The organism is Sinobacterium caligoides (genome assembly GCF_003752585.1).
Classification (GTDB): Bacteria; Pseudomonadota; Gammaproteobacteria; order Pseudomonadales; family Sinobacteriaceae; genus Sinobacterium; species Sinobacterium caligoides.
On the sequence record NZ_RKHR01000008.1, the window covers coordinates 57,672 to 115,342 of the forward strand.

A 57,671-nucleotide genomic window follows, 5' to 3' on the forward strand; every position below is an offset into this window, starting at 1 on the left:
TTTTTATCTGATGATCAATAAAATATTGCTGCATATCGCCCATCATGTGCAGGGCAAATTCGCAGGAAAAAATACAGGTATTCTGCGCCTGATCCTCTTTTAAAATATCGGCCTGCACCGTACCGCGTAACTTGATCAAGGTGTTTTTTTTAATCTGCTGATACTGCTCTGCCGTCAACAGTTGCTCACCACTGACGCCCAACAGCGCCAAGCCGAGACCATCACTGGCCTCGGGCAGTTCTCCCTGATAGCGTGGCTGACTGTTATTCGGATACAGCGCCGCGATGACCGCCTCGGCCTGCTGCCACCCCCCCTGATCACGCAGATAGCGCTCGACCTGCTGATCGATGGCGGCGTTGATAAAGAAGGCCAATAGGATTGGTGCGGGACCGTTGATGGTCATCGACACCGAGGTGTTATCAGCGCACAGGTCGAAACCGGCGTAGAGCTTCTTCATGTCATCGACGGTGGCGACGGAGACGCCGGCGTTGCCGACCTTACCGAAGATGTCCGGCCGCTTCGCCGGGTCTTGGCCATACAGCGTCACCGAATCGAAGGCCGTCGATAGACGCACCGCCGACTGACCGGCGGCGATGTAGTGAAAGCGTCGATTGGTTCGCTCCGGCGTCCCCTCGCCGGCAAACATCCGCGTCGGCGCCTCACCACGACGACGATAGGGGAAGACACCGGCGGTATAAGGGTAGTGACCGGGTAGGTGCTCGCGGTAGAGGAAGTTCAGCAACTCGCCCCAGTCACGGTACTTCGGCACCGCCACCTTGCTCACCGACTGCGCCGCCAAACTCTGCCGGTAATTATCCCCCTCCACCGTCTGACCGCGCACCTGATACTGATGACGTGGGGCGCAGACCGCCTGCCGCTGCTGCGGCCACTGTCGCAGCAGCGCGAGACTCTCTTCGCTGAGCTGCTCCAACGCCTGCTGGTAGTGCTGGCGCAGCCGTCGCAGTGTCTGCTCGCCGTCACGCTGCAACTGCCGTGTCGTATAGCCGCTGAGTAACACAGGCAATAACTCATCGCCCACCGCCGCCAGGCTGGCGTGATACTGCTGCAGGCGCCTTGCCCACTGCGCCTGACTCTCGGCATGGGCCTGCCGCTCGCGGCCGAGGGCAGCAATCTCCGCCAGATAGCGGCTGCGGTTCGCCGGGATCAGCGGCCGATAATCACTCGCCCGCTGCTGCGCCGCGGTCGCCGGCAACCAGTCACCGGCGGCAAACACGGCATGCTGGCGCAGGCGCAGGCAGAGCGCATCAAATAACTGATCGACCCCCGGGTCCATAAAGCGACTGGCGCAGGTGGCAAACACCGGCAGAGCCTCGTCGTTAGCACTGAACTCGTTGTGGTTACGCCGGTATTGCCGCCGCACCTCGCGCAGCGCATCCTCGGCACCGCGCTGCTCTGACTTGTTAATCACCACCAGGTCGGCCATGTCGAGCATGTCGATCTTCTCCAGCTGACTGGCAGCGCCATACTCCGCCGTCATCACATACAGCGACAGGTCGACCAGCTCGACGATAGCGGAATCCCCCTGGCCGATGCCCGCTGTCTCAACGAACAGCAGATCGAAGCCCACCGTGCGCAGATAACGCAGGGCATCGGCCACCGCCTGCGCCAGCGAACCGGTACCGCGCGCCGCCATCGAGCGCCAATAGATACCGCCATGGCGCAAGCTGTTGATGCGAATACGATCGCCAAGCAGCGCGCCACCGGTGCGGCGTCGACTCGGGTCAATCGCCAGCACGGCGACACGCTTCGCTCCTAACAAATTACCACAGCGGTGCAACAGCTCATCGGTCAGCGAAGACTTACCAGCACCACCCGGACCAGTAATACCGATCACCGGCACCCGCTTCGCCCCCTCGTGCGCCGCCCATTCGCTGCGATAGCGTGCCAGCGCCGTCGCCGTCATCTGCCCATCTTCGATCACACTGAGGTTGCGCGCTATCTCCAGCGGCTGCTCGAACGACGCCACCGACAACCGTTTCGGGGTCAGCAAGCGGCGCTGCTCGGCGCGCGCGATGACGTCGTCGACCATCGCCGCCAGCCCCAACTGCAAGCCATCACTCGGGTGGTAGATGCGCTCGACACCGTAGGCTTGCAGCTCGTCGATTTCCTCTGCGGTGATGGTACCACCGCCACCGGCAAAGACCGCCACATGCTCCGCATCATGCACGCGCAACTGGTCGATAAGATAGCGAAAGAATTCGCAGTGGCCACCCTGATAGGAGCTCACCGCAATGGCGTCGGCGTCTTCCTGCTGCGCCGCCTGTACGATCTCGTCGACGCTGCGGTTGTGACCGAGGTGAATCACCTCAGCGCCCCGCTCCTGCACCATCCGTCGTACCACATTAATAGCGGCATCGTGGCCATCAAATAACGAGGTGGCGGTAATAAAACGCAGTGGGCTAGTTGTTGTCATTATTGCGCTCCCATCCATGAAACACAGCGCGGCACGGTTATCTCGGCCTCGCCTCATTCAGACTCTGTCTTGAGTATAGCCGCCGTTTAACACCCTCACTGGCAACTCACCCTCTAACGCGAGCACAATCCCACCCCCACCAGCAAGCGATAGGATTCAACCCGCGCATCGATTAGAATGGTGATAATAAAATTGAAGATTGAAGGCTACCGTTATGTCTTACCTGCCCTGTGAAATTGTCGACACACAACCCGAACCCGATGCCGCCGTCATCTGGCTACACGGCCTAGGGGCCAACGGCCACGACTTCGTGCCGATCGTGCCCGAGTTACAATTACCCGCCAGCATGGCGGTGCGCTTCGTCTTCCCCCATGCACCGTCGATCCCTATCACTATCAATGGTGGCATGGTCATGCCCGCCTGGTACGATATCCTGGCTATGTCACTGGAACGAGAGATCGACGAGCAGCAGATACTCGCCTCCAGCGAAGCAGTACGTCAGCTGATCGAGCGCGAAATTTCCAACGGCATTGCCAGCCAGCGCATTGTGCTCGCTGGCTTCTCCCAGGGCGGCGCGGTCTGCTATCAAACCGCATTGAGCTACGACAAGCCACTCGCCGGGCTGATGACGCTATCGACTTACTTCGCCACCGCCAAGACCATCGTGCCCAGTGCCGCCAACCGACAGCTGCCGATCCATATCTTCCACGGCAGCCAAGACCCGATGGTCCCCGAGGCGATGGGGAAGCACGCCCGCGCCGCACTCGAGCAATTGGGCTACCAGCCCGAGTACCAAACCTACCCGATGGAGCATGCGGTACATCCCCGTGAGATCGCTGACATCTCTGCCTGGCTGCAGCGCGTGCTACGGTAGCCCTCTCGGCGAGTCGCTCAGGGCGGCGAGCTGACGATAGTATTGCAGCGACTCAGGGTTGGCGAGCGCCTCGAGATTATCCAGCGGCTCGCCGTGCACTACCTTACGCACCGCCACCTCCGCTAACTTACCGCTCATGGTGCGCGGGATGTCGGCCACCTGAATGATCTTCGCCGGTACATGGCGCTGCGTCGTGTGGCGGCGAATCTGCTCGGCGATCTGTCGCTCGAGTGCCGCCGATAGACTGACGCCTTCAGCCAGGCGCACAAACAACACGATGCGGCAGTCGCCCTGCCAGCGCTGGCCGATGACGATGGCATCTGCCACCGCCGCCAGCTGATCGACCTGACGATAAATTTCAGCGGTACCGATGCGTACACCGCCGGGGTTGAGCAACGCATCGGAACGACCGTGAATCACCAGTCCACCGCTGTCGGTCAACTCCGCGTAGTCACCGTGCCACCAGGTATTCGCAAAGCGCGAGAAGTAGGCTGCCACGAAGCGCCGGTCGCCGCTGTCGCGCCAGAAACCGAGGGGGACCGAGGGAAAAGAACGGCGACAGACCAATTCGCCCTTGGCCGCCGTCAGCGACTGACCGTCATCGCCGTATACCGCCAGGTCGAAACCGAGGCCGATACACTGTAATTCGCCGGCAAACACCGGCAGGCAGGGGTTACCCGAGGCGAAGGCACCGAGAATATCAGTACCGCCGGAAATCGACGACAGTAACAGATCCGGTTTCCAGGCGCGATAGACATAGCGGAAACTCTCCGCCGCCAGCGGCGATCCTGTGGATAATACCGTCTGCAGCGTCGTCAGCGGTAGGCGCCCGCGGCAATCGACCTCGGCCCGCTGCAGGGTGGCGATGTAACGCGCGCTGCAGCCAAACACCGTTATCCCCTCGGCGTCGACCAGACCAAGCAGACTGTCCAGCTGTGGATAAGTCGGTGAGCCGTCGTACAGCAGCAGTGTACAACCGGTGGCCAAGCCGCTCAGCTGCCAGTTCCACATCATCCAACCACAGGTCGAAAAGTAGAAAAACACATCGTCGGGGCCGATGTCGGTGTGCAGCAAGTGTTCCTTCTGGTGCTCGAGCAAGGTACCACCGGCGCCATGCACGATGCACTTCGGCCGGCCGGTGGTGCCGGAGGAGTAGAGGATAAACAGCGGATGATCGAAAGGCAGGCGATTAAATTCACACACCTCCACCTCGTGCACAATATAATCATCGATCAACCGCGCCGACGCGATCTCTGCGACATCGCCGACGCCGAGCACCGGCAGTACCACCACCCGCTCGACACTCGGCAGCGACGGCAGTATCTCTCGCACCCGTGCCAGCGAATCGTGTCGGCGACCGTTGTAGTAATAACCATCGGCGGTAAACAATAGCTTTGGCTCAATCTGACCAAAGCGATCGAGCAGCCCCTGTACGCCAAAGTCCGGCGAACACGAACTCCACACTGCACCGATGCTCGCCGTCGCCAACATCGCCACCACCGCATCGGCGACATTCGGCACGAACGCCGCTACCCTATCGCCAGCCACCACGCCCTCGGCACGCATCGCCGCTCCCAGGCCTGCGACACGACGATAGAGCTGAGCGTAGCTAAGAGTCTGCCGCTGTCCGTCTTCTAAGCGCGCCACCAAAGCCGGGTGATCATCACGCCGACGCAGTAGGTTCTCCGCATAATTCAGCGAGGCGCGGGGAAACCAGCTGCTGCCGGGTAGCCGGTCGCCCTGACACAGCAGCGGTGGCGCGCCCTTGTCACCGACGATGGCGGCGAAGTCCCACAGCGCCGACCAGAACGCCTCGCGTTGCTCCACACTCCAACGGTGTAGCGCCGCATAGTCGTCACCCTCCAGCTGTTCACGCAGCCGAAACTGAAAACGGCGCATCGCCGACGCCTGCACACGCGCGGCAGAGGGCCCCCATAACGGTTCTGCTGTCTCCCTCATCGACGTTCTCCTTTCATGCTATGTCGTCTCATCGCACTCCCTCTCATGCTAGGCCCCTCATATAACAAGCCCTTTATGCACACACTAGCTATAGCATAGCCGTCGTCACTGACTGTTAGAAACGCCAGTTTCGCCCAAGCTGCTCAGCGTCACTTCCACCATAAGTGTTAGCCCCGACGCAGCGCGTCGCATATCAACTATGTTTCTGTAGCGCAGCCGTTACAATACAGCTTCAATAAAAAATAAAAATCTGGAGCCCTGCCACCCGCCATGACTATTAATGAAAATAACCCGGTAATTGTCAGTGTTGCGGCGATCAATCAGCAACTATCCGAGCCGCTAAAGGGGAAAGAGGCCGTCGCACTGATGGCCGATGCCTGTATCGCCGCCGCCGATAAAATCGGCTGCCCCGAGCTATTAAGCGGTGCCGAGGAGCTACTCTGCCCCCAGGGCCTGTGGAGCTACAACGACCCTGCCGGCCTGGTCAAGCCGTTGATTGGCAACACCCAGGCCAGCACCGTCTTGGCAAAGCTCGGTGTCTTACAACAGGGCCTCTTCAACCGCGCCTGCCAACGCATCCAACAGGGCGAGATCGACATCGCCATCGTCATGGGTGGCGAGGCGAAGTTTCGCTCGCTGCAGGCCACCATTCACGGTGTCGAGCTACCCGAGACCGCCTCAACAGCCCCCGCCGATCTCACCCTGGAGCCCGACGAGGAACTCTGGCTCGAGGCCGAGGCTGTCGCCGGCCTCGGCATGCCCGTGGGCTACTATGCGCTGATGGATTCCGCCTGGCGCCACCGCCAACAGATCAGCAGCGAGCGTCATCGCGACGACATCGCCGCCCTCTATCAACGCTTTAACGGCATCGCTCAAGACAACGAATACGCGTGGAAGCGTCAACCGATCAGCGCCGAGACGATCAAGACCGCCACCAGCAAAAACCCCATGCTCGCGAGCCCCTACACCAAGCTACACAACACCAGCTGGAACGTAGACCAGGCCTCGGCGCTCATCTTCTGCTCGATCAAAAAGGCCCGCGCCCTCGGTATCGCCGAGGAGCACTGGATCTATCCCGCCGCCTCGACAGAGAGCAACCTGATGCAGGCCGTGAGCCAACGCGCCGACCTGAGCCGCTGCTTCGGCGCCAAGCATGCCGGCGAAAAAATTCTCGCCATGGCGGACATCGACATTAACGACATTGCGCTATTCGAGCTGTATAGCTGCTTCCCGATCGCCGTGCTCAGCTTTGCCGATGAACTGGGGCTATTGGCACAGCCATCAGCCGCCGACTTCACCGTCACCGGCGGCATGCCCTTCGCCGGCGGGCCACTGAATAACTATGTGTTGCAGTCCACGGTGCGAATGATCGAGCGCATGCAGGCAGAGAACAAGAACTACGGTCTAGTCTCGAATGTCTCCGGCATGAACACCAAGCAGGCCTTCTGCCTCTACAGTAAAAAACCACAGGCGTTTGCCGTCGCCGACGTCACCGCCGAGGTGGCCGCCGACAGCCCGCGCAAAAACGTCGATGGCAACTTCAACGGCGAGGCGGAGGTCGTCGCCTTCACCGTGTTGTTTACTGACAACCAGCCCGAACGCCTGTTGATCATTGCCGAAGCCAGCTGCGGCACCAGAGCCGTCGCCTGCAATCAAGACAGCCAGCTGATGGCCCGCGCCCTAGAGGAAGACCTAATCGGCCTGCCGGTTACGGTTAAACAAGCGCTATTCGAGCCTCTCGCCGTTACCTGCTAACCCTCTATCGGCGCAATGCCGTGCCTAGCGCGCCTCTGTCTCTCAGCCAGAGGCGCGCTATTGCTTAGGCCGTTACCCTGCTTTTCTGTTGCCGACTCAGATAGCGATTGGGGAAAAACATCAATAGCGATAATGTTAACGCTCCCAGCGTCATCGTCAGCACGCTGGTAGTGAAGTAGTGCGCGTAAATGTAGCTGATCACAAAGCCAGTAATAAAAACCACAAAACCATACATCGCACTCGCGCTGCCGGCATTGCGTTGAAATGGCGACAGGCAATCGGAGAGACAGTTGGCAAAGACAAAACCCAGCAGTAAATAAATAATAAAAATATAAATCATGGTCAATAGGCTCTGGCCGGAAAAATAAAAGACAAATAGCCCATACGACAATGACACAATCAGCAACAGTAAAATACTTTTACTCACCACTGCACGTTTTTTTTCTCGCACCACGACTCGCTTATTGACGTAAGAGCCCAGCAGATAGCCGATCGAGATAACTAGCATCGTCAAACCATACTGCAGCGCAGTAAAGTGAAATACCCGCTGATAAATTATTGGACTGGCAATATTAACAATACTAAAGACACCAAAAAGAAGGCTCAGTATAACGACGTTTAAATTAAAATCGGCCGATTTAAACAACATAAGGTATGAACGGGAAACAGCGGATAACGATAGGCTAGGCGTTTTATTTTTATTACTCTCTGCAATAAAACATAGCATAAATAGCATCGCAGCAACGATACCGACCAGCAGATAAAAGGAATATTGCCAGCGCAAATACTGCTCAATATAGCCTCCCAGCGCAGGGGCGAGGATCGGCACCATCGCCCAGGCCATCGCCATATATGAGGCCGCCACCAGTAACTTATCTCCTGAAAAAGTATCGCGCATCATCGCCCGCGCACAGACGCTCGCCGCGCCCATCGTGACCCCTTGCAACACCCGCATAGCAAAAAACATCTCGACACTCGTCGCCTGGGTTAATGCCAGCGTAACGACTAAGAATAAACACATACCGAACAGTAAAATAGGCTTGCGACCAAAGCGATCCGAGAGCGGACCATAGAAAATTTGCGAGACACCGAAGCCTAATAAGAATGCGGAGAGCGTCATCTGTGCGCTCTGCACTGGCACCGCAAACTGCCGCATAATACTCGGCAGCGAGGGCAGGTAAATGTCGATTGAAGCCTGACCTATGACGATCAACAGCAGGATAAAAAGCAGTAGTATTCTTTCTGATTTACTCATACAAGGACCATAGAATTGTCTATTACCATTGATACGAATCCAGCGAGAAAAACTATGCTACACCCTAAAAACACATTCACATAGCGGCAAAACATTATCAAATAGCAAGAATAGAAAAAGCAGTATTCACCAGTTAAAGAAACTGCAGCGCGACAAACACGGAGTTTAATAATCGCCTGATAAAAACATTGCCGATAGGAATTATTATCACCGTGCTAACACGCAGCCAGCAGGCGCGCTCACTCGACAGTTTTCTTGAGGCTGGTTATTATCAATACATTGCGACCACCCACCCGATAGCCATCGACAGAGCTCGGAGCCATGATGATCATCAACAGAGACACACAGCGACCTATCGTTCTGCTGCTTATGCTACTTATGTCCTGCAGCGTGCTGGGCCTCGATAGCAGCAGTCTGCGCTGCGGCAGCCGCCTGGTGGGCGAGGGTGACTTGGCTATTCAGCTGCTGGAGCGCTGCGGCGAGCCACTGAGCCGTGAGCTGATTGGCTATACCCTGCGTAAGACTCAACTACCGCCCTATACCGAGGAGCGTGAATTCAAGATCGAACAGTGGATCTACCCGCCCGAGGCAGGCTTCTATCACGAGGTCATTCTCGAGGCTGGCAAGATCAAAGAGATCAACCGCTACAGGCAATAACACGATGAGAACACAGGTATTGTTTAGCGTCATCTTCAGCTTACTGCTGGCCGGCTGTCTGCCGAGCCAGCAGCACGCGCTCACTGCGACACCAGAGAGTAGAACGCTGACCATGCAGGGCGTCATTCAGGGCTATGGCTACGACGACTATCCCCTTACCCTAGTCGCTGGCGAACAGCTCTATATCCACCTCGACAGTGCGGCATTAGACGTCATTGTCGTACAACCTATCGAACAGCGACTGAGCAATCAGCAGCCGCTGTCGATCGACGCCAGCGGTGACTATCTACTGCGGGTGTTGCTGCCGCGAGCCCGGGCGCGACGCGACGAGCAGCAAGTCTATCGGCTGCGCATCAACATCACACCGGCGCGACGATAAGCCACCAATAAAGCGCGATTAAAAGATCGACGTCTGCGACTTGGTGGTCATGCCTTCAAGAATCAACATACCCTTGTAAGAGTTACCCTTCTTATTCAATCGTGGACTCCACACCGCTACACTGTAGCGGCCGGGGTGCACGGCGATGATGCCACCGCCGACGCCACTCTTGCCAGGCAGGCCGACACGGAAAGAGAACTCACCCGCCTCATCGTAGAAGCCACACAACTGCATGATCGAGTTGATCCGCTGCGCCCGTGTCGGGTTCACCACCACCGTGTTTAACATCGGGTTGGTGCCGTAGGCAGCCAGAAACATGAAGGTCTCCGACAGTTCCTTACAGCTCATGGTGATCGAGCAGCTGTAAAAGTACAGATCCAATACGGTCTCGATGTCGTTGTGGATATTACCGAAATCGCGCATCAGATTGATCAAGGCATAATTTCTAAAACCAGTCTCACTCTCCATCTCCGCAGTCTTGGCACAGTAATCAATGGTCTGATTACCGGAGATTCTACGAATAAAATCGAGCAGGTCTTGTTTCGGGTTGTCCAGACAGCTCACCAACACATCGCAGATCACGATCGCACCGGCATTGATAAACGGGTTGCGCGGCATGCCGCGTTCGTACTCGAGCTGCACCAGCGAGTTAAAGGCCGAGCCTGAGGGCTCGATGCCCACCCGCTTCCACAGATTATCACCGCCGATCATCTCCATCGCCAGAGTCAGCGTTAAAACCTTGGAAATACTCTGGATCGAGAAACGCTCATCAAAATCACCGTAACTGTGTTGCTGGTTATCGATCGTGGTCAGATGGATACCCAGCTTATTCGGGTCGACATCGGCCAGCCCGGGAATATAGTCGGCAACCTCACCGCGATCATGAACCCCTGCAAGCTCATCCACCACTTCGTGAAAGATCGCTTGGTAATCAATATTAATCATTTCTCTACTGCTCTCGAGATGGCCTACCCTGCTAACCAATAGCCCACTTTATCTGTTGTCGCAAGCGACTGAACCCAGGCTTGCCATAGCTGCGGCAATATACGCAGCCCTGTCGTGCAAAAATAGCGTGACTATCAATCCTCTGTACAATTGCCCGCAGATTGTTGGCGACAGAGCAAAAAAAAGAGCCTAACGGCTCTTTTCTTTCATCTGCTCACCGTCTATGCACTAGAGGATGAAGCGACTCAAATCATCGTCCTGCTTCAACTCACCGAGTTCAGCGTCGACGAAGGCCGCATCGATCACCAAGTTTTCACCGCGCGCCGCCATATCACAGGCCTCGAAAGAGGCTTTCTCTAACAGGCGCTCCAACACCGTGTGCAACCGGCGGGCGCCGATATTCTCGGTGCGCTCGTTCACCTCCCAGGCGGTATCCGCAATGCGACGAATACCATCATCGCTGAACTCGACACTCAACCCCTCGGTAGCCAAGAGGGCACGGTACTGTTCGGTCAGGCTCGCCCGCGGCTCGGTCAAGATGCGATAGAAATCGTCGCTACTCAAAGCATCCAGCTCGACGCGAATCGGCAGGCGGCCCTGCAGCTCTGGAATCAGATCAGAGGGGCGGCTCAGGTGGAAGGCACCGGAGGCGATAAAGAGGATGTAATCGGTCTTCACCATGCCGTATTTGGTCGACACCGTACAGCCCTCGATCAGCGGCAACAGGTCGCGCTGCACCCCTTCACGAGAGACATCGGTACCGCCACTCTCACCGCGCTTAGCCACCTTATCGATCTCGTCGATAAAGACGATACCGTTCTGCTCGGCCAGGCGCACCGCGCGCGTCTTCAGGTCTTCTTCATTGACCAGCTTGCCGGCCTCTTCATCACGCAGCACTTTCATCGCGTCTTTGACGCTCATCTTCGCCGACTTCTTCTTGCCCTGCCCCATGTTAGAGAACATGCTCTGCAGCTGATTGGTCATGTCTTCCATGCCCGGGGGCGCGAGGATGTCGACGCCGGGAGCGGCGGCAGCCACCTCGATCTCGATCTCCTTGTCGTCCAACTCGCCCTGGCGTAACTTCTTGCGGAACACCTGCCGTGTCGACGAATCTTTACTCGCCGCGGCATCTTCCTCAAAGCTGCGTGCCGGCGGCAGCAGCACATCGAGGATGCGCTCTTCGGCGGCGTCGCTGGCCTTGTTCTGGTTCTTGTTGACTTCCTGCTCGCGCAGCTGCTTGATCGACGACTCCACCAAATCGCGAATGATCGACTCGACATCACGGCCGACATAGCCCACCTCGGTGAACTTAGTCGCCTCGACTTTGATGAACGGCGCATTGGCCAGCTTCGCCAGACGTCTTGCCACCTCGGTCTTACCAACGCCGGTAGGGCCGATCATTAAGATGTTTTTCGGTGTCACCTCTTCACGCAGCGCCTCGTCCAGCTGCATCCGACGCCAGCGGTTGCGCAGGGCGATCGCCACGGCGCGTTTAGCACCAGACTGACCGATGATGTGACGGTCCAGCTCGTGCGCAATCTCTCTCGGTGTCATCTCAGACATAATCAATTCCTCTCTCTGCGACGCTATTCGGCGGCACCAGTATCCAATTCTTCAATGGTGTGATTGTGGTTGGTATAAACACAGATATCGCCGGCGATGGTCAGCCCCTTGGTGACGATATCGCGAGCACTGAGCTCGGTATTGTGCAGTAGCGCCATCGCCGCAGACTGGGCGTAGGGTCCGCCAGAACCGATCGCCACCAGATTGTCCTCTGGCTCGATCACGTCGCCGTTACCACTAATGATCAGCGAGGTCTCGTGGTCCGCAACAATCAGCAACGCCTCGAGGTTGCGCATCGAGCGCTCGGTACGCCACGCCTTAGCCAGCTCGACGGCGGCACGTACCAGCTGTCCCTGATACTTTTCCAACTGGGCTTCAAACAGCTCGAATAGGGTAAAGGCGTCGGCGGTGCCGCCAGCAAAACCGGCCAGTACCTTATTGTGGTACAGGCGGCGCACCTTGCGCGCGTTACCCTTCATCACGGTATTGCCCATGGACACTTGGCCGTCACCACCGATAACAACTTTACCGTTACGGCGCACTGAAAGAATCGTTGTACCTCTGTACTGTTCCAAGGCCATTGCCTCCACACTCGTTTAAAGTCTTTAATGTGTGGTCGCTGGCGGATTTTTCAAGCCATGGCGCACGCTCAATTGCCGCCGATCAATAGTCTGAGCACCTGCGCACCTCGGCACGACGCAGCCTAGCGCGCCTCGACACCTTTCTATCGGCGAAAAAAAACCGAACGTCTCAGTTGAGATCGTTCGGTTTCGAGGCCTTTTCCAGGCTACTTTTTCGGCTTATCGCGCTTGATCGTCATGGTGTCAAAGCCCTGATTGACCAGTGCCGCACGCTCCTTCGAGAAGCGTCCCGCATGTCGCTCGTAGGGCCCGACTAAGACACGGTACCAGCCATTTTTACTCGGCCCTTCGATGTGCGCCTTCAGCCCCTGCAAGATCAGGTTGGCACGATGGCTGTCAGCATCTGCATGCGAGCGGAACGAGCCGGCCTGAATGAAGTAGATATACTCTTTACGCGGCTGCATATCCAGCGGCACGACATCGACCTTCACCTCGGATTCTTTGAGGATACGATAAAACTCGTAGTCGATCTTGCCATCCGCCTTAACCGCCGGCTTGCTCTTGTTGACCACCGGAATCGGCCGCTCCTGCTTCGCCTGACTGCTACTCTTTGTTGGTTTCACCGTCGTACCCGAGGCCGGCGCCTGCGTCAGCAAGTGTGCCAGAAACGCCAGCAATCCCAACAGTAAAACCGCCGTCAACAGCCAGACCCAGATGGGCGTCGACGCCTTCTCTATGGGAGTGCGGCGATTCACCGGGCCCTTTTTCTTCGCCACAGGCTTCTTCTTCGCAGGCGCTCGTCTAGGCGGCGGCCGCTTCGCCGCGGACCGCTTCTTCTTGGCAAAATCCTTGGCCATCTGACTACATCTGCTCTGGGCTAGAGACACCGAGCAGCGTCAAACCGTTGCTGAGTACCTGTCGCACCGCGGCACTCAAGGCCAGGCGGGCGTTGCGCAGAGCCTCATCCTCAACCAGCGTCTTGTGTGCGTTATAACAACTGTGGAACTCACCGGCGAGGTCGTAGATGTAATTGGCAATGACGTGAGGTTCGGCGCTATTTGCCGCCTTGCTCACATATTCCGGGAAGGCGGTAAGACGCTTCAGCAGCGCCTTTTCTGCGTCTTCAGTCAGCAGCGTCAGGTCGCTCTCAGTCTCCTTCGACCACGACCAGCCGAGACCGTCGAGCTTCGCCATCATGCTGCAGATACGCGCGTGTGCGTACTGAATGTAGTAGACCGGGTTATCGTTGCTCTGCGAGCGCGCCAGATCGATATCGAAGGTCAACTGCGAGTTAGGACTGCGCGCCGCGAGGAAGTAACGAGTGGCATCTTTGCCCACCTCGTCGATCAGGTCGCGAATAGTGATATAGCTACCGGCACGTTTGGAGAGTTTCACCTCTTCGCCACCGCGCATCACCATCACCATCTGGTGCAGCACATACTCGGGCCAGCCGCTCGGAATGCCAACATCCAGCGCCTGCAGTCCTGCGCGCACACGCGTGACGGTCGAGTGATGATCGGCCCCCTGCTCGTTGATCACCCGGCTGAAGCCACGCTGCCACTTCTCCTTGTGGTAGGCGACATCGGGAACAAAGTAGGTGTAGCCGCCGTCACTCTTGCGCATCACCCGATCCTTGTCGTCACCGAAGTCCGTGGTCTTCAACCACAGCGCGTCGTCCTTCTCGTAGGTGTTACCACTCGCCACTAAATCGGCCACCACCTGTTCGACCTTACCCTCTGCATACAGCGCACTCTCCAGCGAGAAGACATCGAAGTGCACACCGAAGGCCTTCAGATCCAAGTCCTGCTCGCGGCGCAGATAGGCAACCGCAAACTCGGTGATCGCCGCCAGATTGTCGGCATCGGCGGCACCGGTGACCTGCTTGTCCTCGGCGACAATCGTCTCGCCGGCCATGTAGGCCGTCGCCACATCTTGGATATAGTCGCCGCGATAGCCGTCCTCCGGCCAACCCGCCTGATCGGGTGCGATACCCTGACAGCGCGCCTGAGTCGATACGCCCAAGTTGTTAATCTGGTTGCCGGCATCGTTGTAGTAAAACTCTGCCGTGGTCTCCCAGCCGGTCGCCGTCATCAGCCGACACAAGGTGTCACCAACAGCCGCACCACGGCCGTGGCCAACATGCAGCGGCCCGGTAGGGTTAGCCGATACAAACTCGACCTGCACCTTGCGGCCCTTACCGATATCGCTACAACCAAACTTGTCGCCCTGCGTTAACACGGTCTCAACGATAGCGGAGGCCGCCCCTTCGTTGAGATAGAAGTTGATGAAACCGGGGCCGGCAATCTCAATCTTGGCGACCGACGCCGACGTCGGCATGTGGTCGATGATCAGCTGCGCCACCTCGCGCGGCGGCTTGCCAACCGGTTTGGCGAGCATCATCGCCAGATTGGTCGCAAGGTCGCCATGACTCTTGTCACGGGTGCGATCGACGTTAATTCGCGGGCTAAGCTCGGCCGGGATGATGGCGGCGGACTTCAACTGTTCAATGGTCTGGCTTAGCAGCTCGGCAATAACATCTTTCATGGTCGTTAGATAACTCTGCAGTTTCAGGGAGGGAAACCAGCAATTATCCTCTGAATCCTTCCGTTTGCCAAGCAGCACTAGTCGTCGACGCTCACAGCTTGCGATATTAATGCTGCTTATAATGTATCCTGCGGATCCACATCAATTGACCAGCGCATCTTACGCGCCTCGGCATCGGCCTCTAACCAGCCAACCACGGCGCCAGCCAACTGTGCCAACAACCCACGGCTGCCACTGCGCAACATGATCTGTGCGCGGAAACGTCCCTGCCGCCGTACCATCAACGCCGGCATCGGGCCCACCCATGTCACCTCACTACCGGCCAACCCCTGCAGAGCATCGCGTAGACGCGCCAACATTTGTTCCGCTAACTGCTCGTGACGGGCATCGGCACGCACCATCACCAGGTAGCCGCAGGGCGGCAGCCCCAACACCTGACGCTCGGCCAGAAGCGATTGCGCCACCGCGTGATAACCCTGCTCCAACAGCTGCCGCATCAACAGGTGCTCGGGGTGATGGGTCTGCACCAACACCCGTCCACGGTGCTCCGCCCGGCCCGCTCGGCCCGCCACCTGCACCAGCAGCTGGCTGATGCGCTCGCTGCCCCGGAAATCACTACTAAAGAAGCCCGCATCGGCATCGACGATGGCAACTAACGTCACATCGGGAAAATGGTGCCCCTTGGCCAGCATCTGTGTGCCCACCAAAATACAGGGCTCACCGCTATGCACCTCGGCCAACAGCTCGTCGAGCTCACCTCGACGCGACACCGTATCGCGATCGACGCGCAATACCGGCACCGCCGGAAACAGCTGCTCCAGCGCCCGCTGACTACGCTCGGTACCGATACCCTCGCCAAGCAGGTTGCCGCTATGGCAGTTCGGGCAGGCCGCCGGGATAGCGTAACGACTGTCGCAGTGATGGCAGTGTAACTGGCGTGGTTTGAGGTGGACGGTCAGCTTGGCATCGCAGTTATGACAATCCGCACACCAGCCGCACTGATGACACATCAGCGACGGCGAGTAGCCGCGGCGATTGAGAAACAACAGCACCTGACGACCGCGCTGCAACTCTTCGCGCATCGCCTCGAGCAGCTCGCCACTCATCCCCTCGTGCATATTCTGTTGCCGTACATCGACCAGCTGCACGGCTGGTGGCTCGGCACCTCCCGCCCGTTCCAATAGTTCAAGGTGGCGATAGCGCCCCTGCTGAGCGTTGTGCAGCGACTCCAGCGACGGTGTCGCCGACCCTAAAACGATGGGTATGGCGCAGTCTTTCGCGCGCACCACGGCGGCATCACGGGCATTGTAGCGCACCCCCTCCAGCTGCTTGAAAGAGCCATCATGCTCCTCATCGACGATAATAATGCCCAGCTGCGGCAGCGGCGTGAACAGTGCCGAACGCGTGCCGATCACGATCCCCAGCTGACCCACCCGCGCTCGCCGCCACACCTCCAGCCGTGCCGTATCCGACATCGCCGAGTGCAGCATCGCTACCGGGCAGTCAAAGCGATCAATAAAGCGTTGCTGTGTCTGTGGCGTCAGGCCAATCTCCGGCACCAGCACCAATGCCTGCCGACCCGCCTCTAGCTGCCGATGAATCAACTGCAGATAGACCTCAGTCTTACCACTGCCGGTCACCCCCTGCAACAGGGTCGGCGCAAAGCCCGTGTCCGGCACCTCGTCTAGGGCCCGCTGCTGCTGTGCATTCAAGGTCAGCGCCGACTGCCGCAAAGTCGCCGGCAAAGGCGCGCTCGGCACGGCCAGTGCCTCATCGATCAGCACTTGTTCAATCAGTCCCTTATCGACCATGGCGCGACTAATCGCCGCACTAATGCCCTGCTCCTTTAGAGTTTCAGGGCTCTGCTCGCCACGCTGCAATAGTGCCAATAATAACGCCTGCTTCTTCGCCCCCCGCAACGCGCCTTCCGGCAGCCCCTTACCATTCGTCGTCAGCCGCCAGCGCTTCACCTGTGCGCTGACACTGCGCCCCTTGCGCAACAGTACTGGCAGGGCGTTGCTCATCACCTCACCGAGCCCGTATTGATAGTAGCGGCTGATCCAGTGACACAGCCGCTCAATATCGGCACTGAAAACACTGTCATTATCGAGCAATTCCAGCACCGGCTTGAGTTTACTGCGCTGAAAGTCCGACTGCGCATCACAGTCGACGACCACACCGATCAACTGCTGACGGCCAAACGACACCTTAACCCGCACCCCCGGCGTCACGCGTGCACACTGTTCTGCCGTCAGCGCTACCGGCGGCAGATAGTCATAGAGCTTGCGCAGCGGTGTCGGCACCGCCACCCGCCACAACGGCGCATCCTCGTCGGCAGGCTGTGGCGCCGACAGATTAAAGGGTTCATCTGCTGTGGAAGATCTATTCATGGGTTGCCGTGTCACCGTTAATCATCACTCGATATCACCTCAATCTAATCTCGCAGGCTACTATAAAGCCACCACTATTGCTCTATGCCTCGATCACTAATTCGACGCTAGCAGTTAGTCTCTCGCGTACTGGCCCAGCAGACAGGGCAATTGCCGCTTGCTACTGGCAGAGATTTTGGTAGAATCCGCCCTCTTTGTGCTTTTCAGCGCTCAAATATCAACCAACACCTTGTAGGTGCGGTGCTCAGGACGGCCTGAGTGGCGGTGCCACAAACACAGGATTACGATCATGAAAGAAGGTATTCACCCTAAATACCAAGCACTTACCGCGACTTGCAGCTGCGGTGCTGTGCACGAAGTTAAGTCTACTATGCATAAAGACCTACACCTCGATATCTGTTCAGCCTGCCACCCGTTCTACACCGGCAAGCAGAAAGAAGCGAGCACCGGTGGACGTGTTGATCGTTTCAAGAAGCGTTTCAGCTCGCGTACTTCCCGCTAAGCAGCGGCTACCTCGAGCAGGTAGCTATGCCGCTAGTAAAGTAGCGGCATAGAAAGTAGCGTAAAAAGGCACTCACGAGCACCTCGTCAGTGCCTTTTTTACGCACCCCCCCGCTCACTGTTGCTTACCCCTGTAAATTTGCCTTGACGATAGACGGTAACTTATTGATCGGCGATACGCCCTAAATAGGCTACTATCAGCCAAGGTGTTAGCCAGCATTTATCAATGCTACTAGCTTTTTTACTGGATAACAGGCACATTGAGCCAGCTCAGGTCGGCGATAACCGCCCAAACGAGCCAGCACAGGCCCTAGCGATGCCGTCACGAAATAGGTTGATGGCGACGTAACGGACCTGTCATCTCATCGAGCTATGGTGACAGCACTATCCGCCACACCTCGACGAAGCTAGACTGAAAATAATCACGCAGCGCCACGGCGTCGCCCACAGCATTAGCCAGAGTGCGTCCTCGGGGAGAACAGAACCGACGACGTGCTCAAGCACACCGCCAACGCAAGTGATTGACCCTGAAACGTCAATCTCAGCGGAGCCAGGCGGCAGCTTTTATTATCGCATCGAATAATAAACGCTATTTTGTTGCCACGAGCCTCAAGCAAGTAGGTCACAAGCCTCTTGTCTAGGGAGGCAGCTGTAACCGGAGCAAAACTCCTGGAACAGTTAGTAGGATCAGCCCCCCCCTTGAACGGCGGTCCTATTCAGCAACTCGCCAGAGAGGGGCAAGTAAATAAATAGGCACGTCAGGGCACCAACCACCCAACGCCAGCCTCAGAGCGGCCATCACGCGGCTCAATCACTGCCCTTTTACCGACAACAAGATCACTTATTGGTACATAAATGTCAGATTTTAAAAAAGAAGCACTCGATTACCACGCTCTACCCAAGCCAGGCAAAGTGGCCCTCGCCCTCACCACCGCCTCACAGACACAGCATGATTTAGCGCTGGCTTACAGCCCCGGTGTCGCCGAGCCCGTTCGCGCCATCGCCGCCAACCCTGCCGACGCCTACAAGTACACCGCCAAGGGAAACTTGGTTGCGGTCATCAGCAACGGCACCGCGATCCTCGGTCTGGGTAACCTCGGCTCGCTCGCCAGCAAGCCAGTAATGGAAGGTAAGAGCCTGTTATTCAAACGCTTTGCCGGCGTAGACTCCGTCGATATTGAAGTCGACACCGTCGATGCCGACGACTTCGTCAAGACCGTCAAAAACATCGCCGCCACCTTCGGCGGTATCAACCTCGAAGACATCAAGGCACCCGAGTGCTTCGAGATTGAAAAGCAGTTGATCGAAGCCTGCGATATACCCGTCTTCCACGACGACCAGCACGGTACCGCTATCGTCACCGCCGCCGGCATGCTCAACGCGCTGGAGGTCCAGGGTAAGAACATCGCCGATGCCAAAATCGTCTGCCTCGGCGCCGGTGCCGCCGCCATCGCCTGTATGCGCCTGCTCGTCAGTGTCGGTGCCGACCGCAACAATATCCGCATGATCGACACCCGCGGTGTTATCTACCAGGGTCGTGAGAACATCAACAAATACAAGGCCGAATTCGCCAGCGAGACCGACGACCGCACCTTGATTGACGCCTGCAAAGACGCCGACGCCTTCGTCGGTCTCTCCGGCCCCAACCTGATGTCGCCAGAGTTGTTGCAGAGCATGGCACCCAACCCTGTTATCTTCGCCTGCTCCAATCCAGATCCAGAGATCGCACCGTCACTGGCACACTCGGTGCGCGACGATATCATCATGGCCACAGGGCGCTCCGACTTCCCTAACCAGGTCAATAACGTACTGGGCTTCCCTTTCATCTTCCGCGGCGCCCTCGACGTCCACGCTAAGGTGATCAACGAAGAGATGAAGATCGCCGCCGTACACGCCATCAAAGACCTCGCCAAGCTACCGGTACCACAGGTCGTACTCGATGCCTGTAATGTCGACGCCCTCGAATTCGGCCGTGACTACATCATCCCCAAGCCGATGGACAGCCGTCTACTCGGTCTAGTTAGTGGCGCCGTCGCACAGGCCGCCGTCGATACCGGCGTCGCCCAACAGCCCTACCCGGCTCACTACCCACTGCAGAGCACTGACGACTGCTAGTCTCAGCCGCCGCAGAAAAAAGGTCATCGCCGAGGCGATGACCTTTTTTTTTAGCCACAGATCTTATAAATTAAACAACTCCCATCGCCCCGACGGCTGGAACCACCATGTCACCGACCACTGCAAACACCGCCCCGATCCCCAGCGGCATCAACTACAAAAAACAGTCAAAATTGCTCGTGCTCAGCTACGGCGACGAAGACTACTCGCTCAGCGCCGAGTTGCTGCGCGTCTACTCACCCTCGGCCGAGGTCCAGGGGCACGGGGTCGGCTCCGAGGTGCTGCAGTTCGGCAAGCGCCATGTCACTATCGTACACATCCAGCCTGTCGGCAACTACGCCATTCAGCTGCACTTCGATGACGGCCACGATTCAGGCATTTACTCCTGGGGCTATCTCTATCGGCTGGCCAATGAACAGCAGCAGCTCTGGGATGACTATCTCGCCCGCCTCGCCGCCGAAGGACAGAGCCGCGATGAAAACACCCAGGTGATTCGCCTCGGTAATTAAAGCGCACAACCCACAAGCTTGACCCAGCACGACGAATATTGCCCGCCGACACCTATCAATAGGCTGTGTTTGTTATACAATGAGCTCCGTTAAAACAGCCACAGCGATGTAGAGACGCCATGAGCGAGCAAAAGACCACCCACTTCGGTTTCAAAACCGTCAACAGCAGCGACAAAGCAGGCTTAGTTGCCGGCGTATTTCACTCCGTTGCCGCCAAGTACGACCTAATGAACGATCTGATGAGCGGCGGTGTCCATCGCCTCTGGAAGCGTTTTACCATCGAGGTCAGCGGTGTTCGTCGCGGTCAACGCGTACTCGATATCGCCGGCGGCACCGGCGACTTAGCCGCCAAGTTCTCTCGCCTCGTCGGCGCCGAGGGCGAGGTTGTTCTCGCCGACATCAACGACTCCATGTTGAAGGTCGGCCGCGACAAGCTCATCGACCGCGGCATCTGCAACAACGTCAACTACGTCCAGTGCGATGCGCAGTATCTACCCTTCCCCGATAATCACTTCGACTGCATTACCATTGCCTTCGGACTGCGCAACGTCACCGACAAAGACCGCGCCCTACGCTCCATGCTGCGCGTGCTCAAGCCCGGCGGCCGTTTACTGGTACTCGAGTTCTCCAAGCCGCAGAGCGAACTACTCTCCAAGGCCTACGACGCCTACTCATTTAACGTACTGCCACGCATCGGCAAGCTGGTCACCAACGACGCAGACAGCTATCAGTACCTCGCCGAAAGCATCCGCATGCACCCCGATCAGCAGACACTGAAAGAGATGATGGATGACGCCGGCTTCACCATGACCGAGTTCTATAACATGACCGGCGGTGTCGTCGCTCTACACAAGGGCGTAAAGCCTTGATCATCTTGCCGACGTTGCATACCGCGGGTCTAGCCGCCCTCGAGAAGGTGATCAATAGCGCCCTGCGCTTTGATCCCGGTAGCCGTCGAGCACTCGCTGAGCTCGACGGGCGAGTCTTCCATATCGAGATCACCAGCCCACAGCTCGACTTCTACCTCTGCCCACAGCACGACGGCATTTCCCTGCGCGGCTATTACGACGGCCCCGTCGATAGCCACCTGGCTGGCAGCGCCGGCGAGTTTCTGCAGCTGCTCGGCGCCGACGACGCCGCCTCGAGCCTGATCAACGGCAACATCACGCTGACCGGCGACAGCGCCCCCCTGTTACAACTACAGGCAATTTTAAAGCGACTGGATATCGACTGGGAGGCCGCCATCAGCAAGAGCCTCGGCGGCAACAGCTTCGCCGACATGGCTGCCAACGGCCTCGGCAGCTTGCTGCGCGGCGGCCTCAAGTTCGGTCGCGAGGCACAGCGCAACCTGCGCCGCCAAGCCAGCGACTTCATCCTCGAGGAGGGCCGCTTAAGCCCCCCGAAGAGCGAGCTCGAGGACTTCTACAGTCAGGTCAGCCGCCTCGCCAACGATACCGAACGACTGCAAGCCAAGCTCGACCGCCTGGCCCGAAAAATCACCCCCTAACAGGGCTAAGCTACCGGCCAGGGCATACACAAGCTCTTCTCCAGCGATGACAGGACCGCCTCCGTGACCACCTTTCTGCGACTACTCACCATCATCTGGGTCACTGCCCGCTACCGCCTTGACACGCTGCTACCCCGACACCGCCTGCCACTGCCGCTGCGCATCTTACTGACTCTCTCGCCGCTGCGACTGATCCCCGAGCCGGCACTGAGCCACGGCGAGCGAATTCGCCTAGCACTGATCGAGCTGGGCCCCATCTTCATCAAGTTCGGCCAGATGCTCTCGACCCGTCGCGACCTCCTCGACGACGACATCACCGATGAGCTCGAACTGTTGCAGGACAAAGTGCCTCCCTTCGAGGGTGACGTCGCCACCCAGATCATCGAGGAGGCACTGCAGGATAGCGTCGGCAACCTGTTTCGTGACTTCGACCCCCAGCCCCTCGCCTCCGCCTCTATCGCGCAGGTACACACCGCGGTATTGCAGGATGGTCGCGAGGTCGTCGTCAAGGTTGTCCGCCCCGATATCGAGCCCACCATTCGCAGCGACATCGCCCTGATGTTTTGGCTCGCCAGGCTACTGCAACGCTACCTGCCCGACGGCAAGCGCCTGCGCCCCGTCGAGGTGGTCGAGGAGTATCAGCACACCATCTTCGACGAACTCGACCTACAGCGCGAGGCCGCCAACACCTCGCAGCTACGCCGCAACTTCCAGGACTCCGAGGCACTCTACATCCCCGAGGTCTACTGGAGTTACTGCCGCAGCAACGTCATGGTAATGGAGCGCATCTACGGTATTCCCGTCTCCGACGTGGCGGCGATGGCGGCACAGCAGACCAATATGAAGGTATTGGCCGAGCACGGTGTCGAGATCTTCTTCACCCAGGTATTCCGCGACAACTTCTTCCACGCCGACATGCACCCGGGCAATATCTTCGTCTCACGCGAACACCCCGAGCGCCCCATGTATATCGGCATCGACTGCGCCATTATGGGCAGCCTCAGCGACTTTGATCGTCACTATCTTGCCCGCAACCTACTGGCCATCTTCCAGCAAAACTACCGTGAGGTGGCACAGCTGCACGTCGAGTGTGGCTGGGTACCCGCCGATACCCGCGTACAAGACTTCGAGGCTGCCATCCGCGCCGCCTGCGAACCAATCTTCGAAAAGCCACTGGGCGAGATCTCCTTCGCCGACATGGTGCTCTACCTGTTCCAGACCGCCCGCCGCTTCGACATGGAGATACAGCCATCGCTGGTGCTACTGCAGAAGACACTGCTGCATATCGAGGGGCTGGGGCGACAACTCTATCCGCAACTCGACCTATGGCACACCGCCAAGCCCTTCCTAGAGGATTGGCTGAAACAAAATTACAGCCCCAAGGCGCTGCTCAAGGAGAGCATCAAGCGCGCCCCGAGCTGGCTCGAAGAACTGCCCAAAGTGCCCGACATGCTGATCAACAACATCAAGCAGAACAAGCAATTAGTGCAGTTACAACACGAGCTGCAAGCACGACAGCAACAGCAACAGCAACGTGAATCAAGCCGTCGACAACGCGTCAGCATCGCCGTCGCCGCCCTGGTCGGCGCCGTCATCATCGCCGAGCCAGCACGTATACAACAGCTCCTCGAGCTACCTACCGGCAGCTGGTTACTGCTCGGCATCGCATTGATCGCACTCTGGCGACGATAGAAACCATGCAATTATCGTCTCTATCAATATTAATCGTGTATTATACGCTTACAATACACCCGCGAGTTTGACAACAGAGCCCCTATGAACAGCAACGTCAGCGACGATAGCACCACGCTAATCGAGAGTTCTTTCTTAGACCAAGTAAAATGGACACCGGACGGTCTTGTCGCAGCCATCGCTCAAGACTACCAGAGCGGCGAGATCCTAATGATGGCCTGGATGAATCGAGAGTCCCTACAGCTCACCGTCGACGAGGGACGCGCCATCTACTGGTCGCGCTCTCGCCAGAAACTGTGGCGCAAGGGCGAGGAATCCGGGCATATCCAGCAGCTGCATGAAATTCGTCTCGACTGTGACGCCGATGTAGTCTTACTCAAGGTCAAGCAGCTCGGCGGCATCGCCTGCCATACCGGCCGTAAAAACTGCTTTTATCGCAAGTACGATAACGGCCAATGGCAGAGCGTCGATCCAGTGGTCAAAGACCCTGAGACCATTTATAACTAGCCTTCGCCAATCGATGGCAACAGATAACGGAAGCACCATGGATAACGTATTGGCCGAGCTAGATCAGGTACTATCAGCTCGCAAACAGGCAGACGCAGACAGTTCTTACGTCGCCTCGCTCCACCACAAGGGGCTCAACAAGATTCTCGAGAAGGTCGGCGAAGAGTGCACCGAGACCATTCTCGCCGCCAAAGACGCCGAACACAGCGGCGACAACAGCGAACTCATCTACGAGACCGCCGATCTGTGGTTCCACTCGCTGGTGGCGCTATCGCATCTCGGCGAAGACTCTAGCGCGGTACTGGCTGAATTGCAGCGCCGCTTCGACCTTTCCGGCCTCGTGGAGAAAGCTTCGCGCGGCCAATCAAAGTAATTTACAGCATTCATTTAAAGGAGCTCAATCATGGGTTTAGGCGGCATTAGCATCTGGCAACTACTCATCATCTTAGCCATCGTCATCGTCCTCTTCGGCACCAAGCGCCTGAAGAATATCGGCGGCGATCTCGGCGGCGCGATCAAAGGCTTTAAGAAGGCCATGAACGACGAAGAGAAGACAGAACAGGAAAAGAAAAACCTCGATCAACAGGCAAGCCCCGAAGGTGAAAGCGTCGCCAACAAGGAAGGCGCCAGCGCCGACCCCAAGAAGGGCGAATAAGCCGTGTTTGATATCGGCTTTACCGAGCTACTGCTGGTCGCCATCATTGCCCTTGTCGTGCTGGGACCAGAGCGCCTGCCCCACGCGGTGCGCACCACCGGCAAATGGGTCGGCAAGATTCGCAGCATGTTCAACCAGGTCAAAGAGCAGATCGAGAGTGAGCTGGATGCCGACGAGATTCGCCAACAGATACACAACGACTCGATCATGCAGCAACTCGAGCAGAGCAAGCAAGACCTCAAGGGCAACCTTGACGAGGTACGCGCCAGCCTGAAGAGCGCCGAGTTTGACCTGCACTCCTCGACCGAGAGTCAACCGAGCGCGACTGACGACAACCACGAAGAGAGCAAAGCCGACCAAGCAACAGCGAGATCGAGTCGTCTCCCAGCACAGACTCTGCTCACACCGACCAGCAGCGATAACAGCGACGAACCGTAATGAGCACCAACGTTAACGATGAAGCCCAACCCCTGATCGCCCACCTGTTAGAGCTGCGCAATCGCCTACTCTACTCAGTGCTGGCTGTATTGATCGTCTTTGCCGGGCTATTCAGCTATGCCAACGAGATCTATAGCTTTGTCTCGGAGCCGCTGCGCGCCCTGATGCCCGAGGGTACGACGATGATCGCCACCGACGTCGCCTCGCCCTTTCTAACGCCGTTTAAGTTGACCGGCGTAGTTTCGGTCTTCCTCGCCATCCCCTTCCTGCTCTACCAGGCCTGGTCGTTCATCGCCCCCGGCATGTACCGCCAGGAAAAACGTATCGCCATTCCGCTGCTCGTCTCCAGTGTCGTACTGTTCTACGCCGGCATCGCCTTTGCCTACTTTATTGTCTTTCCGCTGATCTTCGCCTTCTTCGCCGGCATCGCGCCGGAGGGCGTCAGTATCATGACCGACATTAATAGCTACCTGAACTTCATCCTCAAGCTGTTCTTCGCCTTCGGTGTCGCCTTCGAGATCCCCATCGCCACCATCCTACTGATCTTGACCGGTGTCACCACCAGCGATAAACTCGCCGAGAAGCGCCCCTACGTCATCGTCGGCTGCTTCGTCATCGGCATGTTGCTGACGCCGCCCGACCTAATCAGCCAGAGCCTACTGGCCATCCCGGTATGGATGCTGTTCGAGCTCGGCGTCCTCGCCGGCCGCTTCATCAAACCCAAGACAGACCCCGAGCAAGACGCCGACGACAGCGACGACAGCGACGACACTGACAATAACGACCACAATACCGGCGCCGCGTAGTCGCAGCACCATCGACGTAGTACAATTTTGATGATGAATACCGACCAGCCCACCACTCTTATCGACCGCTTCAATCGCCGCGTAGACTACGTGCGCATGTCGGTGACCGATCGCTGTGACTTCCGCTGCGTTTATTGCATGGCCGAGGAGATGACCTTCCTGCCCCGCGAGCAGATCTTGAGCCTAGAAGAGATTGCCTTCATCGCCCGCGCCTTCGTCGAACTCGGGGTGAGTAAAATTCGCCTCACCGGCGGCGAGCCACTGATCCGCCGCAACGCCATCGACCTGTTTCAGCAACTCGGCCGCCTCCCCGGACTGAAGGAACTCAATCTCACCAGCAACGGCTCGCAGCTACCTCGACTGGCCCAACCTCTAGTCGATGCGGGTACCACCCGCATCAACATTAGCCTCGACACCCTTGATGCCGACAAATTCAAAGAGCTGACCCGCACCGGTGACTTGCACAAGGTATTGGCCGGTATCGATGCCGCCATCGCCGCAGGATTCCAGCGCGTCAAGCTTAACGCCGTCATCCTGAAAGGTCGCAACGACGACGAGATCCTCGATCTCGTCGCCTTCGCCATCGACAAGGGCGTCGACATCACCTTCATCGAAGAGATGCCCCTCGGCGACATCAGCGAGCACGATCGCGCGCTCAGCTTCTGCTCCAGCGACGAAATACTGGCGATGATCGAGGCACGCTACAGCGTTACTGCCAGCACCAGCAGCACGCCCGGACCAAGCCGCTACTATCAAGTGAGCGGCCAGACGACACGCATCGGCTTCATCTCCCCCCACAGCCATAACTTCTGCGACAGCTGTAACCGCGTCAGGGTCACCGTCGAAGGGCGGCTGCTGCTCTGCCTTGGTAACGAACACTCCGTCGATCTACGGCAGGTCATTCGCAGCTACCCCGGCGACATGGTACGACTCAAGCAAGCGATCATCGACTCGCTGGACATCAAGCCTGAGCGCCACCACTTCGACCTCAGTGATGACGTGCAAATCGTTCGTTTCATGAACACCACCGGCGGCTAACCTCCTCCGTTCACGCGCGACCACCTCCCTGTTAGATAAATATTCCACCTAATGTCTAGTGAATTTTTGTTAAATTTTGACTTTTTATTACCAAAATATCTATTCGTTAGGCGAAATCAAAACTTGTATACATAGATATCTGCATCACCGGAAATAGGTGTTTACACCTATAAATATAGTCATTAATCACTATTACTTGTCGATATAATGCCGCTCAAAAAAACAATCCAAAGATAATTTCTAGAAAAGTTCCTACAAAAAATAAAAAAAGACTTCTAGCTTATTCAAATTTGATCTATGTCGCATTATCTCGGTGACGAGTTCTGCTAATGTGCGTTTCATAGTTTTTTATGACTGTTGAGTAGATTCTTCGAGCTGCTTTAGCTCAAGTCCATGAAGCAGTGCGATACTTTTAAATCCTGAAGGAAGTTACTATGTTGCGCAAAATCGCTCCTATTGCTCTTGCTGTATTCGCCGCTAACGGCGCTCTTGCACAAGACACCACTCAATCAAGCCAAGCCCAGACTCTTAGCGAGCTACAAGCTCAAGTTGACAGCCTGCGCGAAGAAATGCGTAACAACGAGAGCAGCAGCTCTGAGAAGAGCGGCCTTAGCTCTGACGTTGCTGGTAGCAAGGTTAACTTCGGCGGCTTCGTACGTCTAACCGCTGGCCAGACCTCTGGCGATGACGCAACCGCTGGTGGCCCTAACAGCCTCAACCCCTTCCGCATGAGCACTACCGGCTCTAAGCGTGGCGATCAGTTCGACGCCGGTGCTGGCGAGTCTCGTCTCAACATGGAAATCCTAACACCTAGCCGCTTCGGTACCGTCCGTACCTACGTTGAGGGTGATTTCGCCGATACCTTCCGTCTACGTCACGCCTACTTCGCAGTTGGCCACTGGACTGTCGGTCAAACCGATTCGGTCTTCAACGACGCCGCACCTGGTGTTAACACCATCGACTTCCAAGGACCAGCCGGTACCTTCAGCCAGCGTCGCCCATTGGTTGCCTACCGCAACAGCTTCGGCGACAACTGGAGCTACGCAGTATCTGCCGAGCAGTCTAAGACCAGCTGGGGCACTGACCGCGACCTTAAGACTGTCAACGTTGACCGTCCTGACCTCGTAGCCTCTTTGAAGAACGAAGGTGACTGGGGACACATTGCTGTTGCCGCAGCCTCTACCAGCTTCCGCACCAACACCAGCCAACTTAACGAAGGCGAGCGCATCAACGGCTACGCAGCCGAGATTGGCGGTGCTGTTAACCTACCTTGGGAAGCAAGCCTACAGGCAAGCTACGTTTACTCAAACGGCTCAAACGAATACATCTACGGTGTACAGGGCCTAGACGGCTACAGCTACGGCGTAGTTGACGGCGAAGCTGAAGCCATCGCTGCCGACGCTTGGACTGTTGCCTACAACCAAAAGCTGACTGCCACTCTAAGCGGCAACGTGTTCTACTCAGCTGTTAACATCGACAACAACAGCTCTGACCTCGCTCTCGTTGATCAGAATGCGAACGTTACCTCTGTTAACTATGCCGGTGCCAACATCATGTGGGCTGCGGACAAGAACATGGACTTCGGTGTTGAATACGTTGTCGCCGACAACACTCGCATCGATGCCAGCCACGAGGAAGATGCCAAGGCACAGCGCATCAACCTGCTAGCACAGTACTCTTTCTAAGTTCGCCTAGCGCAACCTAGAACACTAAAAAGCCGGTGCCAGTCACCGGCTTTTTTGTGCCTGAAACAAACATCCCGCCACAGGGCAGGCAGCACTAACGCTCCAGCGCTCACTCCCCCGACGCCCCTCATCTCCTATAAGTTATTGCCCGTGCCGACAAGACCCGTTAATACGCTTTTGACTAGGCATTTTCTTGCCTTTTTATTAAGATAAGTTAATAATTTGATATAGAGCAAGGTTGTTCGTCTGCAGGATCGCAGAAACAATAACGACAAAATACATCATGTTGGCGCCACCCGCCGCTCAAGGATAGAACAGATTTGTAGCACCTAGGCTACTAAAAACAGGAGTTATACCATGAAGAAATTACTACTACTCGCCGCCCTGAGCTTGTTCATCACCGGCTGCGCCAGCAACGATAGCCAGCAACTCATCTCCAGCAACCAGAACATAGAGCCTTGGGCCCACGCCTGCCTCGGTGACGACCTGTGCGGACGCCGCTAAACGCAGTGTCAGCGCCGCAGCACTCTCACGAATCGCGTTAGCGCACGCGGTTCGTCGGCCCCATATAACACGGCAGCATAACAACTCTGCTGATATCTCCTTTTATACCGCCAATATCCCCGCCTTTGTGCTTATTCGCCTCTAAACTTCCCCTTGATAACGCGAACGTTTCAAGGAAGCCAAACCATGCTGAAAAAGATCACCGTCGCGGCACTTGCCCCGGCCACGCTGTTACTCGCTAGCCCGAACAGCCTCGCTGCCAGCAACGCTGAGCTCGAGGCTCAAATCCGACAAATGCAGGCTGTCATCGAGCAAATGCAGCGCCAGATGCAGGAAAAAAACGCCCTCGAGCAAGAGTTCATTAAGGAGCAACGCGTCTCCACAACCAGCCGGCAATATCAGTCGGGCACCGGCACGCAGGCCGGCAGCGTCAAGGCCAGCGACCAACAGGTCAGCATCAAGCTCGGTGGCTTTGCCAATCTAGTCACCGCCTACGACGGCGGTAACGGCATGAACAACCCCGACTCCTTCATCGTCAGCCAGATCCCGATCAAGAAGGGCGACGGTAAGTACTACATCAGCGACGGCCAAACCTATACCGGTAGCGGCGACCAATTTCACATCGGCGCCAACCAGAGCCGCTTCAGCGTCGAGGCACTCACCCCCAGCCCCTTCGGCACCCTGAAGATGTTCCTCGAGGGTGACTTCCACGGCGGCGGCAATAGCTTCCGCCTTCGACACGCCTATGGCCAGACCGGCGCCTGGACGTTAGGTCAGACCTGGTCCACTTTCGACAACCTCTCGGCCAACCCCGCCACCGTCGACTGGCAGGGCGCACCCGGCGTGCTCGCACTGCGCCAGCCACTCATCCGCTACAACCACAGCTTTGCTGAGCACTGGGATGCCTCCCTAGCACTGGAGGACAACTCCTACGCCAGTGAACTCGACGACATCAGCAACGACGACGACGTCGCCGAGTCGATCAACTTCGACCGTCCAGACCTTCACCTAATGCTGAAAAACAGTGGCGACTGGGGCAACATCCAAGGCAATTACGTCTACACCTCCTTCAAGGGCAAACCGGCCTTCGGCACCACCGCCAACTACAAGAGTAAGCGTATCGACGGCTACGGTGCCAAACTCAGCGGCGTCATCAATATTACCCAGCACACCGCGCTGCAGTTAAGCGCCGCCTATGTCGACGGCGCCAGCCACTATATCGCCGATCTTTCGGGCAGCGGCAATACCCTAGCCATCGACGATGACGGCAATGTCGACACGGTCACTGCCGAGGCCTACTCGGTGGCCATCGCCCAACAGTGGAACGATCACCTGCGCTCCACCTTCGCCTACTCGATGGTTGACGTCGATAACGGCGGCTATTACTACGACAAAAACGATGCGGGGTACATCCCGGGAGTGTCGCTCAGCCGCTATACCGAGTCCGCCTACTATGTCGCCAATATCTTCTGGGATATCGATGAGCACATTACCACCGGCTTTGAATACCTCTATGGCGAGCGCGAAGATACCGATGGCTATGATGGCGACTCACAGCGCGTGCATTTCATGACCCAATATAACTTCAACTAAGGCGAGATCGCTGCGGCTTGCTAAGCCTAATAAGCTTCACGCAAAACGGGGGAGGAGCCTGAGACTCCTTCTCTACACACTCCTTCTCTGTACCCTCCCTCGAATATAGGAGGTCGAGAGCAATAAAAAATAACCCTCTCGCCCTCCCACCACCAAAGCTGCTGTAATCAACCAGCTAGCTAGAGTCGCCTCCAGCGGCTCAGACGATGTATCAATATAACGCTCATAATATCAACGTCATCGACTCTGGAGCTATTATGCTTTTCTCTAAGATTTTGCTCATCATTAGCGGCCTCATCTTTGCCGTCTACGGTCTGCTCTGCGCCATCAGCCCACAACTGCCCGCGCAGTATATCGGCTACCAACCCGGCATCGGCGGTAGCACCGTCGAAATCATTGCCATGTATGGCGGCCTGCAACTCGGCCTCGGCATTCTCTACTTTGTCTGCGCCCTCAAACAGCGCTGGGTCATCCCCGGCCTCTGGCTAATACTCGCCACCATCGGCAGTCTCGGCATTAGCCGTCTACTCGGCGGCATTATGCACGGCCTTGACGACTATAATATGGGCGCCTTGCTCTACGAACTATCGACCACAGGGTTGTGCCTTAGCGCGCTGGTACTCGAGCGCGCTAAGACCGGCTCGGCAACGCAGCCCGTACTACAGGCCGAACAAAGTCGCTGATGGGTATCTTTTTGTCGACAATGTGACAAATTTTGTCATTAGGGTGGTGACTTACTGCAAGAATCGCCACCTTTATTATATTTCGCGTACCAGTCCTCATAATGAATAAAAAGTTGGCAGGCTTCGTGCAATGTTTCTTGTTAACACATTAATAAATCAACACTAGGGACGAATCAGGAGATGACGATGGAGACTGCCGCCTACGATACCGCAGCGATCGAGCAGGACTACGAGCTCAACTGGGATCTACACGCCATCACCAACCGCGACGAGGCCATCGACTTCTTACGACGCTTCGAAAATAAGCTGTGCATTTACTCGAGCTTTGTCAATATTATCTATAGCAGCTATCAGTTTCTGATTCCCGACAATGCTAACTATGAGATTTCCGTACTGCCGAGTCAAATCGCCCATCACGATAACTTTCATCGTATCCCCAAGGAGGCGGTCGTCGATACCGGCATCTTCCTCTATCCCGGCGAATGCTCCGGCGACAGCGGCCTATTCATCAAGATTCCCTGCCCCTTGGGCTTAGTTAGCAGTCGTGAAATGCCCTTCAAGGCGGGACTATTAGACGTCATCAAACAGTTTCAGGCCCGCGACGAGATCTTCTTACCGATAGTTATCAAAGGCAGTCTCCGTGAATACGAGAGTCGCGTACCCTCGCTGCACCTGCACACCATCGACCTAAAACAACTCTCCCACCTGTCTGAGCTAGAGCTTGAGAGCCTGCAACGAGTCGTCGTCGACAACCTGATGAAAATCTTTAAAGACAACTAGAGGGACACTCGCCAGCTTAGCTGGCCGAGCGCCTGCCGTTTAATTAATCCTCGACGCCTTCAATCAACGCCGTCTGTTGCACCAGACGAATAAACTCGGCACGATAGCCGGCGATATCATCGCCGCGCCCCTGCTGCGCCAGCTGCTCAATCGCCGCATAAGCGAAATCACCGAGGTATTTATCGCAGCATAGCCGTTCTGCATAGGCAGCCACAGCTGCCGCAAAATTGAAATCAACACTGCCTACAGTTTCCGTCTGCACTCGCAGCGGGAAGCTAACAAGGCGACTCTGGCTCTGCCCCGGTAACTTATAACGCAGCTTCATCAAACCGTACTCTGTCGCAGATGCCTGCGACGACTCGGCCTCACCTTTTGCATAGTGCAGCGCTGGCAACCAAGGCTGCTTTGCCCCCGTCAGCGTCAATTCATAAATTGCCGTCACGGTATGACCCGCACCGATCTCTCCGGCATCGACTTTGTCGTTATTAAAGTCCTCATTGGCCAGCATACGATTCTGGTAGCCAATTAAACGGTACTCAGTCACTTGCTGTGGATTAAACTCCAGCTGAATTTTGACATCGCTTGCGACTGTCTGCAGCGTCGCCCCCAGTTGCTCGACCAAGACCTTGCGCGCCTCTAACAGGGTGTCGATGTAAGCCGCATTGCCATTACCCCAATTAGATATCTGCTCCATCATCTGATCGTTATAATTACCGCGACCGAAGCCCAGCACGGTCAGCTCCACCCCCTGCTTAGCCTGTCGCTGCACCAGTTCACGCAACTCATCGGTACCACTGACACCGACGTTGAAATCACCATCGGTAGCGAGGATCACCCGGTTATTGCCGCCTTCGATAAACGCCTGTTGCGCCAGGCGATAAGCCTGTCTCAAGCCCTCACCACCGTTGGTCGAGCCACCGGCACTGAGCTGCTCGAGGGCCCCGACAATCGTCGCCCGCTCATTCGCCCTCGTCGGTTCCAGCACCACCCCCGCGGCACCGGCATAGACGACAATCGCTACCCGGTCCTGGTCATCGAGCTGGGTCAACAACATCTTCAGCGAGCGGCGCACCAACGGCAGCCGATCGGGGCTGTTCATAGACCCAGAAACGTCCAATAAAAACACTAAGTTACTCGGCTTATGCACAAGCTCTACAGCACTGCTATCAAGCGCCAACATCAGCAGCTGACGATCACTATTCCAGGGACTCTTCGCCACTTCGTAGGACAGCTTAAACGGGCTAGCTGCCGACGCCTTAGCAGACTGACTAAAGCCATAAGTGAAGTAGTTAATAAACTCCTCTGCGCGCACAGCCCCCTTTGGCGGTAAGCGGCCATTGACGACGAAACGTCTCACATTGGCATAGCTGGCCGTATCGACATCGATACTAAACGTGGTCAATGGCGCCTCTGCGACGCTGTGCACTCGACTACTCTCGGCCTTAGCGTAGCGATCGCCCGCCAATTCGGGCGACTGATACTGTACTGGCATGACACCGATCCTCGGCTTCGCCTTGAACATTGGCGCCGCCCCTATCGACTCTCTCGCCTCATCGGCCTGAGCGCTAAGTTTCGCAGGCAGCGGCCGCGCGCTGTAGTCAACGGCATTGTTACGCTCGTCGGCAGCCTGTTCACTGCCACAGCCGCCAAGTAGGCTGGTCGCCGCCGCCAGGCACAGAACCGAGACCAGTGTTGATAAGGGGGGTAAAGCCGGGCCTATTTTCATCATCGTATCCTTCTCGTGGTAGTTTGCTGTGATAACGACAACAATACATTGCCGCCTTTAGGGGCATCAGGTAAGATCCGCGACAGATTGGTCTTCCGCTTTACGTAAAATAATGCTAACCGCCGAGCCTTTGACCCTGCCGCGCTGCTGTAGCAGCGCCCGTAAACGCTCAACAAACGTGACGTTGCTAGCCATTAATCGTGAGTGTTTTGGCGCGATCAAACAGAGAAATGCGCTTTTTAAAAAAGCATTATTATGCCGCCATCACTAGGCTAGACGGACACGCGGCAAAGATTTTACGCATTGCTAGCACGTCCCGACAAAAAATCAACGTTTGCTGACTTATTTATCCTCGGCATTGATGCATGCCGTCATGGTCGAGCTAGCTTCGATGCTATAATCTGGCCACTTTTTTGATCAACTCGATTGAGCCAGCACACTCAAGCTCGAGCACCCCCCGGTATCTTTAACGATGACTAACGATGATCAGACCACCAACGACAACTCGACCAGCCGCGAACAGCCTACGGGCTCGATAAGACGCTTCCGCTCCATCCACAAAAGCCCGGTGATGGTTATCTTCCTGGCGGCCTGCGTGGGTATTATTGCCGGCCTACTCTGCACCCTACTCGATATCGGCATCCATCATGTCGCCCTCGTGAGACAGGAGTGGGTCGCCACAGCTGGCGGCACCAATATTGTTACTGTCATCCTTGTTTGCCTCTCTAGCGCCATACTCGCCTGCGCAGGCTTCTATTGTGTCCACCGCTTCGCTCCCGAAGCCTCCGGTTCCGGTATCCCCGAGATCGAAGGGGCCCTCGACGGCGTACGCAAACTACGCTGGTGGCGAGTCATTCCCGTTAAATTCTTTGGCGGTATCGGCACCATCGGCGCAGGCATGGTATTAGGACGCGAAGGACCATCAGTACAGATTGGCGGCAGCGTCGGGCGCATGCTCTGCGATATCTTCCGCATAGAAAACGACGAGAGTGTACACACCCTCGTCGCCTCCGGTGCCGCCGCTGGCTTGGCAGCTGCCTTCAACGCCCCCCTGGCCGGCGTAATGTTTGTCGTCGAAGAGATGCGGCCGCAGTTCCGTTATAACCTCGTCTCGGTGCGCTCGGTCATCATTGCCGCCATCATGGCAACAATTACCTATCGAGTCCTGCGCGGCCAAGATGCGATGATCACCCTGCCGGTCTACCATGCCGCACCGATCTCTTCGTTAGTCTTATTCCTCATCCTCGGCCTTATTTTTGGCCTCTTCGGCGTCGTCTTCAACCGCCTCGTCGTCCTTTCCATGGACGCCTTTCTCGCCTTCCACAACAACAAACTAAAGCGCTTTCTACTGATCGGCGCTAGCCTCGGTGGCTTCTTTGGTTTGATGCTGATGCTCTTCCCCGAGCTCAGTGGCGAGGGCGTCAGTCTCATTCCCCAGACCGTCAGCGGCGGCTTTAGCCTGTCGATGTTATTATTTCTCTTTGTCGCCCGCCTGGCCGTCACCTTGCTCTGCTTTGGCTCCGGCGCCACCGGCGGTGTATTTGCACCGATGCTAGCCTTGGGCACGTTATTAGGCACCTGTTTTGGCGTCATCTGCACCCACCTGTTCCCTGGCTTAGAGCTAAACCCCGGCATGTTTGCCATCGCCGGCATGGGCGCTCTGTTCGCAGCGACGGTGAGAGCTCCCATCACCGGCATCCTGCTGGTGATCGAGCTAACCCATAACTACGACCTTATTTTGCCGTTGCTGATCACCACCCTCGGTGCCACCATGATGGCGCAGGCACTCGGCGGCAAGCCGATCTACAGCCAACTACTACGCCGCACCATGGCACAGCAGCAGCAAGAGCAGAAAGAACAGCAAGAACAGCAGCAACAACAACAACAACAACAACAACAACAGTAGAGCACAGGCATTATCCCTGCAGTACAGCTGTGCAGTGCAGTGACTCAAGCTAACCATGCCGTAATACGCATATAGCGCTGTTCGCTGTACATCGCCGCTGGCTGTAGGTGGTCGTAAGGACAACAACAATACATTGCCGCGCTGCCAACAATTCGGTAATCTCGACCCTAGATTGGTCTCCCTAATTAAGCTCTGGTCATGCCATGCCCTCTCTCTTTAACAAGGTCAATCGCCTCAAGGCCATCCCCTGGACATGGGACAAGTTCCTCTGCGAGCTCGATCTAATCTATCCTGCTGGTATTGACGAAAAAACGCTAAAGGCCCACTACAAACAGCCGCACAGAGCCAGCACTCAAACGATTATAGAGGCTATCGAGACGCTGCATCGGCGGTACTTTCCCAGCCCTTTTAGCCCCCACAGTGAAGCCCTATTGCGTCTGTATAACAGCCTTGCCGTTGACGAGGAGAACGGCGACACCGAGGCTATGCGTATCGTGCTCAAGCGACTGATCGAGCAACGCGACTGGCAGCAGCCCCTCGACCGCATTCGTCTGCACTGGATCCTGGCCAACAGCTACTTCGATCTGATCCCCTGCCATCGTGATAGACGCCGCCATCAAGCCCTTGAGTACTGCCAACAGCAAGCTATCAGCCACTACCAACAGGCAATCACTATCGCTCGACAACATCCCGATACCCTGCAGCAGCTGGGGCCGACAAACCTGTTCAAGCTGCAGCAAAACGTCCTCGCCTGCTACCTCAACGCGCTAGAAAAAACACAGCGCAGCGATGGCCGGCAGCTGGCCAGCTATCTAGAGCAAAGCGACTTCTTCGCCAGCAGCCGGCAGCTGCTGCGGCAAGAGCCCTTCCAGTGGAATGTCAGTCGCAACGCCCTGCGCTTTGCCTCGATGCTGAAAGATGCAAAACAGTGTGAATTTTTTTATCATCACCTCACCGAGCACTGTGCTTTTTTCCTCGATCCACACTACCGCCCACTCAACACCCAATCCCTTGCCGAAAGCCCGGCCTTCGCCTGGGCACTGCAACAACAGTCACAGAAAAAGTAACGGACACCTAGATGAAAAAAATTATCACTCTCCTATTCACACTGATCGTCGCCAGCAGCCTCATTAGCTGCGCCAAAAAGGACACTCAGCCTCCCGTTCCGACAGCCAAGCCAGCGGCGCAAGATTCATCCGTCGAGGCGCACAAGAATAAGCCAAAAGCATTATCAAAAGAGAGGCAGGAAGAGTATTCGCAGCCCGACGAAACCATCAACGAAGCCGCACCAAACGAAGACGATATGGAACGACTGGATTAAATTAACGCCTCGTGTATTGAGGTGATAAGGTGAAGTTTATCCCTCAACCATTTCGCTTTTAAACAACCCCGCATGGCCGCCCCAGCCCTTCCCTCATAGACTGACAAATTCGTTGACAGCAACGTAGACGGAATAATCACCACGACCGTATCGTCGACAGGGGCACAGATAATGAAATCAAAAAAAATCAACATCGATATCGATGCGATAGAAAAAAACTGGTGCGAAGACGACTTCTACCGCATCTTTTACAATATTCTCAACGCCGGCATTCCTCCCTTCGAGCGCTATGTCATCAAGACCATGCGCGAGGTCCGTGACGACCCCCGACTCGATGATGAACCTCGTATCCGCGAGCTCGTCGATATCTTTGTACGCCAAGAAATCGAACACACAAAGATGCACATTCCGGTCAACAGAAAGATCGGTCTCGATAAAATAAAAGCGGGGAAATTCACCGAAAAGATCACCCGCTTTATTCAGCGTCGCACGCCGCTCTATGTCTCGGTGGCCTCCTGCGCCTTCATTGAATTTGTCGGTTTTGGCTTCTTCAAAAGTCATATCGACAAAGATGTACTGTACAGCAGCGGCATGCACGAGGAGATGGCCAAACTGTGGAAGTGGCATACCGCAGAGGAGCTCGAACACTCCTTCGTCAAACTCAAGGTCATCAACCACATCAACAACGCCTACTGGTTAAAACTGTGGGGCATGATCGAGGGCGTTATTGTCGCCCACCTCTTCGTCACCGTACTTATTCCGGAGATCGTCTGGCAGGACGCAAAGGCACAGAACAAGCGTTTCTTGCCTCACCTGTGGATGTTCTTTAAGGGGCTCGCCAAGACCGAATGGGGGGTCAATCGCCATTCCGTCGGCCAGTATTTCCGCAAGGACTTCGACCCGGAAATTAAACAGCCCTGGGTCGCCGAAGTGGTCGAGAAATGGGTGGCCGAGAGTGGTGCCCGCTAAAGCGCCACTAACGCACCACAGGCAGGTCGCTCCAGCGCGTCGTATAAGCAGGCGACAGATGTGCCTGGCGCATCCGCCAGCTGGGGTCACAGCCCTGGCCGGCAAAAAATACCCGCGACTTACCGCTGGCGTTAATACGATCGATCGTCGTCATCAACGCTTGGCTCTGCGGCTCGCTGCCACTGACAAACAAGTCCTGCTGCTGGCCCCGCTGTGGATAAAGGTCTGTCAGCATCACCCCCGCCTTACTGTAGTCATAGCCCTGCCGCCACAGCCGCTGCAACAACATCACCGTCAGCGCCATCAAATCACGGGTATCACTGCTCGGCACCGATAACGAGGCGCTGGCGCTGTTCGCATAGCCTCGCCCCACACCACCAAAGCTGCTGGTGCGCATAAACACCGTCACCATCTTGGCGCTCAACGCCTCGCCACGCAGCCGCTCCGCCGCCCTCGCCAGATAGTGACATAGCGCCGTCTTCATCGCTGCCTGGGTGCTGATTTTGCGGGCAAAAGAGCGTGAACAGATAATCTGCTGACGCGGGCTCGGCAGGTCTTCTAGGGGCTGACAGGACTCACCGTTGAGTTCACAGACGGTGCGCGCCAGCTGTACCGAATAGCGCTGGCGGATATCCGTTACATCGGCCTCGGCCAGCTGCAGTGCCGTCTCAATACCCTCCACCAATAGTCGCTCACGCAGTCGTCGCCCCACCCCCCAGACCTCGCCCACCGGCATCAACGCCAGCAGACGACGGCGCCGCCGAGGATCACTGAGGTCAACCACACCGCCAGTAGCTGGGTACTGCTTAGCGGCCTGATTGGCCAGCTTTGCCAACGTCTTGCTCGGCGCGATGCCCACGCAAACCGTCAGCCCGATACAGCGCTGTACCGTCTGCCGCAATTCTCGGCCAAAATCCTCCAACGCCCTCACCGCCGCCACCCCCGTCAGGTCGACAAAGGCCTCATCGATCGAGTAGACATCAACCGCTGGCGCCAGCTGCTCCAGCGTCTGCATCACCCGCGCCGACAGATCGGCATAGAGCGCATAATTCGAGGAGAAGGTGACAATGCGGTGACGGCGAATTTGCTCGCGCAGCTGAAACACCGGTACCGCCATGCCGATGCCCAACGCCTTTGCCTCCTTGGAGCGTGACACCACACAGCCGTCATTATTCGATAACACTAGCACCGGCGCATGCCGTAAATCCGGCCGGAATAGCTGCTCACAGGCGACGTAAAAGTTATTGCAGTCGACCAGCGCAAAGACTCGACTCACCGCTCGACTCGCAGATTGCGTACGACGCTGCTGACCACGCCAAAGATATCCAACTCGACCCCCTCCGGCACTACAATCGCTGGGTAATCGGGGTTGCAGGCCAACAGCTGTGGCCGTGGCCTCAACGCCAGCTGCTTGACGGTCAGCTCACCGTCAAAGCCGGCAATCACAATATCACCGTGGCGCGCAGTCAGCGAGCGATCGACGACCAGCATATCGCCGCAGAAGATCCCCGCCCCGGTCATCGAGTCCCCCTGTACGCGCACAAAATAGGTCGCCGCCGGATGCGTCACACACAACTCATTGAGATCCAGCGTCTGCTCTACGTAGTCCTGTGCCGGCGACGGGAAGCCCGCCGACACCCGCTCGAGAAAGAACGGTATGTCGCAGCGCCGCTGCGCACGATAGAGCCCACTGTATGCTACGACCATGATCACCCACCCACAAAAAAATACTGTACAAAAAAACAGTATATCAGCGTTTGTGTGCAATGTGCCAACCGTCCAATCATCCCTGCTATCATTTCCACACTCACTACGACACTCACCACGACACTCACACGACAGTCACACGACAGTCACACGACAGTCATTACTGTAATAACGACTCATCCCCTGCCTCGCTGTTATCCCGCAGCACTATCATCACCTCATCGGTTTGCTTACACTAGCGGCACTTTTAATCTCGTCACAGGTGAACCATCGTGAGCCACGCTATTGTCATCCTCACCGGTGCCGGCATCTCCGCCGAATCCGGCCTACAAACCTTCCGCGCCGCCGACGGCCTGTGGGAGAATCATCGCATCGAGGACGTTGCGACGCCGGAGGGGTTTGCCAAGGACCCGTTAAAAGTACAGGCGTTCTACAACACACGCAGGCAGCAGCTGCTCTCCGACGAAGTGAGCGCCAACCCAGCGCACTATGCTCTGGCTAAGCTGGAGCGCGAATTCCCCGGCGAAGTCCTTATCGTCACGCAAAATATCGACGACCTACACGAGCGCGCCGGCAGCCAGAATGTGCTGCATATGCATGGCGAACTACTGCAGATGCGCTGTGTCGAGAGCGGCCAAGTCTTCCCTGTTCACGACGACATCACCGCCGAACAGCGCTGCGCCTGCTGTCAGAAGGCGGGCACCCTGCGCCCCAATATTGTCTGGTTTGGTGAGATGCCGCTAGGCATGAGCAAGATCGAGCAGGCCATCCAGCGCTGCGACCACTTTGTTGCCATCGGCACCAGCGGCCACGTCTACCCCGCCGCCGGCTTCGTCGCCGAAGCCAACAGCAGCGGCGCCCACAGCCTAGAGATTAATCTCGAGCCCTCACTAGTGAACTCGGCATTCCAACAGACGCTGATCGGCAAGGCGAGCGTACGGGTACCTGAGTGGGTAGAACAGCAACTCAGTGGCCTCAAATAGGAAACCAGCATGTTAAAGATCACCCTCTATAGCGCCGACAAGTGCCCACACTGTAAGAGCGCCAAGGCCTTTCTCAAGCAGCGTAAACTGGCCTTCGTCGAGCTCAACGTCGACCGTAACCGGCGTGCCGCCAAGGAGCTACAGCGCCTCGGTGCCCGCGGCCTGCCCTTCATCGTCATCGGCCAGCAAAGCCTGTCCGGCTTCGACGTGAAGAAACTCGAGCGCATGATTGCCAGCCAGCAGCGCTAGCTGGCATCGACGCTAATCGGTCAGTAGGTCGTAGAGAAAGGCTTCCGCTTGTCGGTAGCGCTGTAGATGCGGGTAGTCGGCATTGTTCACCCAGTGTTGGTTGATGTTGAATAACACCCCGGTACAGGCGACGGCGAGTAGCTCACTGGAATAGTGACGAGTCAACTCGCCGCTCTGCTGCCCGGCACTGATCCAGCGCTGAAAATAGCGCTTATATTCTCGGAATGCGTTTGAGCGACTGTCCGGCCCGTGCAGCGAAAACTCATAGGCCGTCGCCACCTTGTAGGTGCGCCGCTCAAACTCGCCATAGCCTTCACGGCGAGCAATCGCACTGTCGACAACGTGCTGCAGGCGCTGACGAAAACGCGGGTATTGTTGCTCGGCCTCGCTGTATTCACGCCTCAACGTTAGTTGCGCCTGCTCGGCAACGACGGCACAGAGCACCGCCTCCTTGCAGGGAAAATAGGCATAAAACGTCCGCCGGGCAATATCGGCCCGCTCGCAGAGTTGCTGAATACTAATGTCGTCCAGTTCGCGCTCGGCAAACAACGCCAGCGTCGCCTGCACGATACGCTGCCGCACCTCCTGCTGCCGCCGTGCTCGTCGACTCGTCATGACACACTCCCCGCCGGCGGCGTCATATGCTTACTGAGCAGTGCCAACATCATGCGGCGAAACTCATCATAATTGTCTACCCGCTGAGACGACAAAGCGGCAATGTCGGCGCCGGCCGGTAACTGTAAATACTTCAGCGCATCATCCTGAGCAATCCCCGTCTCGATGCCCTTGGTAAACTCACCCAACACCTCGGCGGAATAACAGCCGTCTAACTCGCCCGAGCGTGCCGCCGCACCGAACAGATGCTCGCTGCGCGCCTGGATCATGGTGCGCACCACCGCAGCCGACTCCTCGTCCATCTTATAGGTCGCCTGTAGGCCGTAGATCAACAGATTCCAATGCAGCCAGCCCCAGCGCTCCGCGTCTCGCATGCCATAGCGACAAAAAAGATCGAATCTCTCCATCAGGCCCTGGGCCTGCCGCTCAGCATCGGCGCTGTTCTGGCCGTCGAGGGCGACAATATGGCGCAGGGTCAGTTCCATATAGGGTTGGTCGAGGCCGCTAAAGTGGTTGTAGAAAGTCTTGCGGGCGACATCAGCACGCTCACAAAGCTCATCGATAGTGATCCCCGTATCCATCTCGGCAGAGAGATAATCTTCCAGAGCCTGCACGATACGATCGTGGGTCTCCTGTAGGCGGCGTGCGCGTCTATCGGACATTGAAGAGGGCCTCTAAGTGAAGTGGCGATCATACGGGAGGAAAATAATATAACAATATATAAAGATATACTCTTGTGTATTCTATAGCACTGAATTATATTGCACTCATGTGTAAGAAGTACACACAAGTATAATAATATTGGCACGATGCTATTGCGACAATGCTATTGCGACAAGCCTGCGACAGACGGCCGCAACGGGAACCACTTTCCTCTGGCAGCACGCGACAGCGTCATTACGCAACACTGACAGGTGAAACACTATGACTCGATCACACTCCACACCCAGCGTTGGCATCATCGGGGCAGGCATGTCGGGCATGCTAATGGCCATCAAACTACTGCAACAGGGCAAGCGTAACTTCACCATCTTTGAACGGGCCAAGAAGGTCGGCGGTGTCTGGCGCGAGAACCGCTACCCCGGCGTCGCCTGCGATGTTGCCTCATTTTCATACTGCTATGAGTTTGAACCCAATACGGAGTGGAGCAGACGGTTCTCCGGCGGTGCCGAAATCCAGGCCTACTTCGAGGGCATCGCCAAAAAATACCAACTGGATGACTACACCCAGTTCGAGACGACGGTAACCGCCGCCCGCTTTACCGACGAGCGCTGGCAGATTGAGACCAGCAGCGGCGAGCAACACAACTTCGACGTCCTCGTCGATGCAACAGGCCCGCTGAACGAGAAATTTTATCCCGACATCCCCGGCCTAGAGAACTTTCAAGGCACCACCCTACATACCGCCGACTGGGACGACGACTACGACCTCAACGGTAAACGTGTCGGCATCATCGGCTCCGGCTCCTCCGGGGTCCAGGCCACCTGGCCTATCGCCCAGCAGGCGACACAGCTCGATGTCTTTATACGCACCCCGCAGTGGGTAATGCCGACACCGAACACCGAATACGGGCCACTGGCCAAACAGCTGAAGCGGAAGGTGCCGCTACTGGGCTGGCTGACACGCAAGTTCTACGACTGGGTCGGCGAGCAGTTTGGCCGCGCCGCCCTCGCCGATGGTTGGCGACGAAAGCTGGTGGCCTGGGCCTGTGAACACAACCTCAAACAGGTCAAAGACGCTGAGCTGCGTGAGAAGCTACGCCCACAAGAACAGGCCATGTGTAAGCGCATGATCGTCTCCGACAGCTACTACAAGGCCCTACAGCAAGATAACGTGAGTGTTGAGCGCAGCGCCATCACGCAAATTGAGGCCGACGGCGTACGTACCGCCGACGGCGAGCTACACCCGCTAGATCTACTGGTGTTAGCCACCGGCTTCCGCCCCAATGTCTGGGGAGTCAAAGACATCACCGGCGTCGACGGTGCTAAGCTCGAAGACATCTGGCAGGATGAAGGCAGCCGCAACTATCAGTCCATCGCCGTGCCAGGGCTCAGCAACTTCTTCATGTTAATAGGCCCCAACAGCCCAATCACCAACCTGTCGTTGATCGATATCGCCGATATCGGCGTCGACTATGTGCTGCAGTGTCTCGACAAGATCGAGGCCGGCGAAATCAAGACGATGACACCGAAGAAGTCCGCCGCCGAAAAATTTGGCAGCGATCTCGCCGGCTCCTTCGACGACACCATCTGGGTCAGTGGTTGCTCCAGCTGGTACTTCGACGGTAGCACACTGCCACAGACCTGGCCCTGGGCGCCCTCTTATTATCGCGAGAAGCTGAAGACACCGACGCTGACGGACTTCCACATCACCTCTTAAGTAAGCACGGCCTAGATCCGCAGTAAACACCACAACAGGAGCAGCAACATGCAACAGCAAGCCAGTCACTTCACCGTCGACGGCACTCGTCTGCAGGCCTATTTTCACCGACCCGAGCGACACGACGACACCGCACTGCCGATCGTTGTCATGGGCAACGGCTTCGCCACCGAGTGGCAGTTCGGCACCCGCCCTGCCATCGAGGCCTTTACCGCCGCCGGTATTGCTACGATGAACTTCGACTATCGCAGCTTTGGTCAGAGCGATGGCGAACCCCGACAGGTGGTCGACATCCCCGGCCAACAAGACGACTTCCTCGCCGCCCTCGAGCACGCGCGTGCCCAGCCCTGGGTCGACGCACGACGCATCATCATCTGGGGCAGCTCGCTCGGCGGCGGTCACGCCATCAGCATGGCCGCTCGCTTCCCTAGCGCCTTCGCGATGATCGCCCAGGTGCCTCACTGCTGTAGTCGTGCCGCCTTCAAGACGGTCGCGCTGGGCAACGTCCTCACCGGCATGAGCCGCGCCATCGCCGATTCACTGAAGGCCTTGTTTGGCGGCAAGCCAATACTGTTACCGGCCGTCGCCGAGCCCGAACAATATGCAGTGATGAACTATCCCGGCTGGCGCGAGAGCTACCAACAACACCTCGCCAAGGGCAGCACAACCTGGCAGAACAGTATCCCCGCCCGCTCGCTACTCAAGGGCGGCGACTACCGACCACTGCTCGTTGCCGAGCAAATTCGCTGCCCCAGCCTGCTCGTTGCCGCCCGCGACGACGCCGGCGTGCCGCTGGCATCGGTACGGCAGACCGCGGCGATGATCGCCAATGCACAGCTAAAAATCATCGACGGTGACCACTTCGGCGTCTACTACGGGCCGCATATTGACGACGTCGTAGAGGCGGAGCTGACTTTCATTAAGCAACAGCTGCTACACGCAGAATCCAGCTAACCCCCGATACAAGCACTTAGCGCATAAAGCCATTTCATGCTAGCTTTGAATGAGGAGATCGTCACGCTCGACTTGAAAGAGAAAAAGAGCGTGACGATCATAAAACTGTGCCTACGACTCAGCTATCGAGGTGATTTATGCTCCGATCCATTCTAACCGTCGCCACCATTATGGCGCTGCAACCCGCCTTCGCCGACGAGCAACCTCCCGCCAACGCTCAATCCCTCTCTACGATCGTCAAAGCTTTAGAGAGCAAAGGCTATAGCCCTATCACCGAGATTTCCATCGAACACGGCGCCTGGGAAGTGGAAGCTTACAAGGACGGGCACCCACGCGAAATGGTCGTCGATGCCGTCAGTGGCGAAATTATCTCCGACACCCCCGACGTCGATGTCTATCGCCAGGGCCGCGCCAAGCATCATCACGACCACTAGACAAACAACACGCAACAGGCTGAATCCACATCAGCCTGTGCGTCCCGCCAGCTTCGTGACACACACCGCGCCTGCACACGCCGTTAACTAGCCAAATCTAACGATATCTTCTTGCATCGTCAGATAAAAAACATATTCTTAAAAATAAAAATCACTCAGCTCCGGCAATCAAGAGCCATAAATATGCCCCAACAAACAGACAGAGTCAGCCTGAGGTACGCCACGGCTGACGACGCAGCAGTACTGTTTCATTACACCGGTGATGTAACCGCCAGCAAATTTCTCGCCCGCAAGCCACATAGTAGCCCCGGGCAAACAGCGAAAATGCTTGCTAGGCTCTCAACCGAAGAGAGCCTGGCAGATCATGGACTCTGTGTCTGGGTTATCCAAGAAAACAGCAGCGGCTCAGTGCTAGGCATGATTACCGTTGTCGAAAGCGCGACCAGCGTAGCGCTTCACTTCGGCCTGCTTAGCAGCGCAACCGGTCAGGGCTTCGCCTCAGAGGCACTACGTTTAGCCGCTGATAGTTATGCCGCTGAAGCAGACAACAAGAGCATCATCTCCTTTACCGATCAGGAGAATCTTGCCGCCCAACACAGCCTAACCAGCGCAGATTTTCACTATACCGGCAGCCAGGCAGCCTTCTATGTCGCACCACAGCTGTCGAATGCAAAGCGTGATGTCTTCTGCTATGCCTACAAACACGATGAGTGGTAAACATTACCCACTGTTAAAAAATATTTTTTTAACCATAAGACGAAAGACGCACACCTCATCGGCCATCAAAAAATCAACAAAAAATAACAGCAGTACAGAGAATAACCCATGATTAAAAATGACCAAATAATAATTCGCGCGATCGCCGAGAGAGATCTCGAGGAACTTATCGTCGTGCTCGGCGATAACGATGCTCTCGGCGACTTCATGCCCGGCGACTTTGTTTCCGAAGCGACGTTTAAAAAAAACTTTCAAGAACACGGTTTCATTCGCGAAAAATCAGAGCGCTATGTCATCACCTGCCGAGAAGGAAGACTGTTAGGCTCTATTGGCCTATTTAAATCGATCCCCTACGTCGATGGTTTAGAGCTTGGCTACTATATCTTTAACCACGAGTGTCGCGGCAAGGGCTATGCTAGCCAGGCCGTCAGGTTACTCGCCAATCATCTATTTAAAACCAGAAGGATCAATCGCCTCGAATTAAGAATGGCAGTAGCAAACACGCCGTCAGTACGGGTGGCAGTGAAGGCGGGCTTCACCCACGAAGGCATACTGAGAGAGGCATCGTTTGCCAACGGCGAGTACCATGATATGCACAGTTATGCACTGTTACGCCGCGAATGGGCGGCGACGCGGCAATAAATAAAAGGCCTGTTATCAACGACACCACCATCACCGCGCACCTATCGAGTTAGTTTTTAAAACCAACAATTTTCGTATTAATCCCTCCTCTTGAAGACATCACGGTGATGGTGGCGGGAACATCGGCCTCATCCATCTTGATCACCATTCGAAACCTATCATTTTTTTTAGGATGGATGGGCATTTCCCCATAATCGACTAGTGTAAGCTTAATGTCATCGACACCTTCAGAGCTCCTGGCAACGACCGTCAATTTACCATTACTTCGATTATATTTTGCAGTGCCAAAAATCACGCTATCCACGACACCGTCATCAGTAGGTAAGGGCGGCGGATTATTAGGGTGACCATTAATCTTATGAATATTGTTCGCTGCGCGTTCGCCCTCATGTAGCGCACCGACGACGGTCGCAGGGTGGGTGGTATGCGATGCCTCACCGGCAAAGAAAATTCTATTGCCTGCCACCGGTGCCTGTAAGTCTTTGCGTTTACTTTCTTTTGCGGTGCTATAAGTTCCCACCTTAGGATAGCTGTAGACACCTAAGGTATAAGGGTGAGCCCCCCAGTTTTGCACAATACTATCGACATAATTCTCAGACGCTGCGCCAACGGCCTGCGGAAAAGTAATATCAAGGTCTGCCAGAATTGCGTTAACAATCGCCTTATCACCCGTTCCTTCATCAGCAGCCGCGGCTATCTCACTTAAACGCTGACCATTATCACCCATGGGATAACACATCATAATATGAGACTCGCTGCCGGACTTATAATCACTCGGTACCCAACAGCCAGATGCTAAACCCTCGGTGGTAATCCAGCTGAGCTGGCCTTCTGTCTCCCACCAAGCCGACTTAAAACGCATGGCAACTTTCATCCCCTGATCAATGCCAATCCCCTTGTAGGCACTCACGGTTTTCGCAGGTAAGTTAGGGGTGAAATTAATTTTCTCAGCTTGTAAAACACCCAGTGATACCGTCACAATGACTTGCCGTGCCGCATGTAAATCACCACTCTCAGTCGTCACAATCACATCATCACCACGGGTATCAATGGCGGTAACCGGGCTGGATAATAATAGCGTACTGCCTGCCATGACATCCTTCCACCACACTCCTTCTAATACATCTGAAAAACCGCGATTTTTATCGATAATACCGACGACCCCTTCGGACAAATCCCACTGATTATCTTGTAAGGCGAGGCTTCTGGCGCCAATTTTATCTAAAGACGTCGCATAATTCGCCCCAGCGATACCCTCGTCGTAAAGGTGGTAGGCACGATGACCAGGCCCCACGCCAAACTTATCTTCAACATCTTGCGCCAGAGTTGAGTTGGGGTCGGTGTGCAGGTTGGGCTTCCAATACCAGTTATTAAAGCCATTCGTCTCTTCAACATCTTGATCGTTAGAACACTTTATTGCCGCACTTTTTTTCTCCCAACAGGTGTTGGTTCCGCCGTCCATCGAGGCAGCCTCGCTGCCTAGGTAAATGTCACCATAGATTTTATTGCCATATTTTTTCTTCACAGCTGAATAGATTGGGTTATTAGATGTGTAGTGCTCCTCCGCCCCCAGTTCTATGCGTATATCGCCGAGCTGGGCACTGTATACCCGGCCACCGATACGGCCGGTCGCCTCAATGACAAGAACATCATAGCCATCGTCGATTAAAGTCTTTGCTGCGTACAGACCGGCAGTACCGGCACCAACGACGATCACGTCGTGTGTGCTGTTCGCCGTCCAAGCGTTTGCTGTTAACAGTGTCGCCGCTATAGCCGACAATGCAGAGCGAAAAAACAATTTCATTTACTTCTCCATGTATTATACAAACTCTAAAAACTGTATTTATTTTTATTGTGCATGACAAAATTTCTTGCCACCTACACTTATGAAAATAACAACCAAAAATCTATTTAAATCTTTCACCTTAATAAAAACTGTGAAAGCAGCCTCATACTATTGTATATCGGTAAGATTATCTTCATAAAAATAGTCAAAGAGTGTCGCGAAACACTTATCTAAAATTGTTTTAACTTTTAGATATCAATAAAAAGATAAGTGATGCATCGATCAGCAGCGTGTTTGAATCAACCAATATTGCAAAGAAAATATCTCGCTCGACAAATGGCGCTATTCGTAACAAATCACTAAACAGCACGATGCGATAAGTAAAGTTTCAGAATACAGCCCACTTTAAACGCGGTCGCCGAGAGCACCATCACGATGTGTGAGCTCACCGCCGCGGCCAACGCCAGGCCTTCAACGAAGTAGCTGAAGTAGGTGCTACCGCCAAAAATAATCAGCGCTAGAACAATGATGTGATTGGAGGCTTGTAATTGTTTCATCTGACTCACGGTGCTCACTCCCGGTTATTATTGACTTCCTTGGCCTCGATACGGCCCGCTATCACAGAGAGTAATGCACAGCTCATGCCAAGCATTAACCAGTTGATTTTATGGGACTATTGAAAACCCCAATAAAATACGAATCATTATGACCGCGACGATACGTTGACTCTACGACCGCAGCGCGGTAGTTTTGACAGCATGATAAGCGACCACTATATCGACATCGTCGAAGACCTAGCACACCCCCTCTCCGGCGCCGAGCGCTACGAGCGACTGCTGACAGCCATCCGTCAGTCCATTCCCTGTGACGCCATCGCGCTGCTGCAGCTGCATGACGACTACCTCCGCCCGGTGGCCTTTTTTGGCCTGAACCCAGAAACTGCAGGTCGACGCTTTGTTTTAAGCCAACACCCGCGGCTCGCCCATATCCTCACTAGCCGCAGCATCGTCCGCTTCGAGAGTGACTCCGATATGCCGGACCCCTATGACGGCCTGGTACAAACCGTCGACGGCGAGCTGCACGTCCACGATTGCATGGGGGTCTCCATCTACATCGATGAGCAACCCTGGGGCGTCATCACCCTCGACGCGATGCGACCCGGACAGTTTGACGACGTCCCCCCTCAGGCACAGCTGTCCGCCATCACACTGACCCGCGCCGTTATCACCGTCGCACAACACATCCAAAAACTAGAGCAGCGCCTAGTACACGGCAGCGAAGTGACAGCCGGACTCAGTCGTGACGTGGTGAAAAACGAAATCATTGGCAGCAGCACGGCCATGAAACAGTTGTTAGAAGAGATAGATACCGTTGCTAAGACGCCGCTGACAGTACTTATCCAGGGCGAAACCGGCGTCGGCAAGGAGATCATCGCCCAACATCTCCACCTCCGCTCGGATCGTGCCGAGCAGGCAATGGTACAGATCAACTGTGCCGCCCTGCCCGAAACCCTCGCCGAGGCCGAGCTGTTTGGCCACACCAAGGGCGCCTTCACTGGCGCCACCGAGGCGCGCAGCGGCCGCTTTGAGCTGGCCGATGGCGGCACCCTGTTATTGGATGAGGTTGGTGAAATCCCCCTAGCATTACAAGCAAAACTACTTCGCGCCCTGCAAGAAGGCGAGATTCAGCGTGTCGGTAGCGATGACATCATCAAGGTCGACGTGCGGATTCTCGCGGCGACAAATCGCGACCTTAAAGCAGAGGTGAAAGCGGGCCGCTTCCGCGCCGACCTTTATCATCGGCTGAGTGTTTTCCCAATCACCATTCCGACACTGCAGCAGCGCGGTAACGACGTCCTGCTGCTCGCAGAGAATTTCTTAGAGCGCGATCAGTTTCGTCTCAATATAAAAAAGCTCATCCTCAGCCACGAAGCCAAACAGGCATTGCTTAACTACGATTGGCCGGGTAACGTGCGCGAGCTCGAACACCTGTTAAGCCGAGCGGCGCTCAAGGCTAAAATCCATCAACACGATAGCGACATCATCCACATCGACACCGACAACCTAGGCTTAGATCATGCACTACCGACAGCAATCACAACGGTTGATGAGAAGGTAAAACAAACGCCGAAGGGCCTCTCCTTAAAACTCTCTATCGACGGTTTTCAGCGCCAACTGATCATCGAGGCGCTAGCCAAAAATCATGGCAACGTCTCTGCAGCCGCCAGGCAGCTCTCCGTGCATCGCAGTAATTTATTGCGACTGATGAAAAGACTCGGCATCCACCAAGCAGAGCCTAAAACAACCGTCTACCGAGCGTAGAATCTAATATGCCATCTGCAGGCAGGCCTGTTGATACAGCTGCCGATTAGTGCAGCGGCAAGGGTGCGAGAATCAGGCGATTGCCTTGCCACTCTGATTTGGCGAATTTAAAACATTGCGAAAATGTTATTTTTTTCCTGTTGACCCGAAAGAAAAAACAGCCAACACTGAAGTATGAATAATTTACACGTAGCACGACATAGCCATCAACATCCAAGCCATATTTGGCTGGGAGTGCTATCGCTTACGTGAAATGAACAGCCCTATCACGAAGAAAGCCCTCCCAGTCACCCACTGCGAGGGCTTTTTTATGGTAAAAAGATATAGGTGTTGTGATGAAATACAAAATCGATTCTCAGGTCCGTGGCGTCAGAATAATCAGCGGTGACGAGGCTAAAGAGCGACGAAGCGTGCTCAATCAATTGATCAATCTTGCAGAGGCCGCCGGCTGCCAGGAAATCATTCTGCCCAGCCTAGAGCCCGCAAAAATCTATGCCGACAAAGCTGGCACAGAAGTGCTCGATCAGATGTATGTACTAAAAGACAAAAAGTCCCGCGAGTTGTGCTTACGACCTGAGGGCACGGCGACGGTGCAGCTGTTAGCTGATAAACACCTTAGCCGCAACAAGGATGTTAAGTTTTGGTATTTTGAGCGCTGTTGGCGCTACGAGAAACCCCAGGAAGGACGCTATCGTGAGTTTTTTCAATTCGGTGTCGAGGTGATTAATCCATCATCTGACAAGGTTAAAGAAGAGCTGATTGCTCTAGCCGAAGCGATGGTGCGAGTAAAAACCAGCGAGTTCGACACCGTCGCTTCGGTCAAACGCGGACTGCAGTACTATACCGAGGATGGCTTTGAAATATCGGCGAATAAACTGGGTAGCCAGAAGCAAATTGTCGGCGGCGGCGCCTATCGCCAGGGTATCGGCTTCGGCATTGGCTTCGATCGTTTAATGCTCTGCTAGAGCAACAGCCAGCACAAGCGCAACACGTCTGACAGTGTTGCGCTTGTTCAGCTATTCTGCCAGCCACCCCCACTATATCGCCATGAATTAATACTGTATTGTGGCCTCAACGATCTGCAGCACGGAGAGTAATGAACAGGATGAATCAAGACTATGAAGAACACGGCTACTTCGTGCAGAGAAATTTTTTTAGCGAAGATGAACTGCGACCACTAAAACGGCTGCTGACAAATTTTCATCATGCATGGCAACAGCAGCACGCCAGCGACTATGCCGAACGGGCGGTCAACTCAGCCTATATTACCGGTCGCGAGCACCTAAACGAGCAGCAACGGCTGCAGTTATTTCATTTTATAGCCTCCACAAAACTAATGCGCATCGTCAACGATGTCCTTGCCGAAGGCGCCACCTTCATGAACAGCCAGCTGTTCTTTGACCCTGCCAACCCAGCACAAAAAAACTATTGGCACAGGGACCCGCAATACCATCTCTCCATCGACGAGCAAAAAACGGCACTGTCAGGCCCCGAAGTGGTTCACCTGCGCATCCCCCTCGTCGACGAACCCGGCATTGAGCTCATCCCCGGCAGCCACCGACGCTGGGACAGTAACGAGGAGCTCGCCGTTCGGCTACAACACGGCCAACGAAAGAACTATCAAGCACTCGATTCTGGCGTCACTGTCGAACTCGCCGCCGGCGACCTACTGGTCTTTTCCGCCAACATGATTCATCGCGGCCTATACGGCATGGATCGCCTGTCATTCGATATTCTATTCTGTGATCCGGAACCTGATCTACTCACCTTCATCGCCGATGATTGCCTACCCGAGCCAAACATACTTGAGCAGCTCGAAGACGCCAGTGCCTTCGAGAAAACGCTAGCGATCAAGGCAAAGCTCTCTCAACAGATCGACAACATTCACCTCGAGGTTAGCAAGTCATGAGGAAGCGCGACAAAAAAACTGAAAAGACTATTCGTGAAACACTCACTATAGTCTGTGAAATCGCACTGCAGCAATTTAGTGGCTTCAGCTGGCTCACCCACACCGTCAACTATCAAAATTTCCCCGACTCGCTGCAGGTCACCTGTGTTTATCAGGACCAAGAACAGCTAATAGAAGCCATAGAAAATGATGATGTAAACCAGTTTCGCTTGCTCATCAAACAACAATTATACGATGCGGGCATCAACCTCAACAACATCAAACGACAGATCAACTTTGACACCGAGGGTGACACCTAGTAACTGCGGCACTAGAACGAGACACTGAAAATAGAATGCAAAAATAAATAGAGCGCAGCGATTAAAGCGCAAGGTCATTACGAGCTTTACAGAAAATAATCTAGCGAATATATTTATAGCAATGAAGTCAGTATCAAGTTTATCTGGGCGGCATAAGCCAAGGGAAAACGATGATGATTAGCGACGACTGCCAGTGGAGCCAACAGGAAATTCTAAGTTTTTTAGCGGCAGCCAAAATCCCGCTTAGAGCTTCTTTTTGCAACACAAAAAATGAGCCGATGATATGCTCGTTATGGTTTAAGTCCGACGGGATAACACTGTGGGCTGCTAGTCATGAGAACTCCTACCTGATCAAACAGCTGAAACATAACCAGACAATTTCTTTTGAGGTTTCCACCAACGAGTACCCTTACAAAGGGGTTAGGGGTAAAGCAACGGTTGAGCTAGTGAAAAACAATGCCGACGCTATTTTGCACGAACTCATCGATAAGTACCTTGGCAACAGCAACAACCAACTTGCAACATGGCTATTGAGCCGAGCCAGCAATGAATACGCCATTAAGATAACGCCCAGCCATATCAACTCTTGGGACTTCTCCGATCGCATGCCCGATCAGCAACAATAATCTCTATCCCCTCACTCTCCCGCATCAATAACTACTAACTCCCTCATCAAGGAAATTAGTAGTTTTTATCGATACACACCAAGGTTATCTTATAAACTGTAATCACCTGCAGCCTGCAATACACTGAACGCTCGCAGACAAACGGTGTATATTGGATAATAGGACGACGGAACACTATAAGCCCACGCCAACTCAAATAACAAAGCCGACCCTATCGTTAAGGAAAACAATATGTCAGCCATCAAAAATATCTTTTCCCTGCATTGCTAGCTTTGCCGAGCATGACCGCTTAACAACATAGATCGCTTAGAACTCCCCTCAATAACAATACGAAAGACATCGCCATGCAGATAGAAAACACCCACACCGTCAATGGGGCCAATCCCGTCGACATCGACAACCTTCAGCGCCGTTACGATATTGACTGGATTAGAACCTTAGCCGTAGGACTGCTGATTATCTACCATATCACCGTCAGCTTCCTACCCTGGGCAAAGCAGTTTAATTTCATGCAAAACGATCAACCTTTGATGGAGCTCTGGACTTTTATGTCTTTAATTAACCTGTGGCGCATACCGATTATCTTCATGGTGGCAGGCATGGGGCTGTACTTCTCGATGCAGCGACGCAACTACCGTCAACTGATGCAAGAGAGAAGCAGGTTTATCCTGCTGCCGCTGGTTTTCGGCAGCCTATTTATCGTTCCACTGTTGCCTTTTATGCTGAGTAATTTTTATCAGCAGGCGTTTTCATATCGACCTGCCATGGGCCACCTGTGGTTTCTCGGCAATATCTACGCTTACGTATTACTGCTGCTGCCGTTATTTATTTATCTCAATAACCGCCCCGACAACCTGCTGTTTCGCGCATTCAACAAGCTTCTGCAGCACCCTGCAGGCCTCTACTTACTCGCCCTGCCGATGATGCTCGAAGCCTGGCTCATCAACCCGGAACTTTTCTTTATCTATTATAAAAACCTACATGGATTTTGGCTCGGCATTATCTGCTTCAGTCTCGGCTTCCTCTTTGTCTCGCTAAAGGGGACATTCTGGTCCGCAGTACAACGCAGCCGTCATTGCTCGCTCACCCTTGCCCTACTCTGTTTCTTTAACCGCCTCATCATCTTTCAGTTCGAAGCTGTACCTAATCCACTGCTGGCCTTTGAGTCACTGTGTTGGATGCTCGCCATCTTCGGCTATGCTTGCCGCCACTTAAATCGAACATCATCGACGCTCAGCTATTTTAGTCAGGCGGTTTTTCCCGTTTATATAATTCACATGCCGGTACAGTATGCCGTGTCATATTACCTACTACCGCTCAGCTTAAATCCGTGGTTAAAGTTAATGGTATTAATAACTGCCACCTTTATTATTTGCCTGAGCTGTTATGAATATATTATTAGGCGCACAGGCTGGCTAAGGCCGCTGTTCGGCATGAAACACCTCAATATAACCTCTAATTCGAGATCATAATACCCGAGGTATAATCGACGGTGGTGAGCCGGCTCATCGCGCCCCTGACTGGGCATCACCATCTCCACCTCATTGATAATGGGCTGTCCGAGTTACGCAGGCAACTCTTACGCCCTGCGCTCCCGAGGTATTGCTTCAATAAGAGAGAAAAACGCGTTCTCGAAGCGTCGAGAAAAATAAACTAGCTTTTTTCTCTTATGAATACCGCCAGCCGATCTATAGATCACATCATTTTTCAACCCCACACATCACTGAGACTATACGGGCTCTCAGCCCCAAACCAGCTACTTAGACTAAAATATCGCTGCACGATATTTATTGCCGCAATCTCACTATTATCTTGCTCTGTTAACTCAAGTAGCGCTGCCGCTAGGTTTTCTGCTAACCGAGTCGGTGAGGATGACTTAGGTATCACCGAGACACCGCGCTGTATTTGCCAGGCTAATAACACTTGCGCAGAACTAGCCCCTCTTCGTGCAGCAATTCGCTGTATTGTTGCATCCTCTAATATCATCCGTTCATCAGCCGAACGCAGTTCTGCAGACCGACCCGATGAGCCCAAGGGCGAGTAAGCCGTCATATGGATGCCCTGCTGCTGGCAGAAACCCAATAACTCTCGCTGCTGCAAATAAGGGTGGGACTCCACCTGATTAACCGATGGCACGACGCTAGCTACCGACATAATTTCTTTTAGATGGCTGATATTGAAGTTTGAAACACCGATATTCTTTACCAACCCCTCCTTTTGCAAGGCCTCCATAGCCAGCCAAGTCTCTTTTAATGCCAACTCATTGCGAGGTACAAAATCTTCTCGGCTTGCAGGAGATCGCACGCCGTGCCGAAACGCTATTGGCCAGTGAATCACATATAAATCCAGGTAATCTAGCTGTAGATCCGCCAATGTGGAAAGGCAGGCAGGTCGAACATGCTCTGCTTTTTGATTGTCATTCCACAGCTTAGAAGTAATCCACAGGTCCTGCCGTTCAACAGCCGAATGACTCAAGCTATGCTGCAATGCCTGCCCTACCTGGCATTCATTGCCATAGACTGCTGCACAGTCTATGTGACGATAACCACTACTAATTGCACTATCAACGACCTTTACCATCGTCGACAAGTCCGACTTCCAGGTCCCCAGGCCAATCATCGGCATCCTTGCCCCCGTATTTAGCACAGCATCTTTCATATCCATTCCCTGTCATAATTTGACTATATTTAATCTTTTCTTCGAGCTGAAGTTAACGTCGTAAATTACGCTGCCGATAGCGTGTCTCATCCGCATAAAAAAAATGATCATACTAGCGTGCAGAAAACCCTAACGAATACCCATCCCTGGTATCGACAGTAACTTTAAGCTATCGATCAATTGCTTAATTGGCTGACATGTTACAGCAGCGCTATAAATAGAAACATGACTATTGAAGCATAATATTCAAGAAGTAGTTTTAAAAATCGGGCTAGTCGAGCACTAAAATTAAATAACCAAGATGCCGTGTCACAAACGATCAAAAACAAAGGGCTCATCGCGTAACCAAACTGCTACACGCTTCACAGGCAACACACTGAGCTGAGTGTGTTGCACTACAGTTGCGATTATTGACTATCCTCTATCGCAATACCCAGCATACTCCTCGCGACGGCTTCCCCCACTTTCAAACCGTCGACGGCAGCCGACAAGATACCGCCGGCATAGCCTGCCCCCTCACCGGCTGGGAACAAGCCGCGGGTATTGATGCTCTGGTAACTCTCGTCGCGCTTGAGCCGGACCGGTGACGAGGTGCGCGTCTCAACGCCGGTGAGTATCGCATCGTAACGAGCATAACCCTTGATCTTCTTATCGAAGGCGGGAATCGCCTCACGTAATGCCTCAATCGCATACTCCGGCAGCGAGGGCTCAAGATCGGTCAACTTAATGCCCGGCTTATAGGACGGCTGTACCTCTCCAAACTCACGAGAGGGGGTGCCTGCAAGAAAATCACCCACCAGCTGCGCCGGTGCCGTGTAATCGCCCCCCCCTAGCTGATAGGCACGCTGTTCGAGCTCGCGCTGCAGATCTATGCCCGCCAGGACATCGCCCGAGGGGAAGTCCGACGGCTCGATACCCACGACGATCGCTGCATTCGCATTGCGTTCATTACGCGAGTACTGACTCATACCGTTGGTCACGACCTGCCCCTCTTCCGAGGTTGCCGCGACCACCGTGCCGCCGGGGCACATACAAAAGCTATAGACGGAGCGACCATTCTGACAGTGATGTACCAGCTTATAATCGGCGGCGCCGAGAATCTCGTTGCCAGCATTAGGACC

General features: G+C 55.3%; 57 protein-coding genes (2 of these 57 cut by a window edge). 38 read left to right on the forward strand and 19 right to left on the reverse strand.

The features are described from left to right. Positions 1-2,434: the 5' portion of a methylmalonyl-CoA mutase family protein gene (locus EDC56_RS17655; protein WP_170162817.1), read on the reverse strand. The gene continues 971 nt to the left of window position 1, outside the view; 2,434 of the gene's 3,405 nt are visible here — the first part of the coding sequence; its start codon is at positions 2,432-2,434; its stop codon lies beyond the left edge, outside the window. Positions 2,435-2,648: 214 nt separating this feature from the next. Here EDC56_RS17655 and EDC56_RS17660 point away from each other — a divergent pair, with 214 nt between their 5' ends. Then, the gene (locus tag EDC56_RS17660; RefSeq protein WP_123713919.1) at positions 2,649-3,308 is read left to right on the forward strand and encodes an alpha/beta hydrolase; all 660 of its coding nucleotides are present in this window, start codon (positions 2,649-2,651) and stop codon (positions 3,306-3,308) included. Here the strand turns inward: EDC56_RS17660 and EDC56_RS17665 are convergent. Next, positions 3,300-5,267: an acetoacetate--CoA ligase gene (locus EDC56_RS17665; protein ID WP_123713920.1), complete on the reverse strand. Its 1,968-nt coding sequence runs from the start codon at positions 5,265-5,267 to the stop codon at positions 3,300-3,302. The two genes, EDC56_RS17660 and EDC56_RS17665, sit on opposite strands and share 9 nt — an antisense overlap. A gap of 270 nt (positions 5,268-5,537) precedes the next feature. Between EDC56_RS17665 and EDC56_RS17670 the strand changes: the two genes are divergently transcribed. Beyond that, entirely contained in the window at positions 5,538-7,022 is a 1,485-nt protein-coding gene (locus tag EDC56_RS17670; protein ID WP_123713921.1) for a thiolase C-terminal domain-containing protein, read from the forward strand. Between the two features lie 64 nt (positions 7,023-7,086). Here the strand turns inward: EDC56_RS17670 and EDC56_RS17675 are convergent, their stop codons facing one another. Then, positions 7,087-8,277, reverse strand: coding sequence for a multidrug effflux MFS transporter (locus tag EDC56_RS17675; protein WP_123713922.1), 1,191 nt, complete (start codon positions 8,275-8,277; stop codon positions 7,087-7,089). A 321-nt stretch (positions 8,278-8,598) separates the two neighbouring features. Between EDC56_RS17675 and EDC56_RS17680 the strand changes: the two genes are divergently transcribed. Next, complete coding sequence (locus EDC56_RS17680; protein ID WP_123713923.1) at positions 8,599-8,934, forward strand: DUF2845 domain-containing protein; 336 nt, start codon at positions 8,599-8,601, stop codon at positions 8,932-8,934. A 4-nt stretch (positions 8,935-8,938) separates the two neighbouring features. Beyond that, positions 8,939-9,313: a hypothetical protein gene (locus tag EDC56_RS17685; RefSeq protein WP_123713924.1), complete on the forward strand. Its 375-nt coding sequence runs from the start codon at positions 8,939-8,941 to the stop codon at positions 9,311-9,313. An 18-nt stretch (positions 9,314-9,331) separates the two neighbouring features. Here EDC56_RS17685 and EDC56_RS17690 read toward each other — a convergent pair whose 3' ends face one another. The 6 genes from EDC56_RS17690 to EDC56_RS17715 all read right to left on the reverse strand — a co-directional run bounded on the left by EDC56_RS17690 (position 9,332) and on the right by EDC56_RS17715 (position 17,336). Continuing rightward, positions 9,332-10,258, reverse strand: coding sequence for a glutaminase (locus EDC56_RS17690; protein WP_123713925.1), 927 nt, complete (start codon positions 10,256-10,258; stop codon positions 9,332-9,334). A gap of 228 nt (positions 10,259-10,486) precedes the next feature. Continuing rightward, positions 10,487-11,821, reverse strand: a complete 1,335-nt coding sequence (gene hslU, locus EDC56_RS17695) for an ATP-dependent protease ATPase subunit HslU (protein ID WP_211333756.1) — start codon at positions 11,819-11,821, stop codon at positions 10,487-10,489. 23 nt (positions 11,822-11,844) lie between these two features. Next, the gene (gene hslV, locus EDC56_RS17700) at positions 11,845-12,396 is read right to left on the reverse strand and encodes an ATP-dependent protease subunit HslV (RefSeq protein ID WP_123714016.1); all 552 of its coding nucleotides are present in this window, start codon (positions 12,394-12,396) and stop codon (positions 11,845-11,847) included. 212 nt (positions 12,397-12,608) lie between these two features. Then, positions 12,609-13,157 (reverse strand): SPOR domain-containing protein, encoded by a 549-nt coding sequence (locus EDC56_RS17705; RefSeq protein ID WP_162844235.1) that lies wholly within the window; start codon positions 13,155-13,157, stop codon positions 12,609-12,611. Between the two features lie 106 nt (positions 13,158-13,263). Continuing rightward, complete coding sequence (argS, locus tag EDC56_RS17710) at positions 13,264-14,946, reverse strand: arginine--tRNA ligase (RefSeq protein ID WP_123713927.1); 1,683 nt, start codon at positions 14,944-14,946, stop codon at positions 13,264-13,266. 116 nt (positions 14,947-15,062) lie between these two features. Next, positions 15,063-17,336, reverse strand: coding sequence for a primosomal protein N' (locus EDC56_RS17715; protein WP_123713928.1), 2,274 nt, complete (start codon positions 17,334-17,336; stop codon positions 15,063-15,065). A 289-nt stretch (positions 17,337-17,625) separates the two neighbouring features. Between EDC56_RS17715 and rpmE the strand changes: the two genes are divergently transcribed. From rpmE to EDC56_RS17800, 17 genes are all read left to right on the forward strand, one after another. Next, positions 17,626-17,838, forward strand: coding sequence for a 50S ribosomal protein L31 (gene rpmE, locus EDC56_RS17720; protein ID WP_123713929.1), 213 nt, complete (start codon positions 17,626-17,628; stop codon positions 17,836-17,838). A gap of 854 nt (positions 17,839-18,692) precedes the next feature. Then, entirely contained in the window at positions 18,693-19,952 is a 1,260-nt protein-coding gene (locus tag EDC56_RS17725; RefSeq protein WP_123713930.1) for a malic enzyme-like NAD(P)-binding protein, read from the forward strand. A gap of 107 nt (positions 19,953-20,059) precedes the next feature. Continuing rightward, entirely contained in the window at positions 20,060-20,461 is a 402-nt protein-coding gene (locus EDC56_RS17730) for a gamma-butyrobetaine hydroxylase family protein (protein ID WP_123713931.1), read from the forward strand. A 119-nt stretch (positions 20,462-20,580) separates the two neighbouring features. Further along, positions 20,581-21,330, forward strand: coding sequence for a bifunctional demethylmenaquinone methyltransferase/2-methoxy-6-polyprenyl-1,4-benzoquinol methylase UbiE (gene ubiE / locus EDC56_RS17735; protein ID WP_123713932.1), 750 nt, complete (start codon positions 20,581-20,583; stop codon positions 21,328-21,330). Further along, the gene (locus EDC56_RS17740) at positions 21,327-21,968 is read left to right on the forward strand and encodes a ubiquinone biosynthesis accessory factor UbiJ (RefSeq protein ID WP_123713933.1); all 642 of its coding nucleotides are present in this window, start codon (positions 21,327-21,329) and stop codon (positions 21,966-21,968) included. The genes ubiE and EDC56_RS17740 overlap by 4 nt, the downstream gene beginning before the upstream one ends. A 63-nt stretch (positions 21,969-22,031) precedes the next feature. After that, the gene (gene ubiB / locus EDC56_RS17745; protein WP_123713934.1) at positions 22,032-23,660 is read left to right on the forward strand and encodes a ubiquinone biosynthesis regulatory protein kinase UbiB; all 1,629 of its coding nucleotides are present in this window, start codon (positions 22,032-22,034) and stop codon (positions 23,658-23,660) included. Between the two features lie 84 nt (positions 23,661-23,744). Beyond that, positions 23,745-24,167 carry a phosphoribosyl-AMP cyclohydrolase gene (hisI, locus tag EDC56_RS17750; protein WP_123713935.1) on the forward strand — a complete coding sequence of 141 codons (423 nt, stop codon included), beginning with the start codon at positions 23,745-23,747 and terminating at the stop codon, positions 24,165-24,167. Positions 24,168-24,204: 37 nt separating this feature from the next. Further along, on the forward strand, positions 24,205-24,540 hold the full coding sequence (locus tag EDC56_RS17755) for a phosphoribosyl-ATP diphosphatase (RefSeq protein ID WP_123713936.1): 336 nt from the start codon (positions 24,205-24,207) through the stop codon (positions 24,538-24,540). A 30-nt stretch (positions 24,541-24,570) separates the two neighbouring features. Continuing rightward, positions 24,571-24,822 (forward strand): Sec-independent protein translocase subunit TatA, encoded by a 252-nt coding sequence (tatA, locus tag EDC56_RS17760; RefSeq protein ID WP_123713937.1) that lies wholly within the window; start codon positions 24,571-24,573, stop codon positions 24,820-24,822. 3 nt (positions 24,823-24,825) lie between these two features. After that, complete coding sequence (gene tatB / locus EDC56_RS17765; protein WP_123713938.1) at positions 24,826-25,260, forward strand: Sec-independent protein translocase protein TatB; 435 nt, start codon at positions 24,826-24,828, stop codon at positions 25,258-25,260. Continuing rightward, the gene (gene tatC / locus EDC56_RS17770) at positions 25,260-26,066 is read left to right on the forward strand and encodes a twin-arginine translocase subunit TatC (protein ID WP_123713939.1); all 807 of its coding nucleotides are present in this window, start codon (positions 25,260-25,262) and stop codon (positions 26,064-26,066) included. Before tatB ends, tatC begins: the two co-directional genes overlap by 1 nt. A 30-nt stretch (positions 26,067-26,096) precedes the next feature. Beyond that, a complete protein-coding gene (moaA, locus tag EDC56_RS17775; protein WP_123713940.1) occupies positions 26,097-27,104 on the forward strand; it encodes a GTP 3',8-cyclase MoaA in 1,008 nt (335 codons plus the stop codon). A gap of 434 nt (positions 27,105-27,538) precedes the next feature. Beyond that, complete coding sequence (locus EDC56_RS17780; protein WP_123713941.1) at positions 27,539-28,789, forward strand: DcaP family trimeric outer membrane transporter; 1,251 nt, start codon at positions 27,539-27,541, stop codon at positions 28,787-28,789. 357 nt (positions 28,790-29,146) lie between these two features. Further along, a complete protein-coding gene (locus EDC56_RS19695) occupies positions 29,147-29,293 on the forward strand; it encodes a hypothetical protein (RefSeq protein ID WP_162844236.1) in 147 nt (48 codons plus the stop codon). Between the two features lie 186 nt (positions 29,294-29,479). Continuing rightward, positions 29,480-30,886 (forward strand): DcaP family trimeric outer membrane transporter, encoded by a 1,407-nt coding sequence (locus tag EDC56_RS17790; RefSeq protein ID WP_123713943.1) that lies wholly within the window; start codon positions 29,480-29,482, stop codon positions 30,884-30,886. A gap of 257 nt (positions 30,887-31,143) precedes the next feature. Next, the gene (locus EDC56_RS17795) at positions 31,144-31,569 is read left to right on the forward strand and encodes a DUF4345 family protein (RefSeq protein WP_162844237.1); all 426 of its coding nucleotides are present in this window, start codon (positions 31,144-31,146) and stop codon (positions 31,567-31,569) included. A 186-nt stretch (positions 31,570-31,755) separates the two neighbouring features. Continuing rightward, on the forward strand, positions 31,756-32,349 hold the full coding sequence (locus EDC56_RS17800) for a hypothetical protein (protein WP_211333748.1): 594 nt from the start codon (positions 31,756-31,758) through the stop codon (positions 32,347-32,349). A 43-nt stretch (positions 32,350-32,392) separates the two neighbouring features. Here the strand turns inward: EDC56_RS17800 and EDC56_RS17805 are convergent, their stop codons facing one another. Further along, on the reverse strand, positions 32,393-34,078 hold the full coding sequence (locus EDC56_RS17805; protein WP_123713946.1) for a vWA domain-containing protein: 1,686 nt from the start codon (positions 34,076-34,078) through the stop codon (positions 32,393-32,395). A gap of 63 nt (positions 34,079-34,141) precedes the next feature. Next, positions 34,142-34,270 carry a hypothetical protein gene (locus EDC56_RS20005; RefSeq protein ID WP_281273377.1) on the reverse strand — a complete coding sequence of 43 codons (129 nt, stop codon included), beginning with the start codon at positions 34,268-34,270 and terminating at the stop codon, positions 34,142-34,144. 277 nt (positions 34,271-34,547) lie between these two features. Between EDC56_RS20005 and clcA the strand changes: the two genes are divergently transcribed. From clcA to EDC56_RS17825, 4 genes are all read left to right on the forward strand, one after another. Next, entirely contained in the window at positions 34,548-35,981 is a 1,434-nt protein-coding gene (clcA, locus tag EDC56_RS17810) for a H(+)/Cl(-) exchange transporter ClcA (protein ID WP_123713947.1), read from the forward strand. A 203-nt stretch (positions 35,982-36,184) separates the two neighbouring features. Beyond that, entirely contained in the window at positions 36,185-37,048 is an 864-nt protein-coding gene (locus EDC56_RS17815) for a hypothetical protein (protein ID WP_123713948.1), read from the forward strand. Between the two features lie 11 nt (positions 37,049-37,059). Continuing rightward, positions 37,060-37,302 (forward strand): hypothetical protein, encoded by a 243-nt coding sequence (locus tag EDC56_RS17820; RefSeq protein WP_123713949.1) that lies wholly within the window; start codon positions 37,060-37,062, stop codon positions 37,300-37,302. 171 nt (positions 37,303-37,473) lie between these two features. Then, positions 37,474-38,271 carry a metal-dependent hydrolase gene (locus EDC56_RS17825; RefSeq protein WP_123713950.1) on the forward strand — a complete coding sequence of 266 codons (798 nt, stop codon included), beginning with the start codon at positions 37,474-37,476 and terminating at the stop codon, positions 38,269-38,271. A 7-nt stretch (positions 38,272-38,278) separates the two neighbouring features. On the opposite strand, the gene umuC is transcribed toward EDC56_RS17825, so the two are convergent. Both umuC and umuD read right to left on the reverse strand, forming a co-directional pair. Beyond that, positions 38,279-39,547 carry a translesion error-prone DNA polymerase V subunit UmuC gene (gene umuC / locus EDC56_RS17830; protein WP_123713951.1) on the reverse strand — a complete coding sequence of 423 codons (1,269 nt, stop codon included), beginning with the start codon at positions 39,545-39,547 and terminating at the stop codon, positions 38,279-38,281. After that, the gene (gene umuD / locus EDC56_RS17835) at positions 39,544-39,978 is read right to left on the reverse strand and encodes a translesion error-prone DNA polymerase V autoproteolytic subunit (protein WP_123713952.1); all 435 of its coding nucleotides are present in this window, start codon (positions 39,976-39,978) and stop codon (positions 39,544-39,546) included. Before umuD ends, umuC begins: the two co-directional genes overlap by 4 nt. Positions 39,979-40,250: 272 nt before the next feature. On the opposite strand from umuD, the gene cobB reads away from it, so the two are divergent. After that, positions 40,251-40,961: a Sir2 family NAD+-dependent deacetylase gene (cobB, locus tag EDC56_RS17840; protein WP_245980742.1), complete on the forward strand. Its 711-nt coding sequence runs from the start codon at positions 40,251-40,253 to the stop codon at positions 40,959-40,961. Between the two features lie 9 nt (positions 40,962-40,970). Next, positions 40,971-41,210: a glutaredoxin family protein gene (locus tag EDC56_RS17845; RefSeq protein WP_123713954.1), complete on the forward strand. Its 240-nt coding sequence runs from the start codon at positions 40,971-40,973 to the stop codon at positions 41,208-41,210. A 12-nt stretch (positions 41,211-41,222) separates the two neighbouring features. On the opposite strand, the gene EDC56_RS17850 is transcribed toward EDC56_RS17845, so the two are convergent. Together EDC56_RS17850 and EDC56_RS17855 are read right to left on the reverse strand one after the other, a co-directional pair. After that, on the reverse strand, positions 41,223-41,825 hold the full coding sequence (locus EDC56_RS17850; RefSeq protein WP_123713955.1) for a TetR/AcrR family transcriptional regulator: 603 nt from the start codon (positions 41,823-41,825) through the stop codon (positions 41,223-41,225). Then, complete coding sequence (locus EDC56_RS17855; RefSeq protein WP_123713956.1) at positions 41,822-42,487, reverse strand: TetR/AcrR family transcriptional regulator; 666 nt, start codon at positions 42,485-42,487, stop codon at positions 41,822-41,824. The genes EDC56_RS17850 and EDC56_RS17855 overlap by 4 nt, the downstream gene beginning before the upstream one ends. Positions 42,488-42,749: 262 nt before the next feature. Between EDC56_RS17855 and EDC56_RS17860 the strand changes: the two genes are divergently transcribed. From EDC56_RS17860 to EDC56_RS17880, 5 genes are all read left to right on the forward strand, one after another. After that, entirely contained in the window at positions 42,750-44,204 is a 1,455-nt protein-coding gene (locus EDC56_RS17860; protein WP_123713957.1) for a flavin-containing monooxygenase, read from the forward strand. 48 nt (positions 44,205-44,252) lie between these two features. After that, entirely contained in the window at positions 44,253-45,158 is a 906-nt protein-coding gene (locus EDC56_RS17865; protein WP_123713958.1) for an alpha/beta hydrolase, read from the forward strand. Between the two features lie 137 nt (positions 45,159-45,295). Beyond that, positions 45,296-45,592, forward strand: a complete 297-nt coding sequence (locus EDC56_RS17870; RefSeq protein ID WP_123713959.1) for a PepSY domain-containing protein — start codon at positions 45,296-45,298, stop codon at positions 45,590-45,592. Between the two features lie 183 nt (positions 45,593-45,775). Continuing rightward, a complete protein-coding gene (locus EDC56_RS17875) occupies positions 45,776-46,309 on the forward strand; it encodes a GNAT family N-acetyltransferase (RefSeq protein ID WP_123713960.1) in 534 nt (177 codons plus the stop codon). Between the two features lie 108 nt (positions 46,310-46,417). After that, complete coding sequence (locus EDC56_RS17880) at positions 46,418-46,951, forward strand: GNAT family N-acetyltransferase (RefSeq protein ID WP_123713961.1); 534 nt, start codon at positions 46,418-46,420, stop codon at positions 46,949-46,951. Between the two features lie 49 nt (positions 46,952-47,000). Here the strand turns inward: EDC56_RS17880 and EDC56_RS17885 are convergent, their stop codons facing one another. Then, a complete protein-coding gene (locus tag EDC56_RS17885) occupies positions 47,001-48,755 on the reverse strand; it encodes a flavin monoamine oxidase family protein (RefSeq protein ID WP_123713962.1) in 1,755 nt (584 codons plus the stop codon). Positions 48,756-49,096: 341 nt separating this feature from the next. Continuing rightward, on the reverse strand, positions 49,097-49,303 hold the full coding sequence (locus EDC56_RS17890) for a hypothetical protein (protein ID WP_148059450.1): 207 nt from the start codon (positions 49,301-49,303) through the stop codon (positions 49,097-49,099). Between the two features lie 156 nt (positions 49,304-49,459). Here EDC56_RS17890 and norR point away from each other — a divergent pair, with 156 nt between their 5' ends. The 6 genes from norR to EDC56_RS17920 all read left to right on the forward strand — a co-directional run bounded on the left by norR (position 49,460) and on the right by EDC56_RS17920 (position 55,364). Beyond that, positions 49,460-51,058 (forward strand): nitric oxide reductase transcriptional regulator NorR, encoded by a 1,599-nt coding sequence (gene norR / locus EDC56_RS17895; protein WP_245980743.1) that lies wholly within the window; start codon positions 49,460-49,462, stop codon positions 51,056-51,058. Between the two features lie 335 nt (positions 51,059-51,393). Then, positions 51,394-52,023, forward strand: coding sequence for an ATP phosphoribosyltransferase regulatory subunit (locus tag EDC56_RS17900; RefSeq protein ID WP_123713964.1), 630 nt, complete (start codon positions 51,394-51,396; stop codon positions 52,021-52,023). Between the two features lie 131 nt (positions 52,024-52,154). After that, positions 52,155-52,967 carry a phytanoyl-CoA dioxygenase family protein gene (locus tag EDC56_RS17905; protein ID WP_211333749.1) on the forward strand — a complete coding sequence of 271 codons (813 nt, stop codon included), beginning with the start codon at positions 52,155-52,157 and terminating at the stop codon, positions 52,965-52,967. Further along, positions 52,964-53,266, forward strand: coding sequence for a Fis family transcriptional regulator (locus EDC56_RS17910; protein ID WP_123713966.1), 303 nt, complete (start codon positions 52,964-52,966; stop codon positions 53,264-53,266). Before EDC56_RS17905 ends, EDC56_RS17910 begins: the two co-directional genes overlap by 4 nt. 170 nt (positions 53,267-53,436) lie before the next feature. Beyond that, positions 53,437-53,892 carry a hypothetical protein gene (locus EDC56_RS17915; RefSeq protein ID WP_123713967.1) on the forward strand — a complete coding sequence of 152 codons (456 nt, stop codon included), beginning with the start codon at positions 53,437-53,439 and terminating at the stop codon, positions 53,890-53,892. A gap of 344 nt (positions 53,893-54,236) precedes the next feature. Next, the gene (locus EDC56_RS17920; protein ID WP_123713968.1) at positions 54,237-55,364 is read left to right on the forward strand and encodes an acyltransferase family protein; all 1,128 of its coding nucleotides are present in this window, start codon (positions 54,237-54,239) and stop codon (positions 55,362-55,364) included. A 235-nt stretch (positions 55,365-55,599) separates the two neighbouring features. Here the strand turns inward: EDC56_RS17920 and EDC56_RS17925 are convergent, their stop codons facing one another. Both EDC56_RS17925 and EDC56_RS17930 read right to left on the reverse strand, forming a co-directional pair. Next, the gene (locus EDC56_RS17925) at positions 55,600-56,550 is read right to left on the reverse strand and encodes an aldo/keto reductase (protein ID WP_211333750.1); all 951 of its coding nucleotides are present in this window, start codon (positions 56,548-56,550) and stop codon (positions 55,600-55,602) included. Positions 56,551-56,957: 407 nt separating this feature from the next. Continuing rightward, a protein-coding gene (locus EDC56_RS17930; protein WP_123714019.1) for an NAD(P)/FAD-dependent oxidoreductase crosses the window boundary here: on the reverse strand, positions 56,958-57,671 show its 3' portion. Its footprint extends 909 nt past the window's final position; the window shows 714 of its 1,623 coding nt (coding positions 910-1,623); its start codon lies beyond the right edge, outside the window; the stop codon is at positions 56,958-56,960.

Bases quoted from the DNA above. Each gene is read 5' to 3' on its own strand.
- EDC56_RS17660 (WP_123713919.1), top strand. From the start codon at position 2,649: ATGTCTTACCTGCCCTGTGAAATTGTCGACACACAACCCGAACCCGAT.
- EDC56_RS17665 (WP_123713920.1), bottom strand. From the start codon at position 5,267: ATGAGGGAGACAGCAGAACCGTTATGGGGGCCCTCTGCCGCGCGTGTG.
- EDC56_RS17670 (WP_123713921.1), top strand. From the start codon at position 5,538: ATGACTATTAATGAAAATAACCCGGTAATTGTCAGTGTTGCGGCGATC.
- EDC56_RS17675 (WP_123713922.1), bottom strand. From the start codon at position 8,277: ATGAGTAAATCAGAAAGAATACTACTGCTTTTTATCCTGCTGTTGATC.
- EDC56_RS17680 (WP_123713923.1), top strand. From the start codon at position 8,599: ATGATGATCATCAACAGAGACACACAGCGACCTATCGTTCTGCTGCTT.
- EDC56_RS17685 (WP_123713924.1), top strand. From the start codon at position 8,939: ATGAGAACACAGGTATTGTTTAGCGTCATCTTCAGCTTACTGCTGGCC.
- EDC56_RS17690 (WP_123713925.1), bottom strand. From the start codon at position 10,258: ATGATTAATATTGATTACCAAGCGATCTTTCACGAAGTGGTGGATGAG.
- hslU (WP_211333756.1), bottom strand. From the start codon at position 11,821: ATGTCTGAGATGACACCGAGAGAGATTGCGCACGAGCTGGACCGTCAC.
- argS (WP_123713927.1), bottom strand. From the start codon at position 14,946: ATGAAAGATGTTATTGCCGAGCTGCTAAGCCAGACCATTGAACAGTTG.
- EDC56_RS17715 (WP_123713928.1), bottom strand. From the start codon at position 17,336: ATGAATAGATCTTCCACAGCAGATGAACCCTTTAATCTGTCGGCGCCA.
- rpmE (WP_123713929.1), top strand. From the start codon at position 17,626: ATGAAAGAAGGTATTCACCCTAAATACCAAGCACTTACCGCGACTTGC.
- EDC56_RS17725 (WP_123713930.1), top strand. From the start codon at position 18,693: ATGTCAGATTTTAAAAAAGAAGCACTCGATTACCACGCTCTACCCAAG.
- EDC56_RS17730 (WP_123713931.1), top strand. From the start codon at position 20,060: ATGTCACCGACCACTGCAAACACCGCCCCGATCCCCAGCGGCATCAAC.
- ubiE (WP_123713932.1), top strand. From the start codon at position 20,581: ATGAGCGAGCAAAAGACCACCCACTTCGGTTTCAAAACCGTCAACAGC.
- hisI (WP_123713935.1), top strand. From the start codon at position 23,745: ATGAACAGCAACGTCAGCGACGATAGCACCACGCTAATCGAGAGTTCT.
- EDC56_RS17755 (WP_123713936.1), top strand. From the start codon at position 24,205: ATGGATAACGTATTGGCCGAGCTAGATCAGGTACTATCAGCTCGCAAA.
- tatA (WP_123713937.1), top strand. From the start codon at position 24,571: ATGGGTTTAGGCGGCATTAGCATCTGGCAACTACTCATCATCTTAGCC.
- tatC (WP_123713939.1), top strand. From the start codon at position 25,260: ATGAGCACCAACGTTAACGATGAAGCCCAACCCCTGATCGCCCACCTG.
- moaA (WP_123713940.1), top strand. From the start codon at position 26,097: ATGATGAATACCGACCAGCCCACCACTCTTATCGACCGCTTCAATCGC.
- EDC56_RS17780 (WP_123713941.1), top strand. From the start codon at position 27,539: ATGTTGCGCAAAATCGCTCCTATTGCTCTTGCTGTATTCGCCGCTAAC.
- EDC56_RS19695 (WP_162844236.1), top strand. From the start codon at position 29,147: ATGAAGAAATTACTACTACTCGCCGCCCTGAGCTTGTTCATCACCGGC.
- EDC56_RS17790 (WP_123713943.1), top strand. From the start codon at position 29,480: ATGCTGAAAAAGATCACCGTCGCGGCACTTGCCCCGGCCACGCTGTTA.
- EDC56_RS17795 (WP_162844237.1), top strand. From the start codon at position 31,144: ATGCTTTTCTCTAAGATTTTGCTCATCATTAGCGGCCTCATCTTTGCC.
- EDC56_RS17800 (WP_211333748.1), top strand. From the start codon at position 31,756: ATGGAGACTGCCGCCTACGATACCGCAGCGATCGAGCAGGACTACGAG.
- EDC56_RS17805 (WP_123713946.1), bottom strand. From the start codon at position 34,078: ATGATGAAAATAGGCCCGGCTTTACCCCCCTTATCAACACTGGTCTCG.
- EDC56_RS20005 (WP_281273377.1), bottom strand. From the start codon at position 34,270: ATGGCTAGCAACGTCACGTTTGTTGAGCGTTTACGGGCGCTGCTACAG.
- clcA (WP_123713947.1), top strand. From the start codon at position 34,548: ATGACTAACGATGATCAGACCACCAACGACAACTCGACCAGCCGCGAA.
- EDC56_RS17815 (WP_123713948.1), top strand. From the start codon at position 36,185: ATGCCCTCTCTCTTTAACAAGGTCAATCGCCTCAAGGCCATCCCCTGG.
- EDC56_RS17820 (WP_123713949.1), top strand. From the start codon at position 37,060: ATGAAAAAAATTATCACTCTCCTATTCACACTGATCGTCGCCAGCAGC.
- EDC56_RS17825 (WP_123713950.1), top strand. From the start codon at position 37,474: ATGAAATCAAAAAAAATCAACATCGATATCGATGCGATAGAAAAAAAC.
- umuD (WP_123713952.1), bottom strand. From the start codon at position 39,978: ATGGTCGTAGCATACAGTGGGCTCTATCGTGCGCAGCGGCGCTGCGAC.
- EDC56_RS17845 (WP_123713954.1), top strand. From the start codon at position 40,971: ATGTTAAAGATCACCCTCTATAGCGCCGACAAGTGCCCACACTGTAAG.
- EDC56_RS17850 (WP_123713955.1), bottom strand. From the start codon at position 41,825: ATGACGAGTCGACGAGCACGGCGGCAGCAGGAGGTGCGGCAGCGTATC.
- EDC56_RS17855 (WP_123713956.1), bottom strand. From the start codon at position 42,487: ATGTCCGATAGACGCGCACGCCGCCTACAGGAGACCCACGATCGTATC.
- EDC56_RS17860 (WP_123713957.1), top strand. From the start codon at position 42,750: ATGACTCGATCACACTCCACACCCAGCGTTGGCATCATCGGGGCAGGC.
- EDC56_RS17865 (WP_123713958.1), top strand. From the start codon at position 44,253: ATGCAACAGCAAGCCAGTCACTTCACCGTCGACGGCACTCGTCTGCAG.
- EDC56_RS17870 (WP_123713959.1), top strand. From the start codon at position 45,296: ATGCTCCGATCCATTCTAACCGTCGCCACCATTATGGCGCTGCAACCC.
- EDC56_RS17875 (WP_123713960.1), top strand. From the start codon at position 45,776: ATGCCCCAACAAACAGACAGAGTCAGCCTGAGGTACGCCACGGCTGAC.
- EDC56_RS17880 (WP_123713961.1), top strand. From the start codon at position 46,418: ATGATTAAAAATGACCAAATAATAATTCGCGCGATCGCCGAGAGAGAT.
- EDC56_RS17885 (WP_123713962.1), bottom strand. From the start codon at position 48,755: ATGAAATTGTTTTTTCGCTCTGCATTGTCGGCTATAGCGGCGACACTG.
- EDC56_RS17900 (WP_123713964.1), top strand. From the start codon at position 51,394: ATGAAATACAAAATCGATTCTCAGGTCCGTGGCGTCAGAATAATCAGC.
- EDC56_RS17905 (WP_211333749.1), top strand. From the start codon at position 52,155: ATGAACAGGATGAATCAAGACTATGAAGAACACGGCTACTTCGTGCAG.
- EDC56_RS17910 (WP_123713966.1), top strand. From the start codon at position 52,964: ATGAGGAAGCGCGACAAAAAAACTGAAAAGACTATTCGTGAAACACTC.
- EDC56_RS17915 (WP_123713967.1), top strand. From the start codon at position 53,437: ATGATGATTAGCGACGACTGCCAGTGGAGCCAACAGGAAATTCTAAGT.
- EDC56_RS17920 (WP_123713968.1), top strand. From the start codon at position 54,237: ATGCAGATAGAAAACACCCACACCGTCAATGGGGCCAATCCCGTCGAC.
- EDC56_RS17925 (WP_211333750.1), bottom strand. From the start codon at position 56,550: ATGAAAGATGCTGTGCTAAATACGGGGGCAAGGATGCCGATGATTGGC.